This is a genomic window from Streptomyces sp. NPDC001549 (assembly GCF_042894025.1).
Taxonomy (GTDB): domain Bacteria; phylum Actinomycetota; class Actinomycetes; order Streptomycetales; family Streptomycetaceae; genus Streptomyces; species Streptomyces kutzneri.
Genome location: NZ_JBIAVJ010000025.1, coordinates 57,672 through 113,997, shown reverse-complemented (window position 1 = coordinate 113,997; position 56,326 = coordinate 57,672). Strand labels below are relative to the sequence as shown.

Here is a 56,326-nt window from a genome sequence, read left to right as displayed (position 1 = left end):
CCCCTAACACCCCGCCCCGCGCGGGGCTCACCCCCCTTATCACCCCCCCCCGCCCCCCCCGCGCCCCGGCGCGCCCCCGGGGGGGCGGCCCCCCGCCCGGGGCGCCCCCCACCGCGTCCCGGCCGGTGCAGGCGTGTCAGCGCGGCGGATGGTCCTCGGGCGGGTACCGGAACGACGTGGGGCGTGGCTCCATCCTGGCCACCACCTCCGCGAGCCGCCCGCAGAGCTGCTTGATCTCCTCGTACGTCCTGTCGCGTTCCGTGATGACGGCCGCGACAAGGAGGGCCGTCAGCGCGGTCGTGCCGTTGAAGGCCTGGAGCGTCACCATGTTGACGAAGACGTCGTCGCCGACGAAGGGGCCGCTGCCGCCATCGGCGGCCAGGACCGCCAGCGTCACGACGGCGAGCGCACACGGGGCCGCGCCGGCCAGCCGGAAGCGGAAGGCCGCCCAGATCAGGAACGGCGAGACGAGGAAGAGCAGGTTCGAGTCGCGCGTGCGGGTGGCCAGGAGCGTGACGAAGACCGTACCGAGCGCCAGCGCCACCGCCTCGCACCATCGGCCGGCTCCGGCCCCCGACGGCCACCGGGCGTTGCGCAGCACGAGCAGGAAGGGGGTGACGACAAGGATTCCCATCGCGTCACCGGTCCACCACACCGACCACGTCGGCCAGAAGTCGCCCGCATCCAGTGCTCCGGAGAGGACCAGTACCCCGCTGCCGATGGTCGAACTGATCGACATCCCGGCGAGCGCGCCGAGGAAGACCAGTGCCAGTACGTCCCGCAGGCGGTCCAGCTCGTTCCTGAACCCGGCTCTGCGCAGCATCAGACAGGCGCAGACCGGCGCGAGGGTGTTGCCCGCGGTGATGGCCAGTACGGCGAGCGGCGACGGCCCGAGGAACACGTTGACCAGGAACGCGCCCAGCGCGATGCCCGGCCAGACCCGCAAGCCCATCATGAGCAGGGCGGCCAGCGCGACGCCGGTCGGCGGCCACAGGGGGGTGACCTGGTCACGCACCAGCTGTTCCAGAAGGCCGATCTGTGCCGCCCCGTAGTAGACGGCGGCGACGGCGAGGATGCGCAGCGCGGTGGACCCGAGACGACCCCTCTCCGTGCTGCCCACGACAGCAGTCTGCGCTCAGATCCCGCCACCGGCGACCCCCAGTGACCTCAGCACGGCCCCATCGGTCAGGCCGGCTCCTGGGGGCCGTCGTAGCGGACGACGAGGACCGCGGCGTCGTCGCGGTGTCCGGTCAGGTCGGCCACTTTGACGACGGCGGAGGCCAGCACGTCGGGATCGGCGTCGAACCCCGCGCGCACCAGTCTGGCCACCTCGGCCAGACCGGACTCCATCGGGTAGTGCGGGCCCTCCACCACTCCGTCGGTGAGCAGTACGAGCACTCCTGCCTCGGTCAGCCTCCGGTGGGTCACCGGGTACCGCTCGCCCGACACGATGCCGAGCGGCGGCCCGCCGCGGTCGAGTGCGATGCCGTGGCGGCCGCCGGCTGTGGCCCAGACCATCGGGACGTGGCCGGCCCTGGAGACGGTCAGATCGCGGCTGACCGGGTCGAAGCGAAGGAAACAGCACGTCGCGAAGAGGCCGCACCCCATGGCGATCAGCAGATCGTTGGCGCGGCCCAGTACCTCGCGGGTGTCGCTGGTCGTCTGCGCGAGGGCGCGCAGACTGGTGCGCACCTGTCCCATGAAGGCGATGGCCTCCACGTCATGGCCCTGCACGGCGCCGACCGTCAGCCCCAGTGACCCGTCGTGCATGACGAAGGCGTCGTACCAGTCGCCGCCCACCTCCAGACCGCCCCGTGAGGGCGCGTACCTGGCGGCCAGACGCAGCCCGGGCAGCTGCGGCAGCGCGGGTGGGAGCATGTGGCGCTGCAGGGCCACGGCCAGCTCTACCCTGGCCCGCTGGTACTCGATCCGGTCCAGGGCCTGATCGACGAGCTGCCCGAGAGCGACCAGCAGTTCCTGCACATTGTCGGGCTGCCCGGGACGGTGTCCGCTCATCACGGCTCCTTGGCTCTCCCACAGCCTCCTCACCTCACCCTGGCCTCCGCTCCCGCATGCCGCCACAGGGGTGATCTCAGGACCCGATCTCGAACTCGGGCGCCCGGAGGCTCTTGAGGCATGCGGTCTTCGGCGCGGCCGGGTCGTCGAAGAACGAGACGGTGATCTCCTGGGCGCACTTCGAGCTGGCGAACACCACGTGCGGCTCGTACGGGACCGTGACGACCTTGGCCTTCGGCAGCGTACGGGCGACGTACGGCCCGTTGTCCGCCCCGGTCTGGGAGTCGAACCCGCCCGACAGGGCGAGGGTCGGGATGTCACCGCGCGTGGCGTCCCGGATCGAGGGTGACGCCGGGGGGACGTTCCAGGCGTCGCAGTCCGGGCGGAGGAAGGTGAGCTGCGGAGCCTGGGCCTGTACCGAGCGGGGGAACGACGGGAAGGCTTCCTGTCCGCCCCGGAGCGCCTCCTCCTGGCTCTCGTACGGGGTCCACTCACTGCAGAAGACGCCGTAGACGAGACCGTGCGCAACCCTTCCCATGGCCTGGGGGCTCAGTTTGCCGCCCGCCCACTGCCGGGCGATCCGCTGCGGCTTGCCGTGCGCCAGCTCGTCGAGCGCGGCGGGCACCTGGGGTGCCACGTGGGTGGCGGAGGTCATCCAGTTCACGAGGGCTCCGCCGTCCAGGACGACCTTCACCGGCTTGTCGCTGCCGGGGAGGGTGACGGTGGTGGTGACCGGCTTGGCTTCGAGTTCGCGGACGAGCCGGTCGAAGGTGGCCGACAGGTCGGGATAGCGCTTGTTGCACGCCGGCTGGTCCGCACACGCCTTGAACAGCCCGTCGAAGCCCTGCCGGGCGCTGCTCCAGGTCGCTGCCGACCCGGACCTGGAGGGCGGCAGTATGCCGTCGATGCCCACCGAGCGGAGCCCCTCGGGGTGCAGGCGCATGTAGGCCAGCGCCAGGTGGGTGCCGTAGGAGATCCCGAACAGGTTCCACTGCCCGATGTCCAGCGTTTTGCGCAGGTCCTCGTAGTCGGCGGCGCTCTCGGTGTCGTTGTAGGCGCCGAGGTCGATCCCGCGGGCCGCCAGCCGGTCGCGGCAGGCCTTCGTGGCCTCGACGTGCAGGCGTTCGGTGGACGGAGCGTCGTAGACGAGGCCGACGGAGCGTGCGTTGAACTCGTCGATGTTGGGGCACAGGAGATCCGGGTCGGCCGAGTACGTACCGCGCTGGGACATGAAGATCACGTCACGGTCGCGGTTCAGGCCGCCGTCGATCGCCATCTTCGCCTCCCCCACGGCGTCGTCGCCGGGTCCGCCCGCGAGCCACACGATGGGGTCGGGTTTCGGCTTGTCGTTCGCGGCGGCCACGATCGCGACCCCGAGTTCGATCGTCCGGCCGTTCGGTTCGGCGCGGTTCTCGGGCACGGTGAGCGTTCCGCAGCGGGCGTCGTCGAGCGCCTCGATCGGTTCCGGCGTCCTCGGGCAGGGGCCCGGTTCGAAGCGGGCGTCGCCCACCGTCCGGGCGACCGTGCCGATCGGCGCGTCGGGGCCGGCGCTGGTGTCGGTGCGGGACTGCGCCCGGGCGGGCGCTGCGAGCAGGCCGGTGACGAGGAGACCGGTCACCAGGCCGGCCGACGTGGCCAGGAGCCGTCGTGCGGTGCGGCGCCGACGGGGCGCCGGGTCGGGTGCCATGTGCCCTCCCGGTCAGTTCGGGGTGATCGTGAACGGTTCGGGCCCGAGGCCGTCCACACGGCTGGTGTCGGGCGTGGTCGGGTGAGCGAGGAACGATGCCAGGACCTGTTGCGCGCAAGGCGACTGCGGGACCACCCAGTGGCCGATTCCGGGAATGTGCACGGCGGTCGAGCGGGACAGGTCGCGGGCCACGTCCTTCGCCCAACTCGCCCCGGTCTTCGCGTCGAACGTGCCGGAGATGAGGAGCGCCGGCACCGGGCTGACCGTGGCGACCCGCTGGACGGACGCCCGGTCCGGAACGTTCCAGACCCGGCATGCCGGGTACTGGAAGGGAAGTTGTGGCACCTGCGCCAGGACCGTGTCCGGCCACCCGGGGAAGGCCTTGCGCCCCGCCTTCAGCACGTCGGGTTCCGGGTACCCCGGCGCCCACTCGCTGCACGCCACCGACTCCGTCAGGCCGTGAGCGAACGCGCCGGCGTTCTGGACCGAGCCGGCCGCGCGGGCTTTCGCGAAGCGTTGCGGGTTTCCGCTGCGGAGTTCGTCCAGCGCCGCCGGGATGTCCTTGGGCCGGACGCCGAAGGCGACGATCACGTCCAGCAGCGCGCCCCCGTCGAGGACGGCCTTGACCGGCTTGCCTCCGCCCGGCGGTGGGACGTTCAGCGTCAGGGGCCGTGCCTCCAGCTTGCGCACCTGTTCCGTCAGCGTACGGGGCAGGTCCGGGTACCGGCTCTTGCAGGCGGGCTCCGCCGCACACGCCTCGAAGTCGTCGAACGTGTCGCCACCGGGGCAGCCCGCCATGAACACCACGGGGTCCCGGGCCGGTTTCGCCGGTTCGGCGGCCGGAATGACCGCCGCGGCGAGCTTGATGTTCCGGCCGCCGGGGCGGAAGCGGTTCTCAGGAACCTCGAGGAACCCGCAGCGCGCGCTGCCGAGCGCTTCGATCGGCTCGGGCGGTTTCGGACGGGGACCGGGCACGAACCGGGACGGGGCGGCCGAACCGGTCCGGGCGGCCGGCTGACCGGCCGGCTGGGCGGGAAGTGACGCGGCGCTGCTCGGTACGGGGCCGAATGCTGCCAGGGAGACCAGAGCGGCCGCGGCGGTCACCGCGTGGATGGCGTGCTGTGGCATGTGTGCTCGTTCCTCCGCCGTCTTGCGGGGTGGCTGCCCCGCCGGGCCGGGCGGCAGCGGTTCGGACGGAACGCTCGCTCTCGACGCTACCGGGTGGGCCTTACGCGCGCACGCGGAGCGATCAGCGGCCCGCGGCGGTCTGGGCGAGGGGCCCGCCGATGGGCTGCTCCGTCCAGATGGTCTTGCCGGTGCCGGTGAACCGGCAGCCCCAACGGTCGGTGAGCTGGGCCACGAGGAACAAGCCCCGCCCGCCCTCGTCCGTTTCCCGCGCACGACGCAGGCGGGGCTGAGTGCTGCTGGGGTCGGACACCTCGCAGACGAGCACCCGGTCGCGGATCAGCCGGAGCCCGACCGGTCCCCCCGCGTAGCGGATCGCGTTCGTGACGAGCTCGCTGGCGACGAGTTCGGTCACGAAGCCCAGGTCGTCCAACTGCCAGTCGGACAGCTGGCCCACCACCAGCTCACGAGCGCGCGCGACGAGCGAGAGGTCTGCTTCGAGTTCCCACTCGGCGACCTGGTCGGACGAGAGGGCGTGGATGCGGGCGAGCAGCAAGGCGGCGTCATCGACGGGCTCTTGAGGCCGCACCCCGTCGAAAACGGTCCGGCTGAGCTCGTCGAGCGGCAGCCTCGGGTCGGCTCCGGCGAACGAGCCCCGCAATCGCTCCATCCCCTCCTCGATGTCGCCGCCGCGGCTCTCGACGAGTCCGTCCGTGAAGAACGCGAGCATGCTGCCGGGCCGCACGCCGAACTCCGTCACCTCGAACGGCACTCCGCCCACCCCCAACGGCGGTCCCGGCGTCACACCGAGGAAGACCGGCTCCCCGTCCGGCGGCAGCAGGACCGGCGGCGGATGTCCCGCGGCGGCAGCGGCGCACCGGCCCGCCACCGGGTCGTATACGGCGTACAGGCACGTCGCTCCCAGCACCGCCGGCTCCGAGCGCTCGGAGCCCTCGGAGCGCTCCGAGCGGGACTCGCTGGTCATCTGCTCCTCGGAGAAGCCGAGCACCAGGTCGTCGAGATGCGTGAGGAGCTCGCCCGGGTCCAGGTCGAGGTCGGCGAGGGTCTGCACCGCGGTCCGCAGGCGTGCCATGGCCGCGGTGGCATCGAGGCCATGGCCGACGACATCCCCGACGACGAAGGCGACGCGCAGCGACGGCAGGGGGATCACGTCGAACCAGTCTCCGCCGACGCCCAGGCCGCCGCCCGCCGGCTGGTAGACGCCCACCGTTTCGGCGGCGGCGGAGTCCAGGGCCGAGCGCGGCAGCAGGCTCCGCTGCAGGGTCACCACGGACCGGTGTTCCCTGGTGTAACGGCGCGCGTTGTCCACGCCGAGTGCGGCCCTGGAGACGACGTCCTGCAGCAGTGCGGCGTCCTCCTCGCCGAACGCGGAAGGCAGCTGACTGCGCCAGACCGTGACGCAGCCGAGGATCAGGCCTCGCGCGTAGAGCGGCATGGCTACGGAGGAGTGCGCCCCGCTCGGGACGAACAACGGCAGGGCCTTCGGATCCACGCCGAGCTTCCCGTTCAGGACGGCGACGTCCGGCACCAGCACGGGCAGCCCCTTCATGAGGGGACGCATCAACGTACTGTCCGTCACGGGAGGAAGCGCCTCTCCCACCGCCAGCAGGTCCTCGGCGGATATCTCCGGGCTCTGCGCGGCGGCGGTCCGGCGCAGGCGGACGTCGCCGCTGGTGTCGAGGCGCGGGGGCTCGTCGCCCACCAGCACGTTCTCGGCGATGTCCACGGTCGCCAGGTCGGCGAAATCGGGGACGAGCAGATTCACCAAGGCCTCGGCCATCTCGATCACGTCCAGGGAGGTGCCGATGCCCGCGGCGGCGGCCTGGGAGAGCGCCGTCCGGCGTCTGCGCGCATCCCGCTCGGCCGCCGCCTCCGCCGTTTCCGCCGGGGTGACCAGGACGAGCCACTGCGTGTCAGCGCCCGCACCGCCTGGAGTGTGAGCCGTGAGCCGGACAACCGTGCAGACCAGCGGCACCTTCTGACCCGCATGATCGCCACCGCCGCCGCCGTCACCGTCACCGTCACCGTCACCGTCACCGTCACCCGGAACGGTCATCAGGTGCCCGACCGGTCCCGCATCCTTTCCGGCGCGCGACAGCATCGCCAGCAAGGGCACACAGGTCCGGCCCGGCGAGCATTCCAGCAACGTCGCGGCCCGCTCCGAACGGGCGACGACCACGCCTTCGTCGTCCAGGACGACCGCTGCCGTGTCGCTCACGGAGGCCGAGGCCGGCCCCGGGCCGCGATGCTCCGGTTCACGCATGTCGCCTCCACGCACCGTGACCTTCAGTATCGACCCCGAGCGCGGACCCGGCGACCCGCGGCACACGTCCTCGCCGGGCAGCTCCTCCCGCCCGGGGCCGGTCGTCGCGCCTCGGCGCCCAGTGGCCGTTGCCGTGGCCGGACCGGAGCCGGCGGCACCACTTCGGTTCCCCGGCCCTCCCTGTGGATGTGGGCAGGCGAGTCATACGGGCGCCCCCGTCACAGAACGCATGACACGGCGTCAAAGTCCTCGCTAGCATGGCGAAAGGCCAGTTCGGGGAGGTCCGCGCGGCTTGCTCGACGAGTGCCGGCAGGGGGCGATGTGATCACAGCTGAGCGGTTGCACCAGTGGCGGGCGGCCGCGCCGGCCCCATCGGACATCCCTGTGGTGCGCCGCTCGCATGCGGCGGCCGAGGCCCGCGGCAATCCGCACACCGAGCGCCGGGCCAGCGTGCCACCTCAGGCGGTCGCCGCCGCCGGCACGATCGACGCTCCGCCCGGCATGGACAACCTGCCGCTGAGCGTGACCGAGACCTTCGTGGGCCGGACCGGCGACGTGGCGGACATCCGGCGGGCCCTCGCCTTCGGCGAGGGGATCATCACCCAGCTCCAGACGCTGCACGGCCTGGGCGGGGTGGGCAAGACGTCGCTCGCCCTGCGGTACGCCCGTGAGCACCGTGCCGATTACACCCTTGTCTGGTGGATCGCCGCCGAGAGCCGCGAGCAGGTGGACGCGGCCCTCGCCGATCTCGCGGTCTTTCTGCACCCCAGCTGGGCGCTCGGTGCACTGCCGGATCAGCAGACCGAGTGGGCGATCCTGTGGCTCCAGTCGCACGACGGCTGGCTCCTCGTCTTCGACAACGCCGAGAACCCCGCCGACATCAACCCCTACCTCGGACGGCTCCGCGGCCACGGGCACCAACTCGTCACCAGCCGGCGCGCGGACGGCTGGCGTCCCGGCGCACAGCCGCTGCGCATCGACGTGCTGGCCGCGGAGCCTTCGGTCAGCCTGCTGTGCCGCCTGGCCATGCCCCGGTCGGAGCCCACCGATGACGACCTCGGGGAGGCCGATGCCCTGGCCACGGAGCTCGGTCACCTGCCGCTGGCTCTTGCGCAGGCAGGTGCGTACCTCCGGCAGACCGGCCTGTCCTTCGCCGCGTACCGGGACGTGCTCTCCCGGACGCCCGCCACGGTGCTGGACGCCGCCGGCGACAGCCACGACGCGGACCGGACCATCGCCCGCATCTGGCGCACCACGCTCCGGACCCTGGAGGAGACCGCCCCCCTGGCGGCGCAGCTGCTCCACACCCTCGCGTGGTACGCGCCCGAGGCCGTACCCCGCGCCGCTCTCTCGGTACCGGTGGAGACCGGGCCGACGGCCACCGGACCGGCCGCCGTCGACGAAGCCCTGAGCCTGCTCGCCGACTACAACCTGATCAAGCTCACCGATCAGGACGTCACCGTTCACCGGCTCGTCCAGACCACGCTGCGCAACCCTCTCCCGTCCGATCCGGCGCACGCCTCCGGGCGCTCCCTGCTCGAAGTCGGCCGCACCTGGGCCGAGGCGGCCCTCCTGCGGGCCTTACCCGACGGCCCGCGCACCGAAGGGCCGGTGCAGGCACGCTGGCAGGAGGTACTCCCGCACGTCCAGGCCCTGGCCGCCACCCGTCCGGCCGGCCGGCCACCGCACGAGGGCACCGTCCAGCTCTACGAGCGGGCGGCACGCGAGCTGGTCGAGCGCGATCAGAAGATGCTCGCCGTGCGCCTGATGGAGGCCGTGGTCGAGGGCCTCACCCAGCTGCGCGGACCGGAGGCACCCGAGACCCTCGACAGCCGGGACACCCTCGCCGACGTACAGAGCACGGACGGCGATCCCCAGAAGGCCGTACTGCTGTGCCGTGGCCTGATCGCCGATCGGGTCCGCCTGCTCGGCATCGACGATCCGGCGACCCTCACCAGCCGTCACACCTATGCGTACGCGCTGCGCAAGGCGGGAGACCACCAGACGGCGGTCCGTGAGTTCGAGGCAGTCGTGGCCGACCGCACCCGTGTCCTCGGCACGGCGCACGCCGACACGCTCGACAGCCGCGACGGTCTGGCGTACGCCCGCCAGACGGCGGGCGACCACCGGCGGGCGGTCGAGGACTACGAGAGCCTGGTCGAGGACCGGGCCGCCCTGCTGGGCGCCGACCACGCATCGACGCTCGACAGCCGGAACAGCCTTGCCTACGCCTGTTCGGACGCGGGCGACCACCATCGGGCCGTTCGGCTGTACGAGGAAGCGATCGCCGACCGGGCCCGGGTGCTCGGGGCCGACCACGCGGACACGCTGACCAGCCGTGGCTGGCTGGCGCATGCTCAGCGGGCGGCGAAGGACTACCCGGCGGCCGTCGCCGGCCTCGAGTCCATCGCGGCGGACCGCACCCGGCTGCTGGGCGACGACCACCCCGACACCATCGGGACGCGGGCCGACCTCGCAGACACCCGGTGCAGGGCCGGCGTGACGGACCAAGCGGTGCGCGAGCTCGAAGTCATCGTCTCGGCACGGTCGCGCGTCCAGGGCCCCGACCACCCGGCGACCCTCGACGACCGCCAGAAACTTGCCTCCGCGTACTCGGCGCACGGCGATCACGAGCGGGCGATCAGCACGTACCGCAGGCTCGTCGCCGACCGCTCCCGCGTCCAGGGTGCGAGCCATCCCGCCGCCCTGGACGCCCGCGACAGCCTCGCCTTCGCGTATGTGGACGCCGGGGAGTACCGCCGGGCCACGCGGCTGTTCACGGCGGTGGTGTCGCGCCGCACCCGTACGCAGGGCGCCGACCACCCCGCCACTCTCGAAGCGCGCGACAGCGTGGCGTACGCGTACCGGAAGGCGGGCGACCATGTGCTCGCCATGGCCTGGTGCGAGGCGGTCGTCGAGGACCGGGGCCGGGTACTCGGAGCGGACCACCCCAGTACCTTGGAGAGCCGCAGTTCGCTGGCGTACACCCTGCGGCTGGCCGGACGGTTCGACGCCGCGGTGGCCGAGTTCGCCGCCCTTGCGGCAGACCGCGCCCGTGTCCTGGGCCCCGACCACACGGACACGCTGATCACCCGGATCGGCCTCTGCTACGCGCGTGACCTCGCGGGAGACATGGCCGGCGCTGTCGCCGGCTTCGAGGAACTGCTCGCGGACTTCACCCGGGTGTGGGGTGCCTACCACCCCGACGTGCTGAACGTCCGCGCCTGGCTCGCCTACGCCTGCCGACGAGCCGGTGACCACCTGCGTGCGGCCGCCCTGGACGAGCAGCTCATCGAGGACTGCATCCGTGTCCTGGGTCCTCGGCACCGTGACGTGTTCCATGCCCGGGAGTCCCTGGCACTGACGTGGTACGAGGAAGGGGATGCCCGCCGTGCCGCGAAGCTGTTCGGCGAACTGGCCGAAGAGACCCGCAGGGTCCTCGGGCCGAACCACTCACGCACGCTCCAGACCCGCTCGAACCTCGCTGTGGCCTACCGGAAGGCGGGAGAACACCTTCAGGCCGTGAGCATGCTGGAGCGGCTCGTCGCAGACTCCGAGGAGGCGCGCGGTGCCGACCACGTCGGCACCCTGTCGTGCCGGCACGAGCTCGGCCTCGCCCTCCTGAAGGCGGGTCGCTACGGAGCCGCGGTGCGGGAGATGGAGACCCTGGTCGCCGATCGCACGCGGATCCAGGGTGCCGACCATCCGGCGACGCTCACCGCCCGCGCGAATCTCGCCTACGCATGCCGCGACGCCGGTGACCACACCCGCTCGATCGCCCTGTACGAAGCGCTGACCGAGGACTCACGTCGGGTGTACGGCCCGGAGCACCCCACCACGTTCCGGAGGCGGCAGGCCCTGGCCCTCTCCTGCGGGGCGGGCGCGGATCACGTACGTGCCGTCCGCCTCCTGGAGTCGCTCCTGCACGACCAGCTCCGCGTGGCGGCCCCGGACCACGCGGACACGGTGCTCACCCGAGAGCATCTGGCCGGGGCCTGGCTGAGTGCGCGACGGTACGCCGAGGCCGTCCGGGAGTTCGAAGCGCTGGTAGCCGACCGGACCCGGATCCAGGGCGCGGACCATCCGAGCACTCTGACCAGCCGGTCCAACCTCGCTTACGCCCACTGGCGCGCCGGAGCATCCCGAAGCGCGGTCGACGCGTACGGACGACTCATCGCCGACCTGACCCGGATCCATGGACCTCTGCACCCGATGGTGCTCGACGCGCGCATGGATCTGGCCCGGGCGGTCAACTCGGCCGGTGACCTTCAGCAGGCCGTGGAGCTGCACCAAGAGCTGTTGGCGGACCTCGAACGGGTGCAGGGCGAGGATCACCTCGACACCTTGCTCTGCCGCAACGGGCTCGGCTTCGCCCTGCAGAGGGCGGGGCGGTACGGGGCGGCGGTGCGGAAGATGGAAACCCTGGTCACGGATCGCACCCGGATCCAGGGTGCCGACCATCCGGCCACGCTGTCCGCCCGCGCGAATCTCGCCTACGCCTGCCGGGACTCCGGTGATTTCACCCGCTCGACCGCCCTGTACGAGGCACTGCTCGACGACTGCCGCCGCGTGCACGGCTCGGACCACCCCGCCACGCTCGAACGATGGAGGCAGCTCGCGGACGCGTACCGCCTGGCGGGCTTCCACCACCGTTGTCTGGCCCTGTACGAGGAGCTGCTGGCCCACCGCCTCGAAGCCCTCGGCGCGGACCACCCCGACACCCTGACCACGCGGAAGTGGCAGGCCTATTCGCACCGTCGCGCCGGCCGGTATCCGGAGGCACTCAAGTCGTACGTGGAACTGCTGGCGGACGTCGTACGGGTGCAGGGACCGGACCATGTCGACACACTGGAATGCCGGCTGGAACTGGCGATCACGCGTCGAACGGTGGGTCAGTACGCGACAGCGGTGCGGGAGATGGACGTTCTGGTCGCGGACCGGACCCGGCTTCAGGGCGAGGACCATCCCGACACGTTCACGAGTCGTGCCGACCTCGCTCTGGCCTGCCGTGACGCCGGAGACCGGGCCCGTGCGGCGAGCCTGTACGAGGAGCTGGTCGCGGACTCCCTCCGGGTGCACGGCCCTGACCACCCCGCCACCCTCCACTTCCGCAGCGCTCTCGCGTTGATCCTGCTCTCGCTGCCGGGCGGTTCCCCGGACCACTCCGTTCTCCTGTGCGAGCAGTTGGCGGCCGACCACGCCCGGGCGCTCGGGGACGACCACGCCGATACGCTCGCCAGCCGCGAACGGCTCGCCTACGTGCTCCTGCTGGCCGGCCACACCAGCCGCTCGATCGCCCTCTTCGAGGCCGTGATCGCCGACCGTGCAAGGGTCCTCGGGCCCGGTTTTCCCGATACACCGGACGGTGTCGGTCAGGCCCACTCGACGGGCCAGGACGCGCTGCCCACCGTGATCGCCTGCCTTGAGCACATTCAGGACCTCGGCCATCCCACCGCCGTCGACGCGCTCGCCCGGGCCTACGGAGAGGCGGGAGACCGGCAGCGGGAGGTGGCGCTCCTCACGGCGGTCGCCTCCGGGCGCGGGCAGGTCCTCGGACCGAACCACCCCGATACGCTCGAAAGCCGTACGGGCGCCTACTTCGCCCGTCTGGCTGCCGGCACCGGCGACGGTCCCGTCGTCGGCGCGCGCCTCGCGGCCGACTGGGGGCGGGTGCTGGGGCAGGACCACCCCCGGGTTCACGAGGTACGGGAGCGCCTGGCTGCGGCCTACCCTTCGTGGACGGTTCGGCTGAGGCTCCTGGCGGACGAGGTGAACGCCGGGGACGCGGTCGAGGTGGAGGTCCGCCTGGAGCGTTCCTGCGAGACGGACACCGGGCTGCCGGGATCCTCCGGTGCGCAAGGACAGCGCTCCACGGAACCGTCGGATCAGGAGGGTCCGCCGTCGGCTCCGCCGCTGCCTCCGCTGCTCCTGGTGGCCGCGACGCGCTCGGCCGCCACGGTGGAGCCCGCGATCGCCGAGTACGCGTCCGGCAGCCCGCCCCCCGTGCTGGTGTTCACGGCGTCCGAACCCGGCGAGCACCGGCTGCGCCTCACCGTTTACGACCGGGACATGGGCGTCGTGTTACAAGACGTCGAGAGCACCATCGAGGTGACGGACGATGCCCGCTCTCGCCCCACTTCCCGCGTACCGGGCACCAGGAGGCATTGAGCAGGTGGTCAAGCAGCTCAGCGTGGACGTCATCCACAATCCTTCCCTCGATTTCACGGCGCTGCCCCCGCGGCAGCAGTGGCCCGGCAGCCCGGTCCGCGCGAAGCAGCCCCTCGATCTCGTGGTGATGCTCCGCCAGCACAGTCCTGACCGGCTGCATCTGTCGGCCCTCGACACCAACAGGCGTACTCCACGAGGGGGAACCCCCAACGCCTACCTCAACATATCCGCGAGCGAGCTGCTCCAGGCGGCGGCCCGGCTCCGCACCGAGTGGAGCAGGAGACTGGTGCACTACCAGCCCCGGGATGCGGACGGCATGCCGCTGGGTGGTCACCCCTTCAGCGACGAGGTGGACCTCTCGGCGCACGCCGAGTTCTCCCACCGCCTGACCGAGGACCTCGCCGATGAGGGGCAGCACTTCCTGGAACGCCTGCTGGAAGGAGCGGACCCGCGCATGGCCGAGTTGCGTTCCTTCCTGACGGACACGCTCGCAGGCGAGGAGGGGCTGCGCATCTCGTTCGACTCGGACCTGCACCTGCCGTGGCCGATGCTGGCCGTCGTGCCGCCCGACGGCGCTCCGCTCCTGCACGGGTTCCTCGGCTACCGGCACCAGATCGAGCAGACCGGTGCGCATGCCTTCCCCCACACCCAGCGGGAGGTGCTGGCCCGTGCCCTTCCGGTCACCAGCCTCAACACCGACGTCACGCTCGACGCCGTCGGCCGGGCACCGGAAGTTCGCAAGCTGCTGGAGGAACGCTCCCGGCTCACCGTGCGGACCGAATCCGAGGAGCTGTTGGACGACCTCGCCGCCCCGGTGATGGACGACGACGTCATGTACTTCTGGTGCCACGGCGCGTTCGTCGAGAACGGATCGCCACACCCTCATCTGGCCGTCAAGCTGACCGACAGCCAGCCCATCGACGCCGAGCTCGTCCTGCGGAAGCGCCGTCGTCACACGAGCTCCGGCGATGCGCTCTTCCGCCCGTTCGTTCTGCTCAACGCCTGTTACACGGGACAGACGGCTCCGGAGCCCGGGATCAAGCATCTTGGAGCCGCGCTGGTCAACCTGGGAGCGGACGGGGTGATCGGGCCGCAGTTCGACATACCCCAACTCTTCGCATCCGAATACGCCTTGGAATTCCTGGGCCACTACCTCAGCGGCGACAGCACGGCGGGCGAGATCGCGATGGGACTGGTCCGCTCGTACGCCCACCGGTTCCACAACCCTCTGGGGCTGGCGTACTCGGTGTACTGCGGCATCGACAGCAGGCTGGAGCAGACCCTGTGAAGCGGTCCCTGCGAACTGCCGGCAGGCCCGGCCGCAGCAGCGGGGCGACGACGGCGCCCACGGTGGTCCACCTGGACGAGAAGGGCAGACTCCGCTCGCCGGGATCCTCGGCACCCGTCCGCCCCGACCGGCTGGCCGAGCATCTCGCCCGCGAGCTGCGCGTCCCGGCGGAGGCGACGGATCTGTACGTGTACGTGCACGGCTGGCAGACCTCTCCGGCGGTCGCCGCGCGCAGTGCGACCCGGCTGCTGAAGGAGGCCCGGGAACTGACCTCCGGGCGGCCGGACCTGTACGCGGGGCTCGAAGGCGGCTACCGGCCGTGGTGCGTGGTCGTCTGCTGGCCGTCCTCCAGCCTGCCCGGCCCCCTCGGCTACCGGCGCATCCGGGAACGTGCCCATGCGATGAGCGCGCCGGGAACGGGGCAGGCGGCCCACGTCCTGGGGCACCTGCTCGGCTATCTGGACACCCACCGGACGAACCCCGGCGATCCGGCGGTGCTGCGCAACCGCAACGGGCAGTACATGCACCTGCTCGGGCATTCCTTCGGAGGGCGGTTCCTGTGCGAGGCCGTTCAGTGGGCGGCCGAGGCACCGCAGCAGCCACGCGTGCTCGGCTGGTCCCACCAGGCCGACCCGCGTCGGCCGTTCACGGTGGACAGCGCCCTCGTCTTCCAGATGGCGGCGCCGCGCAACAGCTTCGACACCATGTTCCCCAAGCTGTTCGCAACCGACGGCCGGCCCACCGCACCCCTGCAGGGCCCGCTCGCCCTGACCCACTCCCGGTGGGACCGCGCCACCGGTTTCTGGCACTTGCGGGCGGAAGGGGCTCCCGGCATCGGGCACTCCGGGGTGGGTACGGCACCGGTGCCCCAGTACTCCACGCGGATGCTGACCACCGACGAGCCGTACACGCGCAGGCTCCTCGACCACCGCATCGTCAACGTCGACGCGGGCTGGCGGTTCCGGGGAGGTCGGGCGAATCGGCTCTCCCCGGCTGGGGCGCACTCCGACTTCCTCCACCCCGAGTCCGCCCACCTGCTCGCCAGTCTCGCGGCCCTCTCCCGCTAGCCACCGCGCACCGGGCGGAGTGCGGTCGGGGCCTGGAGGGGGACGTCCCTCCAGGCCTCCGCGTCAGGACGGGAGCCATGACCGCCAGGTGGCCTCGTTCTGCTTCACCCAGCGGCCCGCCGCTTCCTGCGGCGACAGCTTCTCCTCGGCGATCATCAGGGCGACGTCGTTCTGCATCTCGGTCGTCCACCGGAACTTCTTCAGGAAGGCCGCGGCGTCACCTCCGCCGTCCGCGAAGCGGGCGTTGAGGAACTTCTGCAGCGGCGTGTGCGGGTAGGCGCAGGCCACCTTCTGCGGGTCGGCGTCGCAGCCCTCCTTGTAGTCGGGCAGCTTCACCTCCGTCATCGGGACCTTCTCGAACAGCCACTGGGGGTTGTACCAGTAGCTCAGGAACGGCTTCTTCTCCTTGGCGAACTGCCGGATCTGCGTGATCTGCGCCGCCTCCGATCCCGCGAACACGACCTGGTAGTCGAGGTCCAGGTTCTTCACGAGCGCCTTGTCGTTCGTCACGTAGGACGGGGAGCCGTCCAGCAGCTGGCCCTTGCCGCCGCTCTCCGCGGTGCGGAACTCGGCGGCGTACTTGTTCAGGTTCTTCCAGTCGGTGACGTCCGGGTGTTCCTCGGCGAAGTACGTCGGCACGAACCAGCCGATGTGGCCGGTCACTCCGAGGTCGCCGCCCCGCGCGATCGTCGCCTTGTCGTCGACGTACCGCTTCTCCTGCTCGGGGTGGCCCCAGTCCTCCAGGATGGCGTCCACCCGGCCCTGGCTGAGCGCGTCCCAGGCGGGCACCTCGTCGATCTGGACGGTGTCCACCCGGTAGCCGAGCTCGTGCTCCAGCAGGTACTGGGCGACGGCCACGTTGGCCTGCGCGCCCACCCACGACTGCACCGACAGCGTCACCGTGCGGGAGCCCTTCGCGTCGGCGTACGGGGAGGCCTGGCGGGTCATGTCGGCGGCGCCGCAGCCGGTGAGGGCCGTCAGGGCGACGGCGAGTCCGGCCGCGAGTGCGGCGGGGCGGGTGTGTCGTGCGTGAGCCATCTCAGGCCCCCTTTCCGGCGGTGTCGCGGCGTTCTGTCGGCTGGGTGACGCGGTCGAGCATCAGGCCGAGGCAGACGATCGCCGCGCCGGCGACCAGACCGGTCGCCAGGTCGCCCTGGGCGAGGCCGAAGACCGCGTCGTAGCCGAGCGCGCCACCGCCCACGAGGCCGCCGATGACGACCACGGCGAGGACCAGCACCACGCCCTGGTTGACGGCCAGCAGCAGCGCGGGCCGTGCCAGCGGCAGCTGGACCTGGAGCAGTTGCTGCCGCCCGGTCGCGCCCATCGAGCGCGCGGACTCCAGCGCGGCCGGGTCCACCGCGCGCACGCCCTGGGCCGTGATCCGCACCACCGCGGGCAGCGCGTAGACCACGGCGGCCGCGGCGGCCGGGGCGCGGCCCACCCCGAAGAGGGCGACGACGGGGATCAGGTAGACGAACTGCGGCATCGTCTGGAAGACGTCGAGCACCGGACGCAGCGCGCGCCCCAGGCGGGTGCTGCGGGCCGCGGCGACGCCGAGGGCGAAGCCGATCAGCAGGGTCACGGTGACGGCGGCCAGGACCTGGGACAGGGTGTCGAGCGCCGGGTCCCAGACGCCGAGGACACCGATCGCGGCCATCGCCAGGACGGCGGTCGCGGCGGTGCGCCAGGTGCCGATGAGCAGGGCGAGGACGCCGACGGTCAGCAGGACCGCCCACCAGGGCAGCCACTGCAGTCCGTCGCGCAGGGGGTTGAGGACCCACGTGGTGAAGTGCCCCGCCCAGTCCGCGGTGCCGCCGGCGAGGGGCACTCCGGAGTAGAGGTGGGCGGTCATCCAGTCGACCGTTCCGTTGACGGGCCCGGCGATGTCCACCGTCCACGCGTCGGGCCAGGAGAGCCCGTCGACGAGGCGGCCGCCGACGACGACCGCGGCGGTCAGCAGGGCGGCGACGGACCGGACGAGCCCGCTCCGGGGGGCCATGGGGGCGCCGATCCGCTCCCCCGCCGCGGCGGTGACCCGGTCCAGGACGACGGCGAGCAGCACGATCGGCACACCGGCGGCGAGGGCGGCGCCGACGTCGACGGAGGCCAGCGCCTGGTAGACGCGGTCGCCGAGACCGCCGGCGCCGATGACGGACGCGATCACGGCCATCCCCAGCGCCATCATGATCGACTGGTTGACGCCGAGCAGCAGTTCCTTGCGGGCCAGCGGCAGCCGGGCCGTCAGCAGCCGCTGCCTGCCGGTGGCGCCGAGCGAGGTGGCGGCCTCCACGACGCCGGCGTCGGCGTCGCGCAGCCCGAGCGCGGTGAGGCGGGCCATGGGCGGGGCCGCGTAGACGACGGTCGCGAGGACGGCCGCGGGCACGCCGATGCCGAAGACGAGGACGACGGGCAGGAGGTACGCGAAGGCCGGCAGCACCTGCATGGTGTCCAGCACGGGCCGCAGGATCCGGTGCATACGGTCCGACAGGCCGGCGGCCAGCCCGAGGAGACCTCCAAGCAGCACGGACGCGGCGACGGCGACCGCCATCAGGGCGAGCGTCTGCATGGTGGGCACCCACATGCCGAGCAGTCCGCACACGGAGAAGGCGGCGGCGGAGGTCAGCGCGAGCCGGACGCCCGCCACGCGCCAGGCCAGCAGAGCGGCTGCGGCGGTGACGCCGGCCCAGCCGAGAGCGAGCAGCACCAGGTACACGGCGCGGACGGAAACGACCACGATGTTGCTGACGTGCCCGAAGAAGTAGAGGAAGAGCGGGTGGCCGTCGCGGTTGTCGATGATCCAGTCGCTGGTGCGCCCGAGCGGTTCGGACAGGTCGGCGGAGAGCGACGCCGGCCAGTTTCCGGCGCCCAGGAGTACGCAGCCGAGGACGAGCGCGAGCGCCGCGCAGACGCCGATGAGCCGAGTGCGGTGGTGCGCGAGCGTGCGCAGCACACCGGGGCCGTCGTCGGTGGGGGGCGTGGCCGTGGTCGTGGGGCGCGGAGGAGCGGGGGTGACGGTGGTGGTCATCGGCCCCACCGCCCGGTGTCGGCCGGTACCGCGCCGGCGCCGGCGCCGGTCGTGCCGCACGGCGGCGGCCAGGTCGTATGGCCGTACATCAGGCCACCGCCTTCCCGGTCGCGGCCGGGACCCCGGCGACGACACCGAGGAGTCCCGCGTGGTCGACCACGCCGAGGCACCTGCCGTCCTCGACGACCCGCGCGTTCTCGCCGGTGCGGGCGACGGCCGCGATGGCCTCGTGGACGGTGGCGCTCGGGGCGAGCGCCGGGCCGTCCTCGGACTCGTCGGCGCGTGCCGGGCGCATCGCCGAGCGCACGGTCAGCACCTGCTCGCGCGGCACGTCCCGGACGAAGTCCCTGACGTAGTCGTCGGCGGGGGCGCCGACGATCTCCTCCGGCGTGCCGAGCTGCACGATCCGGCCGTCGCGCATCAGCGCGATGCGGTCGCCGAGCTTCAGTGCCTCGCTCAGGTCGTGCGTGATGAAGACCATCGTGCGTCCCTCTTCCTGGTGCAGGCGTACGACCTCCTCCTGCATGTCCCTGCGGATGAGCGGGTCCAGCGCGCTGAACGGCTCGTCGAACAGCAGGACTTCGGGGTCCACGGCGAGTGCGCGGGCAAGGCCCACGCGCTGCTGCTGGCCGCCGGACAACTGGCCCGGCCTGCGGTGCTCCAGGCCGTCCAGGCCGACCTTGGCCGCGAACTCGGCGGCCCGGTCCCGCCGTTCGCCGCGTCCCACGCCCTGGATCTCCAGGCCGTAGGCGATGTTGTCGAGCACCGTCCGGTGCGGGAGCAGCCCGAAGTGCTGGAAGACCATGGCCGCCCGGTGCCGACGCAGCTCGCGGAGCCGGCCGGTGTCCATGGACAGCACGTCCTCGCCGTCGATGGAGATCGTGCCCGAGGTCGGTTCGATGAGCCGGGTGAGGCAGCGTACGAGCGTGGACTTGCCCGAGCCCGACAGGCCCATGACGACGAAGACCTCGCCCTTGCGGACGTCGAAGGAGACGTCGCGGACGGCGGCGGTGCAGCCGGTGCGCTCGCGCAGCTCGGCCGCGCCGAGGGCCCCGAGCTCCTTGTCGGCGGGCACGCGGTCCGCCTTCGGACCGAAGACCTTCCACAGGTCGCGTACGGAGAAGACGGGCTCGGCGGAAGGCTGCGGCCCGGTCGCGGTGTGCGGCTGCGTGTGCGGTGTGGTGTGCGGTGTGGTGTGCGGTGTGGTGTGCGGCGTTTTCATCGGGTCGTTCCTCCCAGCAGGTCGGCGCATTTCTCGCCGACCATGAGCACGCCGATCATGGGGTTGACGGCGGTCATGGTGGGGAAGACGGACGCGTCGGCTATCCGGACGCCGTCGAGGCCCCGGATCTTCAGATCGGGCGCGACGACGGCGAGTTCGTCGTCGGCGGCTCCCATCCGGCAGGTGCCGGCGGGGTGGTAGACGGTGTGCGCGACCTGCCGGGCGTACGCGCTGAGTTCCTCGTCGGAGGTCACCTCGGGGCCCGGGCACACCTCCCGCTTGAGCCAGCCGGCGAGTGGTTCGCTCGCCGCGATCCGCCGGGCGATGCGGATCCCGTCGACGAGGGTCCGGCCGTCGTAGTCGTCCTCGTCGGTGAAGTACCGGAAGTCGAGCGCGGGCTTGACCTGGGGGTCGGCGCTCGTCAGGTAGAGCCGGCCGCGGCTGCGCGGCTTGGGGATGTTCGGGGTCATCGACACGCCGTGCGCGGGCCGTTCGTACCCCAGGCGCTCCGGATTGTCGGTGAAGGGGATCTGGTAGAAGTGGAACATCAGGTCCGGGCCCTCGGCCCCGGGGTCCCGGCGGACGAACAGTCCGGCGTCGGAGTCCATCGCGGAGTTCTCCGGGATCGGCCCGTGCGTCTCCCAGACGATGACCGACTCGGGGTGGTCGAGCAGGTTCTCCCCGACGCCCGGCAGGTCGTGCACGACGGGGATGCCGAGCTTCTCCAGGTCGGCGCGCGGCCCGATGCCGGAGTGCAGCAGCAGGCGCGGGGTGTCCACGGCCCCGGCGCACACGAGGACCTCGCGCCGGGCGCGTACGACGTGCTCCGCGCCCTCCTTGGTACGGATGTGCACGCCGGTGGCGCGGGTGCCTTCCAGTTCCAGCCGGAACGCCCAGGTCTCCAGGGCGATGTGCAGGTTCGGCCGGTCCAGGAACGGGTGCAGATAGGCGACGGAGGCGGACGAGCGCTTGTTGTTCTCCGGGTGGTAGGCGAGGTCGAAGAAGCCGGCGCCTTCGTCGAAGGGGCGTCGGTTGAAGCCTTCGATGCGCGGCACACCGAGCGCGCTCTGCGCCGCGTCGACGAAGTCCCGGGCGATCGCGTTCCGGTCGGCCTCACCGACGGGGACGATGTTGTTGCGCAGCCGGGCGAAGTAGGGATCCATGGCTTTCGCGTCCCACCCGTCGGCGCCGGCCTCGGCCCACTCGTCCCAGTCGGAGGGGAGGGGCTTGAAGGCGATGAGGGTGTTGTGCGAGGAACAGCCGCCCAGCACCCGCGCACGGCTGTGGCGGATGTGCGAGTTGCCCCGGGGCTGCTCGGTCGTGGGGTAGTCGTAGTCGAGCTCACCGCCGAGCAGGCCCATCCAGCGGCGCAGGGTGAGGACGTCTTCGCGGCCGACGTCGCTGGGGCCGCCCTCGATGACGGCGACGCTGACGTCGGGGTCCTCGGTCAGCCGGGACGCGATGACGGATCCGGCGGTGCCGCCGCCGACGACGACGTAGTCGTACACGTGGTGGTCGTTCATGCTCATCCCTTCGCCGTCGTCGTGCCCGCGAACCAGCGCACGGGGCGCGGAGCGAGGTTCTGGTAGATGTGCTTGGCCTCGCGGTATTCGGCGAGACCGCCGGGGCCCAGCTCACGGCCGATGCCGGACTTTCCGAAGCCGCCCCATTCCGCCTGCGGCAGGTAGGGATGGAAGTCGTTGATCCAGACGGTGCCGTGCCGCAGCAGGCCGGCGACCCGCCGGGCCCGGTGTTCGTCGGAGGTCCACACCGCTCCGGCGAGGCCGTACTCGGTGTCGTTGGCGAGGGCGACGGCCTCTTCCTCCGTGCGGAAGGTCTCCACGGTGAGGACGGGGCCGAAGACCTCCTCGCGGACGACGCGCATGCCGCGGTGGCACCGGTCGAGGACCGTGGGCCGGAAGAAGTAACCGGGACCGGCCGGCCTCCCGCCGCCCGCGCGCAGGACCGCGCCCTCGGCGAGGGCGGAGGCCACGTAACTCTCGGTCCGCGCCAGCTGGGCCGCTGAGACGAGCGGGCCGCACTCGACACCCGCGTCGGTGCCGCGTCCCAGCCGGATCAGTTCGGCCCGGCGGGAGAGCTCGGCGACGAAACGGTCGCGCAGCGGTTCCTCGACGATGAGACGGGAGCCGGCGGAGCAGACCTGGCCGCTGTGGATGAAGGCGGCGTTGAGCGCCTGGTCGACGGCGGTGTCGAAGCCGTCGGGCGTCGAACAGGCGTCGGCGAAGACGACGTTGGGGTTCTTGCCGCCCAGTTCGAGCGCGACCTTCTTGACGCTGTCGGCTGCCGAGCGGGCGACCTTGGTGCCGCTGACGAGACCGCCCGTGAACGAGACGAGGTCGACATCGGGGTGCTCGGCGAGCCGGGCGCCGACCGTGTCGCCGGGACCGGTGACGATGTTGGCCGCGCCCAGCGGGAGTCCGGCCTCCAGGAGCAGTTCGATCAGCACGACGGTGGTCAGCGGGGTGATCTCGCTGGGCTTGATCACGAAGGTGTTGCCGGCGGCGAGCGCGGGCGCGATCTTCCAGCTGGCCTGGAGCAGCGGGTAGTTCCACGGCGTGATCAGGGCGCAGACGCCGACCGGCTCGTGCACGACGACGCTGCGGATCTCGTCCGAACCGGCGTCGACGACCCGTCCGCCACCGTTCTCGTTCTCCACGAGGCCGGCGAAGTAGCGGAAGGCGTCGCGGACGCAGTCGACGTCGAGGCGGCCTTCCTCCAGCGTCTTGCCCGCGTCCCGGCTCTCCAGGGCGCCGATCCGGTCGCGGTCGCGGTCCAGCAGTGCGGCGACGCGGCGCAGCAGGGCGGCCCGATCGGCCACGGGCGTGCGCGGCCAGGCACCGAAGTCGAACGCGGCGCGCGCCGCGGCCACGGCGTCGTCGGTGTCCAGGGCGCCGCCCTCCGCCACGACCTCGAAGGGGGTCGCGTCGACGGGGTCGATGATCTCGCGCGTGGCCCCGGACAGGGCTGCGCGCCACTCTCCGCCCACGTGGATGGTCTGCTGTGCTGCCGTCACTGTACGTATTGCCTTTCGTTCCTTTGAGTCCCCCTGCCGGTCAGACCGACTTGATCCGGCCGCCTGCCCCGACTCCCGAAACCCATGCGCAATGCATGGCGGAGAGTGTTCTGCTTCACTCACAAAAACACCCGAAATAGGGACATACGGCATAGTTCTTCGGTGTCGGGACGACGCACCGCAGCGCCTCAGGGCGGCGGACGTTCGGGGCTCACCCGTTCGGAGTACGCCGCCCACGGGGCGGCGGGGCGGGGATGCCGTTTACCTGGCAGCACGCTTTCCGGCGGACAGGAGGAGGAGCTCATGGCCAAGCAAGGCAGGACGAAAGCCGCCTCGCCCGAAGCGGCGAGGGCTAGGGCGAGGGCGAACCTTGAACGGGCCGTCGCCGACGTCGACCGCGTGCCGGGACTGCAGGAGATCCGGACCGACCGGGGTGGCGTCGCCGCGTTCGCCGGCTTCCACAGCACCCAGTCGATCGGTCGCAGCACGGTCAGCGGCCTCCGGCGGCCTTGAGTCCGGGGTCACTTGCCCGCCCGCCGCACCGTCAGCCTCCCGCTACTTCTCCACGACCGGATCCAGCACCACGGAACCGGGCAGCGCCGCGGCCATATCGTGGGCGTAGACCCCGGGCCGCACCCAGATGAACCAGTTGCCGGCGGCGACGATGGTCTGCCGGTAGGCACGACGGCCCGTCGCGATCGAATCGCCGACCTCGTCCCGGCTGAACCGGGCCGTGTCCAGCACCTTGATCTCGTTGTAGACGGTCGTTCCGCGGTGCTGCACCTCGCAGGTGGCGTTCGACCCGTGCGCGTAGTGGTTGACCAACGTGGTCTTGCAGTCGAATCCGCCCTTCACCAGGGCGGCGACGACGTCCTCGGCCATCGCGTACTCGGGGCCAGTCGGCACCTCGCTCGGCATCGGCGTCAACGGCTCGGGACCCCGGTCGCCTCCGCCGAGACCGCAGCCGGTCAGCGTCAGCAGCAGCCCCAGCAGGAGCGGCATGGACTTCCCTGTGCGCATGTGTCAGTTGCTCCTCGGCGGCCTGGGTGCCGGACCCGGGCTCGGGGAGGGGGTGCCTGGCTCGGCGGGACCGGTACCCGTTCCGGTGTGCGGCCCTCCGCCCTCATGGTAGATCGGGTCGACGGAGACGTGGTGGCCGGCCGGGGTCTGCGATTCCAGCTGCCGCACGGCGGTGGCCCGCTGCTCGTCCGTCAGTGCGTACCAGGCCATCGCATCGTCCAGGTGCGGCTCCACCTTGTCCCAGTTCCCTCCCCGGATCTTGATGTCGCCGCCCCGGCTGCCCGACTCGTCGCCGTACTGCTCGTTCAGCTCCCGGACCTCCGGGGTGTCCGCCGCGTACAGGGTGAAGAGCTGCTTGTCGGTCCTTGCCCCGTAGGGATTCTCCTGCAGGTCTTTGAGGTGGTAAGCACTCATGCGGACGTTCTCGTCGGGGTTCTCCTCGATGTACTTGGCGAGCTCCGCGTCACCGAGGTTCCCGAGGAACGTCCCGTCCGGAAGTGTGAACGCATCCCTGTTCTTCCCCATCACCTCCCGCGCGGTGTCCGGCTTCATGTGCGTGATGCCGAGGGACTTGTCGGGCTTGACCGACTGCTGCAACGTCCAGTCGAATATCCGTCCCACCTGGGCCAGCGGGCCGGTCAGGCCCGGGCTGAAGTTCTGGTACCACTGCTGTTCCTGCCAGAGGATCGCCAGCAGCAGCTTCCGGCTGATGCCCGTCTCGGCCGCCGCCCGGTTCACCGCGGCGAACTGCGCCGGGGAGACGTTGATCGGGTGCAGGCCGTCGGTGCCGCCCGACAGGGCCAGGGCGACGGCGAGCGGGGAGCCCGGGGTCAGGGCCTCCTTGGCCAGCGCCGGGTCGGAGATGGCGGTCAGGCCCTCGATCGTGCGCAGGGCGCGCGCCGCGTCCACGTCGGCCTGGGTGGCCTTCCGCAGGGCGTCGCCGATGATCCCCTGCGCGTGGTTGACCGGTTCGAGGTGCTCGGTGCTGCCCGCGGGCACCATGACGGGGTGGGACAACTGGACCCGGCCGCTGTCGTCGACCTTCAGGTCGCGGGTACGGGCGTAGTCCAGGGCGCTGTTCAGGTCCCGCTGCGCTCCTGTGATCGCCTCGGCCAGGTCGTCGTAGACCTTGGCCATCGCGCGCAGGGCCAGCCCGGACGTCTCGTAGTCGCCGGCGTGCTTCACGAACCGTTCCGTGGCGGCGCGCCCGGCCTCGCCGGTCCAGCACCGGTCGACCGTCCGGGCGACGTCCTGGCGCGCGTACGAGGCGAGGCCGTCGCACTGCTTCGCCACGGCCACCGCGTCGTCGGCCGCGGTACGCCACTTCTGCGGGTCGGCCTGCTTCAGTTCGGGTACGGAGACCATCAGGCGTCCTCCAGTACGCCGCCGGCCGCGCGCAGCCGGTCGGCTATCGCCTGGTCCTCGGCGGTGATGCCGTTCGCTCCCGTGGTCAGGGCGTCGGCCGCGTCGTCGACGAGGTCCGCGAGCTCCCGCAGCCTGCGCTGCCAGCCGGCCACGCAGTCGTTGCTGGCCGCGCCGGCCACCCATCCGGAGTGGCTCTTCCCGACGGCTTCGGCGTCGTCGAGCGTGGACTTGCCCCGGGCCTCCGCGTTCGCCGTACGGATGCCGGACGCCTTGGAGTGCACGGGTCCGGCGGCGAGGCCGAGGTCCGGCTTGCCGGCGGACGGGGACGGACCGGGTTGCGGAGTCGGTGCGGGAGACGGTCCGGCGGAGGCGAGGCGCATCGCCGCCTCTCCCTTCGCCCGCGTCCACTCCTCTTCGAATTCGAACGTCATTTCCCCAGCCTCGCACACCAGGATTGTCCGGACCGAAAGCCTTTTTGACTGCACGTCACTTGCGTGAGGTGCCCGGTCACGTCTCCCGCAGGGGTGAGTACGCCTCGGCTCCGAGGCCGAACGTCCAGGCCACGCCCTGGCGGGCGGTCCGGGTCGTCGGCGGTACCCGCAGCCAGTAGGTGCGGCTGGTGCCGTCGGGCTCCGGCGTCGAGTTGACGACCTCCACCATCACGACGGCCTCGTCGTCCGGCATGGGTATGCGCCACAGGATCCCCGTCTCGTCCCGGTGCACGGGGTCGGCCCCCGACTCCCGCAGATAGCGGTCGTACCCGTAGAACTCCAGCATCACCCGCCGGAGTTCGGCGTTCTCCTCCTGCCGGATCCGCGCCGGCGTCAGGGTGCCCAGTCCCGCCAGGAACTCGGCCGGCACGGGCATGCCGCGCCACGCGTACAGTGCGAACCCGTCGGGGAACGCCAGCGCCGGGCCGTCCCCGCGGTCCAGCCTGCCCGCCTCGTCGCGGTGCAGCTCCACCGGGCGCTCGCACAGCACGGCCAGCCGTTCGTAGGGCCACCACCAGCCGGCCGAGCGGGCCAGGAGGCCGAGCCCGTGCAGCGGCGCGCCCTCCTGGGTGTCGAAGGCGCACAGCCAGGCCGCGTCGTGCTGGCCGAGCACCGCGTCCAGGAGCAACAGGCGCAGCCGTCGCTCCTCGGCCGCCGGGGCCTCGGCGCCGGCCGTCAACTCCTCGGCCAGACCGCTGCGGACCCGTTCCGCCAGGCGTTCCGTGTTCTCCCACAGGCGGCCGCCCGTCGCGCTCCAGTGCCGCCCCCAGCCCTGCGGGCCGAGCCGCTGCTGCGTCCGCTCCCGCTCGGCCGCCCACGGCGCGCTGCGCACCGCCTCCCGTACGCCGCGCCCGCGCGCGGCCGGCCCGCACGGCCAGTCGTCCCCGCCGAGCAGGCGCACCGCCTCCCGGGGCGAGTCCGCCCAGACGATACGCTCCGGCTCCGCCAGGCCGGCGGCCCGGTACGCCAGGCGCACCCCGGCCTCCGCGGCCGCGCGGTCGGCCGGCCCGGTGGCCGCCGCGGCCGCCCTCCACACGTCGATGTCCGTCAACACGATCCCGGTCCCCCCACTGTCCGACACGCTGTCAGTCCGCCACGATCCGTACCGCTCCGGGTATGTACTCCCGCTGCCGCACGACCCGGTACCAGCCCTTGGGCAGGGGTATCGCGGCGTGCTCCTCGTGCACCACCCGCCCGCCGTCCGGGAGATGCATCAGCATCGGGCCGAAGACGCCCGGTTCGCGGACGAGCCGCCCGGGTCCGAGCACGGCGTGGGCGTGCCCGGTGACCTCGCCCAGCGCGAGGACCATCCGGCCCCGCCCGTCCCGCGGCTCCTGGTCCGCGTCGGCCGCGTGCGGCGGCACCGCCGACTCGTCGAGCGGCACGATGAGCACGTCCCCCTGCCGGTACATGGGTGTCCCCTTCCCCCCGCGCCGCCCGGTGCGCCGCGTTCTTCTCCGAAGGTAGGGGGCAGGTCTGACAACGGCCTTCCTCCCGGCCCTCACCCACCCCACACCCCGCCCTGCCTCGGCCCCTGTCAGTGCCCCTTGGTACAACTTGCAGCACATCGGACGCGACAGGCGAGGAACGGCGGGCACCCCATGAGTTACCCGAGACACCTGACGGAATCGTGCGGGCTGCCCGTCTTCGACTTCCCGAGCCCGGGGGACGCGGACACGACCCCCCTGCCCGCGGCGGACGCCGTCGCGTGGCGGATCTCCAGCGACAGCTACGACAGCGAGGAGAGCTGGACCGAGGCGTTCGCCCGGTTCGCCGCCGCGGTCGACACCACCGTGGTCCGCGCGATCGTCGTCGGCTCCTGGGAGGAGGCCTACGAGAGCGGGCCCGAGGAGATCATCGGCGCCCTCCTCGGCGCCCGCCCCCGCCTGCCCGCCCTGCGGGGCCTGTTCCTCGGGGACATGCAGTCCGAGCAGTGCGAGATCTCCTGGATCAACCAGAGCGACGTCGGCCCGCTCCTCGACGGCTTCCCGGAGCTGGAGGAGTTCGGCGTGCGCGGCGGCTCCGGACTGGTCTTTCCCGCCGTCACGCACCACAAGCTTCGTTCCCTGACCGTCGAGACCGGCGGCATGCCCGCCGAGGCGGTCCGCGGCGTCGCCGCCAGTGACCTGCCCGCCCTGGTCCACCTCGACCTGTGGCTCGGCACGAGCGAATACGGCGGGGACGCGGCGATCACCGACGTGGCGCCGATCCTCGACGGCGACCGCCTGCCGCGCCTGCGTCACCTGGGCCTGCGCAACAGCGACATCCAGGACGAGATCGCCACGGCCGTCGCGTCCGCTCCGGTCGTCGCCCGCCTGGAGACCTTCGACCTGTCCATGGGCGTCCTCACCGACCAGGGCGGCGCCGCCCTGCTCTCCGGGCAGCCCCTGACGCACCTCAAGAAGCTGGACCTGCACCACAACTACCTCGGTGCGCCGCTGCGCGAGCGCCTCCAGGAGGTCCTGGGCGGCGCCGGCGTCACCCTCGACCTGAACCGCGGCCACGCCGAAGAGGACGAGGACGACGGCCGGGTCTGGCGCTACGTCGCCGTCGGCGAGTAGCGCGCGGGCCATGACGGACCACGCACCACCGCCGCGCTGGGCGGTCGTCGGCAACCCGGAGAACCGGCGCGTCGCCCTGTTCTCCGGGGCGGTGCGCGACGCCGGGCTGCCCGCGCCGCGCGTCGTGCCCTGGACGGACGTCCTGCGCGGGAGCGGCGCCGCCTTCGCCGCCGACGAGATCGTACGGATCGAGTCGCCGGGGGAGAACGCCGAGGTCGACCGGCTCCTGCGCGGCGCCGGGGATCCCACCCGGGTGGAGGGCGGGGCCCGCTGGTACGCCGCCTTCACGGCGGCCGTCCGGACGCTGACCGGCGGCCTGCGCCTCGACGACCCCGACGAGCTGGCCGTCCTCTTCGACAAGCGGCTCTGCCACGAGGTCCTCGCCCGCGCCGGGGTCCCCGTTCCGCGGTCGCCGACCTCCGGCGGCGACGCCCCCGTACGCGGCTGGGACGACGTACGGGCCCTCATGGCCGCGCACGGCATGCCGCGGGTGTTCCTGAAGCCGGCCCACGGGTCCTCGGCCTCCGGTGTCGTGGCCGTCGAGACGGCGGGCGGGGGCCGGATCAGGGCGACCACCTCCGTGGAGAGCACGGAGGGCGGCGGGCTGCACAACTCCCTGCGGGTGCGGCGCCTCACCCGCGAGCAGGAGGTCGCCGCACTGGTCGACGCCCTCGCCCCCGACGGACTCCACGTCGAACGCTGGTGGCCCAAGGCCTCCCTCGGGGACGGGGCGGCCGACCTGCGCGTGGTCGTGGTGGCCGGTCGGGCCACCCACGCCGTGGTCCGCACCAGCCGGACCCCCATGACCAACCTCCATCTCGGCGGCCGGCGCGGCGACCTGGCCGCCGCGGTCCGGGCCGCGGGCCCCGCCTGGGCCGACGCCCTGCGGACCTGCGAACGGGCCGCGGCCTGCTTCCCGGGCACCCTGTGCGTCGGTGTCGACCTGCTGCCCGCGGTCGGCTGGCGCCGGTTCGCCGTCGCCGAGGTCAACGCCTTCGGCGACCTCCTGCCGGGCCTGACCGGACTGCCCGGCAGTGGCGCCGAGGGCCAGGACACCTACGCCGCGCAAGTGGCCGCCGCCATCCGAAGACACGTACAGCACCACCCCACGAGGAACCACCGTGCACCCGCCTGAGACCCCAGCGCTCCCGCTCCCGCCCCCCGACATGAACGAGGTCGTCGGCCGCGACGACCTGCTCCTGCTCACCCTGGACACCCTGCGCCACGACGTCGCCGTCGAACTGGCCGCCGCCGGACGCATTCCGAACCTGGCCCGGCACCTGCCCGGGGGTGTCTGGGAGGAGCGGCACGCCCCCGGCAGCTTCACCTACGCCTCCCATCAGGCGATGTTCGCCGGTTTTCTGCCCACCCCCGCCCGGCCCGGCCCGCACCCCCGGCTGTTCGCCGCCCGCTTCGCCGGCAGCGAGAGCACCGCCGGCCGCACCTACGTCTTCGACACCCCCGACCTGGTGTCCGGCCTCGCCGCGGCCGGGTACCGCACGGTGTGCGTCGGCGGCGTCGGCTTCTTCAACAAGCAGGGCGCGCTGGGCGGCGTACTCCCCGGCATGTTCCAGGAGAGCCACTGGGAACCGGCCTTCGGTGTCGCGTCGCCCACCTCCTTCGAGGCACAGGTCGAGCGGGCCGAAGAGGTCGTCGCCGCGCTCCCCGCCGAGCAGCGGCTGTTCCTCTTCGTCAACGTCTCCGCGCTGCACCAGCCCAACTGGTTCCACCTCGCCGGTGCCACCGCCGAAGCGGGCGACACGCGCGCCACCCACGCCGCCGCCCTCGAATACGTCGACCGGCACATCGGACGGCTCCTCACCGCCATGAGCTCCCGCCGCCGCTGCTTCGCCATCGTCTGCTCCGACCACGGCACCACCTACGGCGACGACGGCTACACCGGCCACCGTCTCGCCCACGAGGCCGTCTGGACCGTGCCGTACGCCCACTTCTTCCTGGAGCCGTCCGCATGACCGCCCCCGCGCCCGCCCCGCTCGCACCCACCGCGCCGCCGCCGGGCAGCCCGTACAGCGCCTACGTGTACGCCTACCCCCACAAGACCGCGTACCGGCCGCTGCCCGAGCGGCCCGCCCTGCGGGACCTGTGGCACGGCGAACGCAAGGACGCCCTCTCCCTCTACCTCCACATACCCTTCTGCGAGGTCCGCTGCGGCTTCTGCAACCTCTTCACCCGCATCGGCGCCCCCGACGGGCTCACCGGCCGCTACCTCGACGCCCTGGAGCGCCAGGCCACCGCCGTCCGCGACGCCCTCGGCGACGAGGGCCCGGTCTCCTTCGCCAACGCCGCGTTCGGCGGCGGGACGCCCACCTTCCTGACGGCCCTCGAACTGGAACGGCTCTGCGACATCGCCGAGCGGCGCATGGGCGCCGACCTGCGCGCCGTCCCGCTGTCCGTCGAGACGTCCCCGGCCACCGCCACCGCCGACCGGCTCGCCGTCCTCGCCGAGCGCGGTGCCACCCGCGTCAGCATCGGCGTCCAGAGCTTCCTCGCCGAGGAGGCCCGGGCCGCCGTACGCCCCCAGCGCCGCGCCGATGTCGAGGCGGCGCTCGGCCGCATCCGCGACGCCCGCGTCCCCGTCCTCAACATCGACCTCATCTACGGCATCGACGGCCAGACCCCCGCCACCTGGCGCACCTCCCTGGACGCCGCCCTCGCCTGGCGCCCCGAGGAGCTGTACCTGTACCCCCTGTACGTCCGCCCCCTCACCGGGCTCGCCCGGCGCACCGCCCTCACCGACCGGGCCTGGGACGAGCAGCGCCTGAGCCTCTACCGGCAGGGCCGCGACCACCTCCTCGCACACGGCTACGAGCAGGTGTCGATGCGCATGTTCCGGCTGGCCGGTACGGCGCCCCAGGGCCCGGACGATCACGCCTGCCAGACCGACGGCATGATCGGCCTGGGCTGCGGCGCCCGTTCCTACACCTCCGCGCTGCACTACTCGTTCGACTACGCGGTCGACATGGGCGAGATCCGCGGGATCATCGACGACTACACCGCCACCGGCGACTTCACCCGTGCCGTCCACGGCCGGCCCACCAACGGCGACGAGGCGCGCCGCCGCCACCTGCTCCAGTCGATGCTCCAGGCGCAGGGCATGCCGGTCGCCGACTACCGGGAGCGGTTCGGCGCCGACCCGCACGAGCACTTCCCCGCCGAACTGGCCGCGTTCGCCGCCCGCGGCTGGCTCGACGAGGACGGCACGGGCCCGCTCCTGCGCCTCAGCCCCGAGGGCCTGGCCCACTCCGACGCACTCGGACCCGAGCTGTTCTCACCGGCCGTACGGGCCGCGATGGCCGCCTACGAGACCAAGTAGCCGCCGTGGACCTCACCCTGCTCTACCGCGGCCCGCTGGCCTCCTGCGACTACGCCTGCCCGTACTGCCCCTTCGCCAAGCGGCGCGACACCACGGCCCAGCTGCGCGCCGACCGGGCCGCCCTCGAACGGTTCACCGGCTGGGCGCGCTCCCGTACCGGGGAGGACCGGCTCTCCCTCCTGTTCACCCCGTGGGGCGAGGGGCTCGTCCGCTCCTGGTACCGCCGCGCCCTCGTCGACCTCTCGCACCAGCCGCACGTCGACCGCGTCGCCATCCAGACCAACCTCAGCTGCCGCACGGACTGGCTCGCGGAGGCCGACCCCGCCACGCTCGCCCTGTGGTGCACCTACCACCCGGGGCAGACCCCGTACGACCGCTTCCTGGCCAAGCTGCGCGACCTCGCCGACCGGGGCATCCGCCACAGCGTCGGCATCGTCGGCCTCCCCGAGAACCTGGAACACGCCCGCAGGCTGCGCGCCGCCCTGCCCTCCCACGTCTACCTGTGGGTGAACGCGGCCGACGGCCACGGCTACACCGACGCCGAGGCCGGCATGTGGACCGCCCTCGACCCGCTGTTCCCGTACAGCCTGCACCCGCACCGCTCGGCCGGGCTGCCGTGCCGCACCGGCGAGTCGGTGATCTCCGTGGACGGCGACGGCACGGTCCGCCGCTGCCACTTCGTCCGCGCCGAGCTCGGCAACCTCTACGACGGCTCGTACCGGACCGCGCTCGGCCCCCGTCCGTGCCCGCTGACCACCTGCGACTGCCACATCGGCTACGTCCACCTGGAAACACTGCCGCTCTACGACGTCTTCGCGGGCGGCGTCCTGGAACGCGTCCCGGCGGCCGGCACACCCCTGGTGCCCCTGCTCAGGAGGCCCCCGGCAGCCGGCTGACCACCCGTCCGCCGGCCACGACCAGCCGGACCGCACGCAGCGCGGCGAGGTCGGTGAGCGGATCTCCGTCCACCACCAGCAGGTCGGCCCGGAGCCCGGCCGCGAGCCGGCCGGTCTCGCCGCCGATCCCCAGGGCCCGCGCCGCGCCCGAGGTGGCCAGGTCGACGATCTCGGCCGGGGACAGCCCGATGTGTTCGAAGAACTCCAGGCTGGAGACGAACCCGTCGAAGACGGCGTGCGGGACGCCCGCGTCCGTCCCGGGCAGCAGGCGCACGCCGCGCTCCGCCATCCACCGCAGCCGCCCGAACATCTCCTCGGCCCGCTCACGGCCGAACCGCTCGGCGAAGCCCCGCCAATCGGGGCTCGCCGCGGGGCAGACGGCGATGCCTCGCGCCGCGATCGCGTCGACCAGGTCCTCGCGTACGTCGAACCCCGTCCGCCCCATCCACGTGCAGTGCTCGATGCTGTCCACGCCGGCGGCCACGGCGGCGGCGATGCCTTCGGTCCCGTGGGCGTGCGCGGCCACCGGCAGCCCGAAGCGCCGCGTCTCCGCCACGATCGATGCCAGCTCCGCCGGGGTGAACTGGGCCTGCCAGCTGGGCGGTCCACCCTTGGTGATGCCTCCCCCCGTGGCCATCACCTTGATGAGGTCCACTCCGGCGGCGGCGTTGCGGCGGACCGCCTCGCGGATCCTGTCGGCCCCCTCGACCTCACCGCCCATGAACCAGCAGTGCCCGCCCGGGACGGTCAGGGGTGTTCCGGCGGACAGCAGGCGCGGCCCCGGCACGTGCCCGGCCGCGATCTCGTCCCGCAGCCGAACGGCGAGCCCGCCCCGGTCGCCGAGGTCGCGTGCGGTGGTCACTCCCGTGGCGAGCAACCGCCCCGCCCGGTCGGCCATCGCCGCGTGGAGGTCGGCGTCCGAGGCGGCCTGGAGGCCGGCCACCGGGTCGGGGCCGGCGTCGAGCGCGAGATGGACGTGGGAGTCGATCAGGCCGGGCAGCAAGGTGCCCTCGGGGAAGGCCGATCGGGGAACGTCGGGACGGGCCTGCGCCTCGACCTCCGCGCGCGGCCCGGCCGCCACGATCCGGCCCCCGTCGTACAGGACGGCCCCGTCGACGGTCACCCGCCCACCAGGACCCGTCACCATCCGCCCCGCCGATACCACTGCCCGCACGATGCCCCTCCCGCCGATCCACAGTGCCCCCGCCACCGCGATGCGCCCGCGCGGACCCCCTCGAAGGTCATCCTCCCCCTGGTCCCCGGCCGGGCCGTCACATTCGAGCCGCCGGAGGACGGGCCGGTGGGGGCTTCGGTGGGGCCTTCGGCGGGACTTCCGCGGCGATGCCCGGTTTCCCGTCCGGGCCCACCGGAAGGACTATAAAGTTAGGTTCACCTAACTACGCCCCTCACAAGGAGACTTCATGCCCGTGGAGCACGCCTTCGCCGCATTCGGGCTGCCCGGCGAACCAGGTTCCGAGGAGTTCTGGGCAGCGGCGGGGGCTCCCGCGTCGGTGCCCGCCGACGGGGGCGGTTGGGTGACTCTGTTCCTGTGGCGGGGCGCCGCGGCCCGCCTCGCCTTCGAGAGCTGGCCGGACGACGTGCCGTTGCGCCGCTGGCACGACACGGACTGCTGGTACGCCGAGGTCCGGATGCCCGCGCGGCTGCGGGTGACCTACCAGTTCCTCGTGGACGGCACGGCGTACGCCGACCCGTTCAACCCGGCCGGGGCGGGCGGAGAGCGGTCCGTCGCCGCCACCCCGGACGCTCCCGCCCAGCCGCACTGGCCCGCCTTCGGGGCCGAGGACGTCCTGCCCGTCCCGCGGACCCGGGTCCGCTGGGCGAGCGAGCGGCTCGGCGGGCGGCGGACCGTACGGGTCCACCCGGCGGGCGGCGGCGGACCCGTGGTGCTGCTGCTGGACGGGGACGACTGGCTGTACCTGCACCCGGCGATGACCGCCTTCGACTCGGCCGTCGCCGGTGGCGAGATGCCCCCCGTCACCCTCGTCTTCCTGCCGACGAGGGACCGGGAGGCCGAGTTCGGGTGCCGGCCGGAGCTGTGGGAGGCGGTCCGGGACGAACTGCTGCCGCTGGTCGCGGAGTCCGGCGTACCCGTGGACGGGGACCGTCTGGTGGTCGCCGGGCAGAGCCTGGGCGGGCTGAGCGCGGTGTACGCGGCGCTGGAGTTCCCGGATCTGGTGTCCCGGGTCGCCTGCCAGTCCGCCTCCCTGTGGTGGACACCCGAGGCCGTGAAGTCGGCGGATCCGCTCGGCGGCCCGGTCGGCGGCTCCGTCGCCGCACGCCTGCGGGAGCGCCCCGGCCTGTCCGGCCTGCGGATCGCCTTCGACGTGGGGGAACACGAGACGCGGATGCTGCCCCACTGCGAGCTGGTCGAGACCCTGGCCGAGCAGGCCGGGGCGACCGTGCGGGCCTCACGGTCGGCGTCGGGCCACGACCGCGCGGGCTGGCGCCAGGCCCTGCTCCGGGACGTGGCCTGGGCGCTCGGCTAGTGCGTGTCCGGGATCGGGCCGGATCCGGGGCCCGCGAGCCCGGCCTGGTCCACGAGACACGCCCTGAGGCCGTCTCAGGGGGTCAGCGGGCCACCGCCAGGCAGTACTCCTCGTCTCCGGCGAGGAGGTTGCGGTGGGTGTCCTCGGCGGTGATGACCCCGTCGTCCAGGACGAGCACACGGTCGGCGGCGTCCAGGAGGGCCGGGCTGCTGGTGATCACGACGGTGGTGCGGCCCCGGCGCAGCTTCGCGATGTTGCGTGCGATGAGCTGTTCGGTGACCGCGTCGACGGCCGTGGTCGGATCGTGCAGGACGAGGATGTCGGAGTCGGCAGCCAGGGCGCGGGCCAGGGACAGCCGTTGGCGCTGTCCGCCGGAGAGGTTCGCCCCGCGGTCGCGGACGCCGTGGTCGAGCCCCTCGCGGTGGAGGGCGACGACGTCGGTCAGCATGGACGCCTCGACGGCCGCGTCGACCGTGCGGCTGGTGCCCGACGGGTCGATGTTCGTGCGGAGGGTGCCCGCGAAGATCTCCCCGTCGTACGGGTTGACCAGCATGTGCTCGCGGACCGCCTCGACCGACAGGGCGGCGAGCTCCTCCCCGCTGACCCGCACCGCTCCTTCGTACTCGTGCGGCGGGACCTTCACGGCCAGGATCGCGGCGAGGTCGGCCGCCGCACGTGGCTGGTAGACGGCGATCGCCACGAACTCGCCGGCCGGCACCTGGAACTTCAGGGCGCGCAGCGTCCCGTAGCGGACGCAGTCGACCTCCAGGCCGCCGCCGGCGGCCGGGCGCTCCGGCCCGTGGGCGGCCACCGGGGGTGCGGTCAGCACCAGTGCCATGCGCTCGGCCGAAGCGCGGGCCATCATCACGTACTTGGGCATGTCCGAGAACAGCTTCAGCGGTTCCATGATGAACTGGGCGAGCCCCACGGCCATGACGAGCTCCCCGACGGTGATGTGGCCGTTGAAGGCCAGCCAGCCGGCCGTCAGGGTCACGCCGGCGGCGAGCGCCGCGTTGAGGGCCATGGCGGTGCCCGCGTACGCGCCGTTCACCCCGGCCACGGTGATCGCCTGGTGCTTGGCCTCCGTGCTGACCTTGCGGTAGGAGCGGAAGGCCGCGTGGTTGCCGCCGAAGCCGTGCAGCGGGCGCAGGCCGGTGATCAGGTCGGCCACCTTCGCGCCCGCCCGGGCCACCCGGGCCTGCTGCTCGCGGGTGCTGGAGCCGATCCGCCGGGACATCACGCTCAGGATGGAGAGGATCAGAGCGGTGCCCACGATCACCAGCAGGCCGAGCCGGATGTCGGCCAGTCCCAGCGCGACCGCCGCGACCAGCACGGCGACCAGCGAGCTGATCAGCAGCGGCACCACCTCGATGATGTCGGCCGTCTGGTCGGCGTCCTCGGTGGCGATGGTCAGCACCTCGCCGGACTTGAGGCCGGCGTCCCTGGCGACCGGCTCCAGCCCGCAGTCCGCGACCCGCACCCGCCAGCGGTGCGCCTCGGTCGTGTTGGCCTTCTGCAGGATGCGCATGCCGAACCGCCACGACAGCGACACGGTCGTGATGATCACGGCCAGGGCGCCGATCGACAGGGCGAGCGCACCGGGGCTGCGGTCCTGCATCGTGTGCTCGACGATCAGGCCGAGCGCGATGGGGAAGGCGGTCTCACCGGCCTGGTAGAGGCCCATGAGGACGGTGCCCCAGGTCATGGCGCCGGTGTTGCGGCGCAGGGCGGTCTTGAGGATGTCGGACCCCGGTCGGGGCCGCTGCGTGTCAGGAGTTTTCATCGAGGTGGCGGGCAATCATTTCCGGGGTTCGCAGGGTGAACAGATCACGGACCGTGATCACGGGACCGTACTCCCGGCGGAGCAGGCCGATCAGCCGCACCGCCAGCATGGAGTGCCCTCCCAGGGACACGAAATCGCTCAACGCGCTCACCTCGTCGTCGTCCAGGTCGAGTGCTTCGGCGAAGAACTCGCACACGACGGTCTCGGTCCCGGTCTCCGGGCCGCGCTCCCCCGCCGTGGTCAGCGTGCCGAGCGGCCTGGCCTCCGGCAACGCCTTGGTGTCCGCCTTCCCGTTCACGGTCAGCGGGATGCGGTCGACCTGGGCGTAGTGCGTCGGGCGCAGGAAGTCCGGCAGCCCGGCGCCCACCTCGGCGGCGACCGCCGCCAGGTCCGGGCCGCCCGGGCCGTCGAGTACAAGGTAGGCGGCCAGCCGGTACGCGCCGTCGACCTGCGGGTCGGGCTGGGCGACCGCGGCGACGAACCGCACCGCCGGGTGCGCGGCGAACGCGGCCTCGACCTCGCCCGGTTCGACGCGGTGTCCGCGGATCTTGACCTGCTGGTCGGTGCGGCCCAGGTACATCAGGTTCCCGTCGGGCCGCCGGGCCACCAGGTCCCCGGTGCGGTACATCCGTGCGCCGGGTGCGCCGAACGGGCAGGCGACGAACCGGTCCGCGGTCTGGGCGGGCTGTCCGAGGTAGCCGCGCGCGATGCCGATGCCCGCCACGTACAGCTCGCCGGGGACCCCGTCCGGCAGCGGCCGCAGCCACGGGTCGAGGACGTACACGTCCGTGTTGTCGATGGCCACGCCCACCACCGGGTCCTGGCATTCGAAGGTGCCGACGCCCAGGGTGTTGATGGTGTATTCGGTGGGGCCGTACAGGTTGTAGCCGGCCGTGCCCTCGGTGTCGGCGAGCCGCTGCCACAGGGTCGGGGTGACGGCCTCGCCGCCCAGCAGCACCAGGGCGGGCCGCCGCTCGGGGTGGTCGAGCAGGCCCTCGGCCACCAGCTGCTGCGCGTAGGTCGGGGTCACGTTGATGACGTCGATCCCGTGCTCCAGGCAGTACTCGACGAGGCGGGGGGCGTCGCGGCGCAGTTCCTCGTCGCAGATGTGCACCTCGTGGCCGTCGGCGAGCCAGAGCAGTTCCTCCCACGACATGTCGAAGGCGAAGGACACGGTGTGGGCGATGCGGAAGACCCGGTGGCCGTGGTCCGCCAGCACCGGCTCGAAGATCCGGCGCTGGTGGTTGATCAGCATGTTGGTGAGCCCGGCGTACTCGGAGACCACGCCCTTCGGCCGGCCGGTGGATCCGGAGGTGTAGATCGTGTACGCGGGGTGGCGCAGGCGGTCCGGGTCGTCGGGTGCGAAGGTCACGAACGGCTCGGCCTCGGGGAGGGGCCGGTCCAGTTCGATCAGGTCGCCGGTCAGCCGGGGCGACACGGCACTCACGGTGAGGGTCACGTCCGGGCGGGCGTCCGCGACGATGGCGGCGATCCGCTCGTCCGGGTGGTCCAGCTCCAGCGGCACGTACGCGGCGCCCACGCGCAGTACGGCGAAGAGCGCGACGATCGAGTCGAGGGAGCGCGGGATCGCGAGGGCCACCGTGGTCTCGGGTCCGATGCCGCGTGCGGCGAGCACGCCCGCGAGCTCCCGGCTGCGGTCGCGGAGCCGCTCGAAGGTCATGGTCCGGCCGTGGGCGACGAGCGCGACCCGCCGCGGATCGCGGTCGGCCGCCCGGTCGAACCGGTCGACCACGGTTTCCGTACCGACCTCCGTGCGTGCGGCGGGCACCGGCTCGGGGCCCGCGCCCGGCAGCGCGCCCACCGGCCCGGTGCTGCGAGCCAGGTTCCCGAGTACCTCCAGGTAGTCATCGAGGAGCTGACGGGCTGCCCCGGTGTCGTGGTCGCGGTACTCCAGCTTGACCGTGAGCCGGTCGCCGGGGGTGACGACCCAGGTGAACGGATAGTGCGTGGAGTCGTCGGCCCGGACCGCGGTGATGCCGTGCCGGGTGTTCATCTCGGCGAACGCGTCCATGTCCAGGAAGTTCTGGAGCACGAACAGGTTGTCGAACAGGGTGTCGTGGCCGCCGGCCCGCTGGATCTCGCCGAGTCCGAGGTGCTCGTGCTCCATCGCCTCGACCCGGGCCGCCTGTACGGCCGTCAGGTAGTCCCGGACGGTGTCGTCCGGCCGGGCCCTGGTCCACATGGGCACGGTGTTGAGCAGTACGCCGACGACCTCGGAGAGGTCCTCGCCCTCGCGGCCGGAGACGGTCACGCCGAACACGGCGTCGGCGCGGCCGGTGCGGGCGCCGAGCAGGAGCCCGAACGCGCCGGTCAGCACCGAGTTGAGGGTGACGCCGTACGTCCGGGCGACGTCCCGCAGCAGCTGCGACGCTTCGGCGGAGAGGGTGTGCACGAGGGTGCGCGGCAGGTCGTCGACCAGGGCCGGCGCCGGTCCGGCGAGCAGCGTCGGCCCGGGGAGACCGGCCAGGTGCTGCGCCCAGAAGCGTTCCGAGACGGCCGGGTCCCTGGCGTCGAGCGCCCGGGCGTACTCCTCGAAGCCGGGCGTGGCCGGGGCCGGGGGCGTCAACTCGCCCGCGACGGCGGCCTCGTAGGCGTCGAACAGGTCCCGCAGCACGATCTCGCGGGACCAGCCGTCCCACAGCAGCAGGTGGTAGCTGAGCAGCAGGCCGTCGCAGTCGCCGGGCAGCCGTACCACGGTCACGCGGATCAGCGGCGGCTCACCCGGGTCGAATCCGGTGTCGCGGTCGCGGGCGAGCAGGGCCTCGACCTCCGCCTCCGTCGCGAGGCCGACCGTACGGACGCCGACCCGCCGGCCCGCGCCCAGGACCTGGACCGCCTTGCCCTCGTCGTCGGTGGTGAAGCCGGCGCCCACGACCGGGTGCCGGGCGATCACCCAGGCCATCGCCTCGGCCAGCGCGTCGGTGTCCAGGCGCCGGTCGAAGGTGAACCAGCTCTGCGCGACGTAGTGTCCGGCCGGGCCCGCCAGCTGCGCCTGGAAGAACAGGCCGCGCTGGAGCGGGGTGACCGGCGCCGTGCGCTCGGCGGTCGTGGAGGCGGCCGCGATGTGTTCCAGGGCGGCGCGCCAGTGCTCGGTGATCTCGTCGGGTATGCCCTCGGCGAGGGTGAAGACGGCGTGCAGACTTCCGGTGGCCGCGTCGGTCCAGGCGTTTACCTCGACGGCGTACGGGCTGCCCTCGTCGGCGCCGGAGAGGTGGAGGGCCTGCGATTCGCCGCCCCGGCCGAGGTAGTTGAACAGCACCTGTGGGCGGGCGGTGAGCAGCGGGGCCGTCTGCGGGTTGAGGTACCGCAGCCCGCCGTACGCGACGTGCGCGCGCTCGTCCGGCTGGCGTTCGGCGACTTCGCGGGCCGCGGCGACGGGGTCGGTGTGCGCCGTGAGGCGCACCGGGGCGATGGCGGTGAACCAGCCGACCGTACGGGTGTAGTCGTGGTGTGCCGATGCCGGGACCCGGCCGTGCCGTTCCAGCTCGATCGCCAGATCGGTGGGCGAGGGCTGGACGCGGGTGAGTGCGGTGCGCAGCGCGCCGCACAGGAGCTCGGTGAGGCCGACGCCGAGTGCGGCGGGCGCGGTGCGTGTCACCTGATCGCTGGTCTCGGGCGGGAGGACGACCGTGGTCTCGCGCGGCCGCTCGGCCACGGGCAGCAGCGGGGGTGCCTGGAGGGTGGTGATCCAGTGCCCGAGGCCGTCGGTCTCGTGGGCCGACCGGTCGGCCAGTGCCTGCGCGTACTCGGCGTAGGAGGTGGTCGGAGGCGCGAGCGGGTTCCCGCGCAGGGCGGTGGCGATGTCGTCCAGCAGGATCAGCCAGGAGACGGCGTCGACGGCGAGGTGGTGCACGGTGACCACGAGGGTCCGGGTCTCCTCCAGCCAGGAGAACGCGATGACGTCCCCGGCTTCGGGGTCGAGCCGTCCGGCGGCTTCGTCCGCAGCGGCCGTCGCGTCGGGCGCGTCGCTGCGTACGACGGTGACCGCGCGGGCGGGTTCGGTCCGCAGGGCCCACACCCCGTGCTCGGTGCGCAGCCGCAGCCGCAGGGCCGGGTGTGCGGCGACGACGGCGTTCGCGGCGCGCTCGGCGTCGGCGAGGCCGGTTCCCTCGGCCGCGACCACGGTCCGGGCCTGGGCGAACCGGGCGAGGGAGCCGCCGAGTTCGCGCCGGCGCAGGATGATCGGGGTCGGGGTCAGCGGGCCGTCCTCGCGGGGTGCGGGTACGGGTGCGCCGGGCGCCGCGGGGTGCGGGGTGCTCGTCGCCAGGTGCTCGGCGAGCGCGCGCGGGGTCCTGAGCAGGAACACGTCCCGGGGGGTGATCGCGAGGTCCAGGGCCCTGGCCCGGTTGACGACGGTGATGGCGAGGATGCTGTCGCCGCCGGCCCGGAAGAAGTCGCTGTCGCCGTCGACGGCGGTGCCGGGCAGGGTCTCGGTGAAGATGCCGACCAGTGCGGTGAGCGCGGATCCGGTCGCGGAGCCGCTCGCGGCGGCCGGTACGTCGTGCGGTGCGTCGTGCGGTGCACCGTGCGACGCGGCGCGTGCGGTCAGGGCCTTGCGGTCCAGTTTGCCGTTGACCGTCAGCGGCAGGGCGTCGACCGGCAGGACCAGGCCGGGCACCATGTGGACGGGCAGCTTCGAGACCAGCAGGCCGGCGAGGTCGCCTGGCACCCGGCCCACGACGTGCGCGACCAGGTGGTCCGCGCTGTCGGCCACGGTGACGGCCACGTCGACCACACCGTCGAGTTCCCGGATCGCGGACTCCACCTCACCGAGTTCGATGCGGAAGCCCTTGAGCTGCACCTGGTCGTCGGCGCGGCCGGTGAACTCCAGCTCGCCGTCGAGCGTCCGGCGGGCGAGGTCGCCCGTGTGGTACATCCGGGAGCCGTCGCCCGCGAACGGGTCCGCGACGAACCGGCCCGCGGTGAGGGACGGGCGGCCCAGGTAGCCAAGGGAGACCTGGTCGCCGGCGACGTAGATGGCGCCCACCCGGCCCGGCGGGACCGGTCGGAGCCGGTCGTCGAGCAGGTAGGTGACCAGTCCGGGGATCGGGCCGCCGATCGGGCTGACGTCGTCGCCGGGGCGGAAGTCCTCGTCGGTCAGGACCCGGTGCGTGACGTGCACGGTGGTCTCGGTGATGCCGTACATGTTGACCAGCTCGGGCGAGGCCGTCCCGTGCCGCTCGACCCAGCCGCGCAGCCGCCCGGGATCCAGTGCCTCGCCCCCGAAGATGATCCGGCGCAGGGTGGTGGCGGGCTCGTCGGCGTGCCGGTCGGCCTCGATGAACTGGTAGAAGGCCGACGGGGTCTGGTTGAGGACGGTCACCCGGCGCTCGCGCACCAGGCGGTGGAAGTCGACGGGTGAGCGGGTCAGTGCGTACTCCGGCACGAGCAGCTCGGAGCCGTGTGCCAGCGCGCCCCACAGCTCCCACACGGCGAAGTCGAAGGAGTAGGAGTGGAACTGGACCCACACGTCGTGCGGGCCGAAGTCCATGTCGGGCCGCGTGTTCGCGAGCAGGGTCACCACGCTGGAGTGCGGGACGACGACGCCCTTGGGCCTGCCGGTCGACCCGGACGTGTAGATCACGTACGCGGGATCGTGCCAGTCCGCCTCGGGCCCGGCGGCATCCCGGGTGGCCTGGGCGTCCTGGGTGGCCTGGGCGTCCCGGGTGGCCTGGGCGTCCTGCGGCGGCCTCTCCCCCTGTACGAGCACACGGGCCGGTACGCCCGCCCGGGCCAGCAGCCGCGTGAAGCGGTCCCGGTGCTCCGGGTCCACGAGCACGACCTGCGGAGCCGCGTCGGCGAGGACGTACTCCAGGCGTCCGTCCGGGTACGCGAGGTCCAGCGGTACGTACGCGCCGCCCGCCGTGACGACGGCGACGAGGGCGACGACCTGTTCGAGGGAGCGCGGGACGGCGACGGCGACCCGTTCGCCCGGCTGGACCCCGGCGGCGCGCAGGACCGAGGCCAGCTCGTCCTTCGCGTAGGCCAGTTCGCCGTAGGTGAGTGACCGGCTGCCGCCGTCGAGGGCGCACTGGGTGACGGCGGTGGCGGCCGGATCGCGGCGCGCGGCGGCGTCGAAGAGTGCGCCCAGCGTCGTCGGGGTGATCCGTGCGGGGGGCCGGGTGCCGGTGGGAGCCAGGTCGTCGACGAGGTCCTCCGGCCGGGTGAGCAGGCCGGTGAGGGTGCGGGTGAAGGTGTGCAGGACCGTCCGGGCGGTCGGCTCCCGCACCAGAGCGCCGTCGTAGATCAGGTTGAAGCGGGGGCGGCCGTCGAGCGCGCGCTCCACCACGAGGGTCAGCGGGTAGTGCGGCGCGCCCTCGTTCACGATGTCGCTGATGACGAGCGTGTCCCCGGGGCCGCGCAGGCCCGCCACATCGGTCGCCACGTCGAACACCACCAGGGTGTCGAAGAGCGGGCCGGCTCCGCTCAGGCGGCTGATGCGCGCCAGGGAGACGTGCTGGTGCGCCAGCACCGCGCTCTGGTGGTCCCGTACCGAGGCGAGCAGGTCGTGCGCCGTGGTGGTGGCGGCCCACCGGGCGCGCACGGGGACCGTGTTGATGAACAGGCCCACCATGTCCCCGATGCCGGGCACGTCGGCGTCGCGCCCGGACACCGTGGAGCCGAAGACGACGTCCCTGCCCTGGAGGAGGCCGCCGAGCGTCGCCGCCCAGGCGCTGTGCACGGCCACGCTGAGCGGCACACCGGCGGACCGGGCGGCCTCGTCGATGTCCCCCTCCGGCGAGGTGGCGGTGTCGGCGAACCGGTCGGACGGCGTGTGCCCCTCGGCGACGAGCGAGGGGCCGGGGAGCCCGGCCAGTTGTTCGCGCCACACCCGGTCGCTCTCGTCCTCGTCGCGTTCGGCGAGCCAGCGCACGTAGTCGGTGAAGCCGCCGAGCGGGTGCACGGTCCCCGGCGCGTGGTACTCGGTCAGCAGCGCGCGGAGCATCGGCGGCACCGACCAGCCGTCGGCGATGATGTGGTGCACGGTCTGCACCAGGACGCTGCGGGCGGGACCCGTGCGGATCAGTGTGTACCGCATCAGCGGGCCGCTCGCCAGGTCGAACCCGGCGCGGCGATCGCGCTCGGCGTGCTCGCGGATCTCCTCGTCGGTGATGCCGGGGCGGTCCAGGGTGGTGAACGGGGCCTGGACCCCGCCCTCCAGCACGGAGACCACGCGGCCGTCGGCGAGGGCCGTGAACCGTGCGGCCAGGTTGGGGAAGAGCGTGAGCAGGCGGGTGGCCGCCGCCGCGAGCCGGTCGGCGTCCACCTCTCCGTCCAGGGTCAGGAGCTGCTGCTCGACGTAGCTGCCCGCGGAGTCGTCGTCGAAGACCGAGTGGAAGTAGAGGCCCTCCTGGAGCGGGGTCAGCGGCAGGACGTCCCGCAGCGCCGGGCCGTCCAGCTCGTCGACGTCGGCCTGGGTGAGCGCCGGCATGCCGAAGTCGCTGGGCGAGTGGCCGCCCAGACCGAGTGCGGCCAGGTCGAGTGCGGCCAGTCCGGCCAGGGCCTCGCGGAAGTACCCGCCGATGGTCTCGATGTCCTGGTCGGTGAGCAGCCCGTCGGGCCAGGAGAGGGTGGTGACCAGTTCGTACGCGCCGCCGGCCGAGGCGGGTTCGGCGATCGCGTTGAACTCCAGGGCGCGCGGCAGCCGCATCCTGGGGTCGCGCCTCTCGCCCAACTGGCCGGTGGTGTCGGTGAGTTCCCAGTCGCCGGAGGATCCCGCGTCGAAGCGGCCCAGGTAGTTGAACAACACCTGGGGTGCGGGTGCGTCGAACGCGGTGTCGGCCAGGTAGCGCAGGGCGCCGTAGGAGACGCCGTTGCCCGGCACCCGGGCGAGGTCCTCCTTGACCGCCTTGAGTGCGGCGACCAGGTAGGCGGGGGACGTGGGGTCGGTGGCCGCGCCGGGGTCGACGGTCACCGGGAACAGGGTGGTGAACCAGCCCACGGTCCGTGACAGCTCCGGCTCGAAGCCGGCGGAGTCCGCCACGTGGCGTCCTTCGCGGCCGTGTCCCTCCAGTTCGATGTGCGCGAACGTCTGGTCCTGGCCGAGGTCGCGGCGCCACCGGGCGAGGGTGACGGCGAGCGCGGTCAGCAGCACGTCGTTGACGCCCGCGTGGAACCGGGCGGGGACCTCGCCCAGCAGCGCGGCGGTGATGCCGGGGCCGGCCGAGAGGGTCGTCGTGCGTTCCCGGGCGACGGTGTCGGCCGCGGACAGCGCGCGCCTGCCCAGCGGCGCGTCGGCCCCCGGCAGGGCGCGCCGGAAGTGGGCGAGGTCGGCGTCGAACCCCGCGCGCCCCAGCAGCTGCGTCCAGCGCCGGAACGACGTGCCCACCGGGGGCAGGTCGATCGGCGCGCCCGAGACGTACCAGCGCCACGCCGTGGAGAGGTCCTCCATCAGGATCCGCCAGGACACGCCGTCGATCACCACGTGGTGGGCGACGAGGACCAGCTGGCGTGCCTCGCGGCGCCAGACGGCGCGCAGCATCACGCCGCCGTCCGGGTCCAGCCCGTCGGTGGCGAGCGCGACGCACTCGTCGAGCGGGCGGTCGCTCTCCTGCCATCGCGCTGCGGCCCGGTCCGCCTCCGGGATCTCGAAGCTCCAGCGCTCGCCCCGCACCAGCCTGGCGCGCAGCATGTCGTGCCGTGCGACCACGGCGGTGAGGACGGCGTCGAGCGCGTCGGCCGTCAGGTTCGCCGGAGTGTTCAGCACCACCGACTGCACGAAACCGTCGATGGCGTCCGTGGTCGCGCCGAGCCACTGCACGATCGGCGATCCCACGACCGTGCCGATGGCGACATCGCCGTGGTCCACGGCGGCGGCCTCGCGGTCCGCGACCGCCGCCAGCGCGCCCACGACGCTGTGGGTGAAGATCTGGCGGGCCGTGACGTGGAGACCCGCCTCGCGCAGGCCGCTCAGCAGGGAGATCGCCAGGATGCTGTCTCCGCCGAGCTGGAAGAAGTCCTGGTCGACGCCGACGGCGTCACGCCGCAGCACCGCCGCGACCGCCGCGCACACCAGGCGCTCGTTCTCGGTGACGGGCGGGGCGAGCGCGCCCGCGCCGGTCGCCGGCTCCGGCAGCGCGGCCCGGTCGAGCTTGCCGTTCGCGGTGAGCGGGAACTCCTTCATCACGACGATGTGGGCGGGCACCATGTACTCCACCATGTGCCCGGTGGCCCACTCCCTGACCTCGTCGGGGCGCAGGTCCTCGCTCCCGGTGGCGGGGATCACGTAGCCCACGAGGTAGGTGCCGCCGGCCGTGTTCTTCTTCGCGACGACGCAGGTGTGGCGTACCGCGGGGTGCTCGGCGAGGCCGACCTCGACGTCCTCGATCTCCAGCCGCATACCGCGGATCTTGATCTGGTTGTCGGCGCGGCCGAGGAAGTCCAGGGATCCGTCGGGGGCGAAGCGGGCGAGGTCACCGGTGCGGTACAGCCGGGATCCGTCCGTGGCGAAGGGGTTCGCGACGAACCGGGAGGCCGTCAGGCCGGGGGCGCCGACGTATCCGCGCCCGAGCAGGAACCCTCCGACGTACAGCTCGCCGCCGACCCCGACCGGGACCGGGCGCAGTTCGTCGTCCAGGACGTACAGCTGGGTGTTGGGGTTGGCCTTGCCGATCGATGTCGACAGACGTTCCGCGGCGCCCCGGTAGATGACGTGCGAGACGCCGATCGTCGTCTCGGCCGGGCCGTAGCCGTGGTACATGGGTATGTCGAGCCGGGTGCGGAAGCGCTCGTACAGCTCCGGGGTCAGCACCTCGCCGCCGCACCACACGTGCCGCAGGCTGTCGAGGCGTCCGGAGTCGCCCGCGATCTCCAGCAGTACGTCCAGCATGGACGACACGAGGTAGGTGAAGGTGACGCGCTGCTCGGCGATCACGCTCAGCAGGTGGTGCGGGTCGCGTTCGCCGCCGGGGCGCAGGACCACCAGCCGGCCTCCGCACACCAGCGGCAGGAAGATCTCGTTGATGGAGATGTCGAAGGACAGCGGCGCCTTGAACAGCGACGCGTCGTCGTGGCCGAAGCCCAGGATCTCCTCGACCTGCCACAGCAGGCGCTCGCTGATGGCCTCGTGGCGGATCATCGCGCCCTTGGGCCGGCCGGTCGAACCGGAGGTGAAGATCACATAGGCCAGGGCTTCGCCGGGGACCGTGACCCCGGTCCCCTCGCCGGGGTAGGAGCCGAACCGCCAGTCGCCGAGGTCGACGGGCACGGCTTCCGGTTCGTCCGGGGCGTGTTCGCCCGAGTCGTTGAGCTGCAGGACGACGCGGGCGTCGGCGATGACGACGGAGCGCCGCGCGGCGGGCCACCGGGGGTCGAGCGGTACGAACGCGGCTCCCGCCTGGAGCACGCCGAGCAGGCCGATCACCATGGCGGCGGAGCGGTCGAGGGAGATGGCGACGACCTGTTCGGCGGTGAGTCCGCGTTCGATCAGGTGGTGGGCCAGCTGGCCGGAGAGCTCGGCCGCCTGACGGTAGGTCAGCGAGCGGTGCTCGTCGACGACGGCGACGGCGTCCGGCCGCAGGCGCGCCTGCTCGCGGAACATCTCGACGACGGTCGGGCGGATCCGGTCCGCCCCGGTGTCGTTCCACTCGGCCAGGGTCGCGAGCCGCTGCGCGACACCGGAGGGGCCGATGGTGGAGAGGGGCCGGTCCGGGAAGTCGGCCAGGTCGTCCAGGGCGAGCTGCGCGTCGGCCGGCAGGACGCCCTCCGGGAGGGTGATGGTCCGGCCGGCCGGGCCGTCCGGACCGTCCGTCCCGACCTCCCAGCCGGCCGTTCCCGCACCGCCGTTGTCCGCCCAGCCGAGGACGTCGGCGAAGAGGGTGCCGGGGGTGAGTTCCAGGCCGTCGGGGCTCTGCCCCGTAGCCCAGTAGGCCAGTCCGATGGCGCACGCCCGGGCGACGGTCGTGTCGCTGTAGTCGCCGGAGCGCCGGCGCACGTCGGCCAGGCGGGTGGGAGAAAGCAGCACGAGACGAGCGGTCGATTCCGTCATCGAAGGCTCAACGCCCCTTCCAGATCGATATGTTGACCCAACCGAAAAAAGGGCTGCCTAGCTGCCTTCGCGCCAGGCCCGCCACAGTCGTGCGTAGCGGCCGCCCAGGGCCACCAACTCCTCATGCGTCCCCTGCTCCACGACGCGTCCCGCGTCCAGTACGGCGATCCGGTCCGCCGCCATGGCCTGGGTCAGCCGGTGTGCCACGAACAGCGTGGTCCGGCCCGCGCACGCGGCGCGCACGGCCCGTTCCAGCTCGGCCGCGCCCTCGCTGCCCGCCTCCGCCGTGGACTCGTCGAGCACCACGACGGGGGTGCGGCCCAGCACCAGCCGGGCCAGGGCGATGTGGGCGACCTTGGTGACGTCGAGGCGTTCGCCGCCCTCGCCGACCAGGGTGTTCAGACCGTCGGGCAGCGCGTCGACCCATCCGTCGGCGCCGACCGTGCGCAGGGCGTCCGTCAGCTGGGCGTCGGTCGCCTCCGGTGCGGCCAGGCGCAGGTCCTCGGAGAGCGGTCCGGAGAAGACGTGTGTCTCCTGCGTGAGGATGCTGACCAGGGCCCGCGCCCCGGCCTCGTCGAGACCGGCGAGGTCGGTGGACCCTATGCGCACGGACCCGGTCTGCGGGGTGCCGATGCCCGCGATCAGCGCGGCCAGGGTGGATTTGCCCGCGCCCGTCGCCCCGACGAGGGCGAGCGAGGTGCCGGCCGGGATCGTCAGGTCGACGTCCCGGACGACCGGCTCCTCCGAGTCGGGGTAGCGGAACGTCAGCCCCGCCACCTCGACGGCCAGCGGGTGCGGCCCGTCCACCGCCCCCGCCACGGCGAGGGCGCCCACCAGCCGGTCCTCCGCTTCCTCCTCCAGCACTCCGACCAGGCGGGTCAGGCTCGCGCCCGACTTCTGCGCCTCGTCGAAGGTGAACATGATGGAACCCAGCGGGGTGAAGAGCCGGTGGAACAGCAGCGGGGCCGCGGAGACCTCGCCGAGGCTGGCGGCGTCGGCCTCCAGCAGGGCGTACCCCACCACGATGATCAGGACCAGCCCGATGAACTCGGCGCGGTTCTCCCTGCCGACGAACCGGCCGAAGAGCCGGAACACCTCGATGCCGAGGTCGCGTACCCGCCACGACTCATGGGTGACCTTCTCGCGGACGGCCCCTTCGAGGCGGTACGCCCGGACCGTGTCTATCCCGTTCAGTCCGCTGATCAGGGCCTGCGCACGGTCGGCCTGGGCCGCCCGCTGCCTCTGGTAGAGCGGGGCGGAGCGGGGCAGGTACCAGCGCAGGGCCAGCCCGTACGCGGGCAGCGCGCAGGCACCGGCCAGACCGAGCCGCCAGTCCAGGCCGAACATGCCGATCGTGGCGATGACGACCAGCACCCCCGCCGAGAACACGGTGGGCACGGCCGTCCTGATGCCTTTGGACAGTACGGCCACGTCGTCGCCGACCCGGGAGAGCACGTCCCCCCGGCCGACCTGCTCGATCCGGGCGCTCGGCATCCCGAGCACCGCCCGGACGGCGCCTTCGCGGAGCCGGGCGAGCAGGTCCGCGCCGAGGCGCCCGATGAGGTAGGTCGACAGGGCGGTGGCCGCCGCGCCGAGCAGCGCGGCGGCCACCATCAACACCCCGGTCGTGACCAGGATCGAGCGCGGTCCGCCCGCGACCACCCCGTCGACGACCCGGCCGAGCAGGAGCAGCGGGAGCACCTGGAGGGCCGCCCCCGCCACCGTGGTGAACACGGTGGCGGAGGTCAGCCACGGCACCTCGCGGCAGTGCGCCGTGACCCAGCGGGTGGCCTCGCGTCCGGTCGTCGTGCGCAGGGTCGACGGGGCGACGCGCGTGGCGGTGAGGCTCACACCTGACCGGCCGACTTGACGAGTTCGTCGATGGCGTACGGCAGCGAGAGCAGGGTGCCCTGGGACATGGCCGCGCCGACGGCCGGGCCCTCGCTGTCGAGGAGGTAGGAGACCTTGCCGTTCTTGACCGCGTTCAGGTTGGTGAACAGCTGGAACTTCTTCAGCGCCTCCTGGTCCGCCTTGTCGGCGATGACGAAGATGCGGTCGACGTCGACGAGGTCCATGCGCTCCGGGGAGAGCGTGGTGTAGAACTTGCCGTCCGCGATCTTGTCGATCTCGGCCTGGCCCTTGTAGCCGATGCCCGTCACCAGCCGGCCGCGCACGTCGGTGGTGGTGAAGGGGGCCACCGAGTCCTTGTACCAGGACAGGGGGACGGCGGTCTGGTTCGCGAACTCGGGGTGCGCCTTCTTGGCCGTGTCGAGCTTGTCCTGGATGCCCTTCACCAGCTCGGTGCCCTTGGCCTCCTGGCCGAGCGCCTTGGCGATGTGGACGGCGTTGTCCTGCCAGGAAGCGCTGAACGGCTCCTTCTCGGCCTTGGTGCGGCCCACCGTCGGGGCGATCTTGGTGAGCTTCTCGTAGGCGGCCTGGTCGATCTCGGAGTACACGGCGATGATCAGGTCCGGCCGCAGGGCCGCGATCTTCTCGTAGTTCGGGCCGGCGTCACCGTTGTTCATGATGACCTCGGGACGGGCGTCGCCCCACTTCTCCTTCACCCACGGCCACTGGGTGTTGATGTCGGGGGAGGTGCCCGGCGGGTTCGGATACTGGTCGACCATGCCGACCGGCTTGATGCCGAACGCGAGGATGGCCTGGTCGTCGGTGTACCCGACCGAGACGACCCGCTTGGGGGCCTTCTCGACCTTGGTCGATCCGAAGGCGTGCTCCACGGTGACCGGGAAGGTGCCCCCGGCGGCCGGGGCGTTGTCGCTCTTCTTGTCGGCCTGGTCCGCCGAATCGGAACCGCATCCGGCCAGGAGGCCGACGCCGAGGGCCGCGGCGGAGGCTCCCGCCGCCAACCGCCGCCAGGGCTTCATACGTGTCGTTCGATGGAAAAGCATCCGAAATCCCTTGCTTTCGTGCCGTCCATTGCAGTTCCGCCCGAGGGCAGCCAAACCCTACCGCGCCCAAGTGAGGCTAGCCTAGCCTTACTTGCGGCGTAACTTTGTTTGATCTATGAGGTCACGTGGGTGCGCCCGATGGGGACGATGAGCGGCCGGTCCCCCACCGGGTCGTCGATCACCTTGGCGCGCAGCCCGAAGGCCTCGTACAACAGCTCGGCGGTGATCACGTCACGGGGGTGGCCCTGCGCGAGGATCGAACCGGCCTTCATCACGATGAGGTTGTCGCTGTAGCGGGTGGCCAGATTGAGGTCGTGCAGCACCAGGACCACGGTGCATCCCGACTCGTGCAGGTCGTCCACGAGGTCGAGCACGTCGATCGCGTGCGCCAGGTCCAGATAGGTGGTCGGCTCGTCCAGGAGCAGCAGATCGGTGCCCTGAGCCAGCGTCATCGAGATCCAGACCCGCTGCCGCTGCCCGCCGGACAGGGCGTCGACCGGGCGGTCGGCCAGGTCGGACACCCCGGTCATGGCCAGGGCCCGCGCCACGACGTCGGCGTCGTCGGAGGACCACTGCCGCAGCCAGCTCTGGTGCGGATGGCGGCCCCTGGCGACGAGGTCGGCCACCGTGAGCCCTTCCGGCGCCACCGGAGCCTGCGGCAGCAGGCCGAGCTTCTTGGCCACGTCCCGGGTCCTGAGCCGGCCGATGTCCTCGCCGTCCAGCACGACCGATCCGCTGGTCGGTTTGAGCAGCCGGGACAGGGTCCGCAACAGGGTCGACTTCCCGCACCCGTTGGAGCCGATGATCGTGGTGATCACCCGCGGCGGGATCGCCACGTGGAGGTCGTCGATGACGACCCGGCCGCCGTACCCGACGGTGACCCCCCTGGCCGCCAGCCGTGCGGCCCCGGCCCCGTCGGACTCGATCCCGGCGATCTGCGATACGGCCACAACTCCCCCTGAAGTAGGCATGCCTGAAGGGTCTGAAGGTCTGATGTCCGCGAGGACGCGGGGACGCGGGGACGCGGGGACGCGGGGACGCCGGCTAGCGGAGGTTGGCCCGTACCAGCAGATGGATGAGGAAGGGACCGCCGATCACGGCGGTCACCACGCCGACCGGAAGGGTGATCGGCAGTGCCGTACGGGCGACCAGGTCCGCGCCGATCAGCAGCAGGGCTCCGACCAGCCCGGAGGCCGCCATCGGTGGTGTCGGGCACTTCGCCAGCCGCATCGCCACCTGGGGCGCCACCAGCGCGACGAACGGGACCGGGCCGGCCGCGCTCACGGCCACGCCGGCCAGCAGCACCGCGCACAGCAGCAGGACCGCCCGCACCCTCGTGTACCGGACGCCCAGGCCCGCTGCCACGTCGTCGCCTAGGTGCAGCGGCTTGAACTGGAAGGCGACCACCGTCACGACGGCCATCAGGGCGAGGGTGCACCACAGCGCCACACCCACGTCGTCCCACGACCGGTTGTCCAGCGAGCCGACCAGCCAGGCCTGGGCCCGGGCCACGTCCCTGATGTCCGCCGTGACCAGCAGCCAGGTCGTGACCGCCTCCATCACGGCGCTCACCGAGATGCCGATGAGGATGAGCCGGAAGCCGTCGATCCCGCGCCGCCACGCCAGGAAGTACACGAGGAGGCCCGTACCGAGGCCGCCCGCGAGCGCCGCCCCGGACAGGCCCACGGAGTCGACGACCGCCGTGGCGGTCCCGCCGGACACCGTCACCAGGAACACCGCGACCGCGCCGGCGCCCCCGGTGATCCCCAGGATGTCCGGGCTGGCCAGCGGGTTGCGCGCGATCGACTGGGTGATCGCCCCGGACACGCCGAGCGCGACGCCCACGACGAGCCCGGCCAGGGCGCGCGGCATCCGCAGGTCCATGATCACGAACTTGTCGACCTGCTCGCCCCCGCCCACGACCGTGGCCATCACCCGCGACAGGCCGATGGGGAAGTCCCCCACGCCGATGGACACGCAGAACACCAGGAAGGCCGCCGCCGCCAGCAGCAGCGTGACGCACACGACCCACGGCCGCCACACGAACGAGACGGGGCCGAGCCGCACGCCCGGCGTCACCGGCGCCAATGCCTTCACCTCGGTTCCGGTCATGCGCTCTTGAACTTTCCGCGCCACACCAGGGCCGCGAAGAACGGGGCGCCGAGGAGGGCCACGACGACCCCCGCGTCCAGCTCCCCCGGCCGCACCAGCAGGCGCCCCGCCATGTCGCAGACCAGCAGGACGATGGCGCCGAGCAGGCCCGCGTACGGCACCAGCCAACGGTAGTCCGGCCCGGTCAGGTACCGGGCCATGTGGGCCACCATCAGGCCGAGGAAGGCGATGGGGCCGCACGCCGCCGTGGCCGCTCCCGCGAGCAGGGTGATGGCGGCGATGCCGAGGATCCGGCTGAGCACGATGTTCACCCCCAGCCCCCGCGCGACGTCGTCGCCGAGGTTGAGCAGGTTGAGGGCGGGCAGCGTGATCAGCGCGAGCACCAGCCCGACGGCGATGAACGCGATCACCGGCCAGATGACGTCGAACCCGACACCGGCCACGGAGCCCGCGTTCCAGAACCGCAGGGCGTTCAGCGAGGCCTTGTCGGACAGCGCGACCGCCGTGGTCATCGCGGCGAGGAACACCGTCACCCCTTGTCCGGCCAGCGCGAGGGTCAGCGGGTTACCGGCCCCCCGGCCGATGCTCGCCAGTCCGAAGACGACGACGCCGGCGACGGCAGCGCCCAGGAAGGCGAACCAGACGTACTGGAACGGGTTGGCGAACCCGAACAGGGCGATCACCAGCACCACGGCGAAGGAGGCACCGGAGTTCACGCCCAGCAGGCCCGTGTCGGCTATCGGATTGCGCGTGTACCCCTGGATCAGCGCCCCGCCGACCCCCAGGGCCACGCCCGCCACGACCGCGAGCGCCGTACGCGGCACCCGTACGGTCCGCACGATGAGCCGTATCTCGGTGAGCCGCTGGTCGGGGTCCGGCGCCGCCGATAACCCGCGCCACACCTCGGCAGGGGTCAGCGCCCGCGCGCCGACGGCCAACGACACCACCACGGCGGCCACGAGGACCAGCACCAGGGCGACCGAGCCCACGACCCGCCGCCGCCGGGCCTCCGTCACGCCCCTGGGCACGGGGCGTTCCGCTGCAATCGTGCCCATGTCGCTCTACGTCATCCCTTCGATCCACCGCCCGGACGGGTCGGCACGCCGACGCAGCCGCGACCGAAACTTAGGCAAAGCTAAGCTGATTCCATGGCGCGCTGTCGATAGACAAAACGGGCACGCGGGAGTGAGAGGCCGCCAACTCGCCCCCAAATATGTACTGTTGATCGATTAGATTAGCCTAACCTTACTTCAATTGACCCGCGCCGCACAAACGCGCCCCGACCCATGGCCGGGGCGCGCTGCGGTCCGCGAGGAGTCCGGGCCGTCAGGTGTGCAGGCGGCTGTTGGGGCCGTCCTGGTCCCCGGCGCTCTCGTCGTTGAACCAGTAGTCCCCGGCCGCCAGGTACCGGAAGGAATGCGTGCTCTTGCTGGGGAGCTCGACGGTCACGGCGCGCTTGCCGTCCTTCCGGCGGGCCAGGGTGTGGACACCGGGCTGCCAGTCGTTGAAGTCGCCCACCACGCTGACCGGTCCCGGCGGGGTGTCGACGGGCAGGATGAAGGTGACCTCGGTGCGGTCCTTGCGCAGTTTGCGCTCCAGCATGGTGAGCTCCTGACAACGGCAGTGGGGGTGGTACGCCGCCCATAGTCGGCGGCAGACGCACCGGACGCACCCCGGCGCCGCCACTCCCACCGCGGACCCACTACATCGAGTGACCCGCGCGCATGCAATGTCACCCTGCGTGTCGGCTCCCCCGGGATGCCGTCCCCTCCGCCCCTGTCAAGGTACGAATGGCCGGGACTACGGCCTCGTCCCGCCTCCGGGCACGGTGGATGTCGACCTTCCTGCGCAGGAGCAGGAGCGAATCGCCGTCCGTACCGGAGGCATCCATGTTCCGCCGCGCAGGGGCCTTCGTGACCCGTCACCCCCGGCTCGTCCTCGTCGGCGCGCTCGTCTTCCTCGTCCTGTCCGTCTTTCTCGGCATGGATGCGACCGGACGGCTGAAGACGCAGGGATACGACGATCCGCGATCCGAGTCCAGCCGCGCCGCGCACCTGGCCGCCGAGCGCCTGGGCGCCTCCCCGAACCTGGTCCTCGTGGCACAGAGCGGCAGCGGTTCCGTGGACGGCCCTGCCGTCCGCGGCGCGGGCGAGGAGCTGACCGCAAAGCTCGCCGCGCAGCCGCACGTGAGCGCCGTGACCTCGTACTGGACCGGCGGCGCGGCGGAGCTGCGCAGCCGCGACGGCCACGCGGCGATGCTGGTCGCGCACGTGGACGGCGAGGGGGAGGAGCTCGCGGCGCGGGCCGAGCGGCTGCGCGCGGAGCTGGCCACCCCGGCCGGTGCCGGGGAGGCCCTGACCGTGCACGTCGGAGGGAGCGCCCTCATCGACGCCGAGCTCCAGGACATCTCCGAGTCCGACCTGAAGCGGGCCGAGTACGTCGTCCTGCCGGGCACCCTGATCCTGCTGGTCCTGGTGTTCGGCAGTGTGGTCGCCGCGGCCCTGCCCCTGCTGATCGGCGTCCTCGCCATCGCCGGGACGCTGCTGGTCCTGAGCGTTCTCGGCAGTGTCACCGACGTGTCCGTGTTCTCGCTGAACCTCACCACGGCGCTCGGCCTGGGGCTGGGCATCGACTACGGACTGCTGATCGTCTCGCGGTTCCGTGAGGAGCTCGCCGCCGGATTCCTCCCGAGTACCGCCGCCGTACGGACCGTGCGCACCGCCGGCCACACGATCGCCTTCAGCTCCGCGACGGTCTCCGCCGCGCTGGCCACCCTGCTGGTGTTCCCGCCGTACTTCCTGCGCTCCTTCGCCTACGCGGGCATCGCCGTCGTGGCGATCGCGGCGCTGAGCGCCGTGACCGTGCTGCCCGCCCTGCTCGCACTGCTCGGCAAGCGGGTGAACGCCTGGGCCGTGCCGTGGCGCCGCAAGGTCCGGTCCGGCTCCCGGTCCGGATTCTGGGAGGGGCTGGCGCGGATCGTCGTACGCCGCCCGCTGATCGCGGCGCTGCCGGTGATCGGTCTGCTGGTGCTGCTCGCCGCGCCCTTCGCGCACGCCGATTTCGCCACCCCCGACGACCGGGCGCTGCCGTCGGGCGCGTCCAGCCGACAGGCCGGTGACCTGGTGCGCGACCGGTTCGACATGAAGGGCTCCGGCGCGCTGACGGTCGTCACCACGGGCAACGCCTCCCCGCCGGATCGGGTGGAGTACGCCCGCCGGCTGTCCGCGTTCCCGCAGGTCGCCCAGGTCGTGGGACCCGACGGCGGCTTCCGGTACGGGGAGCGGGCAGCGGTCACCGGCTCGGCCGCAGCCGCCGCCCGGCCCGCAGCCGACGGCCCGGTCCAGCTCTCCGCGGTGCCGCTGGTCGACCCCCGGTCGCACGCCGCCCAGCAGCTCGTCCACGACGTCCGTGCGGTCCCCGCCCC

Annotated in this window: 35 protein-coding genes (1 of these 35 running past the window's edge); 11 read left to right on the top strand and 24 right to left on the bottom strand. The window is 72.7% G+C overall.

The genetic code is table 11. The features are described 5' to 3' along the window. Window positions 1-136: 136 nt before the first annotated feature. From ACFY04_RS32865 to ACFY04_RS32845, 5 genes are all read right to left on the bottom strand, one after another. Window positions 137-1,120: an MASE1 domain-containing protein gene (locus ACFY04_RS32865; protein WP_389122441.1), complete on the bottom strand. Its 984-nt coding sequence runs from the start codon at window positions 1,118-1,120 to the stop codon at window positions 137-139. 65 nt (window positions 1,121-1,185) lie between these two features. Continuing rightward, window positions 1,186-2,016 carry a PP2C family protein-serine/threonine phosphatase gene (locus tag ACFY04_RS32860; protein ID WP_389122439.1) on the bottom strand — a complete coding sequence of 277 codons (831 nt, stop codon included), beginning with the start codon at window positions 2,014-2,016 and terminating at the stop codon, window positions 1,186-1,188. A 76-nt stretch (window positions 2,017-2,092) separates the two neighbouring features. Next, window positions 2,093-3,703, bottom strand: a complete 1,611-nt coding sequence (locus tag ACFY04_RS32855) for an alpha/beta fold hydrolase (RefSeq protein WP_389122437.1) — start codon at window positions 3,701-3,703, stop codon at window positions 2,093-2,095. A gap of 12 nt (window positions 3,704-3,715) precedes the next feature. Next, complete coding sequence (locus ACFY04_RS32850; RefSeq protein ID WP_389122436.1) at window positions 3,716-4,831, bottom strand: alpha/beta hydrolase; 1,116 nt, start codon at window positions 4,829-4,831, stop codon at window positions 3,716-3,718. A 121-nt stretch (window positions 4,832-4,952) separates the two neighbouring features. Then, entirely contained in the window at window positions 4,953-7,067 is a 2,115-nt protein-coding gene (locus ACFY04_RS32845; RefSeq protein WP_389122433.1) for a SpoIIE family protein phosphatase, read from the bottom strand. A gap of 432 nt (window positions 7,068-7,499) precedes the next feature. On the opposite strand from ACFY04_RS32845, the gene fxsT reads away from it, so the two are divergent. The 3 genes from fxsT to ACFY04_RS32830 are packed head-to-tail and all read left to right on the top strand — an operon-like array spanning window position 7,500 to window position 15,635. Continuing rightward, window positions 7,500-13,280 (top strand): FxSxx-COOH system tetratricopeptide repeat protein, encoded by a 5,781-nt coding sequence (gene fxsT, locus ACFY04_RS32840; RefSeq protein ID WP_389122431.1) that lies wholly within the window; start codon window positions 7,500-7,502, stop codon window positions 13,278-13,280. After that, window positions 13,231-14,568: a hypothetical protein gene (locus ACFY04_RS32835; protein WP_389122429.1), complete on the top strand. Its 1,338-nt coding sequence runs from the start codon at window positions 13,231-13,233 to the stop codon at window positions 14,566-14,568. The genes fxsT and ACFY04_RS32835 overlap by 50 nt, the downstream gene beginning before the upstream one ends. Beyond that, window positions 14,565-15,635, top strand: a complete 1,071-nt coding sequence (locus tag ACFY04_RS32830; protein WP_389122427.1) for a hypothetical protein — start codon at window positions 14,565-14,567, stop codon at window positions 15,633-15,635. Before ACFY04_RS32835 ends, ACFY04_RS32830 begins: the two co-directional genes overlap by 4 nt. 63 nt (window positions 15,636-15,698) lie before the next feature. Here ACFY04_RS32830 and ACFY04_RS32825 read toward each other — a convergent pair whose 3' ends face one another. The 5 genes from ACFY04_RS32825 to ACFY04_RS32805 form a co-directional block, all read right to left on the bottom strand. After that, entirely contained in the window at window positions 15,699-16,673 is a 975-nt protein-coding gene (locus ACFY04_RS32825; protein ID WP_389122425.1) for an ABC transporter substrate-binding protein, read from the bottom strand. Window position 16,674: 1 nt separating this feature from the next. Continuing rightward, on the bottom strand, window positions 16,675-18,660 hold the full coding sequence (locus ACFY04_RS32820; protein WP_389122422.1) for an ABC transporter permease subunit: 1,986 nt from the start codon (window positions 18,658-18,660) through the stop codon (window positions 16,675-16,677). An 88-nt stretch (window positions 18,661-18,748) separates the two neighbouring features. Beyond that, on the bottom strand, window positions 18,749-19,882 hold the full coding sequence (locus ACFY04_RS32815; RefSeq protein WP_389122419.1) for a glycine betaine/L-proline ABC transporter ATP-binding protein: 1,134 nt from the start codon (window positions 19,880-19,882) through the stop codon (window positions 18,749-18,751). After that, complete coding sequence (locus ACFY04_RS32810) at window positions 19,879-21,405, bottom strand: GMC family oxidoreductase (RefSeq protein WP_389122417.1); 1,527 nt, start codon at window positions 21,403-21,405, stop codon at window positions 19,879-19,881. The genes ACFY04_RS32815 and ACFY04_RS32810 overlap by 4 nt, the downstream gene beginning before the upstream one ends. A gap of 2 nt (window positions 21,406-21,407) precedes the next feature. Further along, window positions 21,408-22,916: an aldehyde dehydrogenase family protein gene (locus tag ACFY04_RS32805; protein ID WP_389122415.1), complete on the bottom strand. Its 1,509-nt coding sequence runs from the start codon at window positions 22,914-22,916 to the stop codon at window positions 21,408-21,410. A gap of 303 nt (window positions 22,917-23,219) precedes the next feature. Here ACFY04_RS32805 and ACFY04_RS32800 point away from each other — a divergent pair, with 303 nt between their 5' ends. Continuing rightward, window positions 23,220-23,429, top strand: coding sequence for a hypothetical protein (locus ACFY04_RS32800; protein WP_389122413.1), 210 nt, complete (start codon window positions 23,220-23,222; stop codon window positions 23,427-23,429). Window positions 23,430-23,471: 42 nt separating this feature from the next. Here ACFY04_RS32800 and ACFY04_RS32795 read toward each other — a convergent pair whose 3' ends face one another. The 5 genes from ACFY04_RS32795 to ACFY04_RS32775 all read right to left on the bottom strand — a co-directional run bounded on the left by ACFY04_RS32795 (window position 23,472) and on the right by ACFY04_RS32775 (window position 27,204). Then, entirely contained in the window at window positions 23,472-23,936 is a 465-nt protein-coding gene (locus tag ACFY04_RS32795; RefSeq protein WP_389122412.1) for a hypothetical protein, read from the bottom strand. A 3-nt stretch (window positions 23,937-23,939) separates the two neighbouring features. Continuing rightward, window positions 23,940-25,301: a hypothetical protein gene (locus ACFY04_RS32790; RefSeq protein WP_389122411.1), complete on the bottom strand. Its 1,362-nt coding sequence runs from the start codon at window positions 25,299-25,301 to the stop codon at window positions 23,940-23,942. Continuing rightward, window positions 25,301-25,732, bottom strand: coding sequence for a hypothetical protein (locus ACFY04_RS32785; protein WP_389122409.1), 432 nt, complete (start codon window positions 25,730-25,732; stop codon window positions 25,301-25,303). The genes ACFY04_RS32790 and ACFY04_RS32785 overlap by 1 nt, the downstream gene beginning before the upstream one ends. A 76-nt stretch (window positions 25,733-25,808) precedes the next feature. Continuing rightward, window positions 25,809-26,843 (bottom strand): DUF6745 domain-containing protein, encoded by a 1,035-nt coding sequence (locus tag ACFY04_RS32780; RefSeq protein ID WP_389122499.1) that lies wholly within the window; start codon window positions 26,841-26,843, stop codon window positions 25,809-25,811. Between the two features lie 34 nt (window positions 26,844-26,877). Continuing rightward, window positions 26,878-27,204: a hypothetical protein gene (locus tag ACFY04_RS32775; protein WP_389122407.1), complete on the bottom strand. Its 327-nt coding sequence runs from the start codon at window positions 27,202-27,204 to the stop codon at window positions 26,878-26,880. Between the two features lie 189 nt (window positions 27,205-27,393). On the opposite strand from ACFY04_RS32775, the gene ACFY04_RS32770 reads away from it, so the two are divergent. The 5 genes from ACFY04_RS32770 to ACFY04_RS32750 are packed head-to-tail and all read left to right on the top strand — an operon-like array spanning window position 27,394 to window position 32,583. Beyond that, on the top strand, window positions 27,394-28,353 hold the full coding sequence (locus tag ACFY04_RS32770; protein ID WP_389122405.1) for an STM4015 family protein: 960 nt from the start codon (window positions 27,394-27,396) through the stop codon (window positions 28,351-28,353). Window positions 28,354-28,363: 10 nt separating this feature from the next. After that, window positions 28,364-29,488, top strand: coding sequence for an STM4014 family protein (locus tag ACFY04_RS32765; RefSeq protein WP_389122403.1), 1,125 nt, complete (start codon window positions 28,364-28,366; stop codon window positions 29,486-29,488). A gap of 31 nt (window positions 29,489-29,519) precedes the next feature. Beyond that, window positions 29,520-30,326: an STM4013/SEN3800 family hydrolase gene (locus tag ACFY04_RS32760; RefSeq protein WP_389122497.1), complete on the top strand. Its 807-nt coding sequence runs from the start codon at window positions 29,520-29,522 to the stop codon at window positions 30,324-30,326. Then, on the top strand, window positions 30,323-31,687 hold the full coding sequence (locus ACFY04_RS32755) for an STM4012 family radical SAM protein (protein WP_389122401.1): 1,365 nt from the start codon (window positions 30,323-30,325) through the stop codon (window positions 31,685-31,687). Before ACFY04_RS32760 ends, ACFY04_RS32755 begins: the two co-directional genes overlap by 4 nt. A gap of 5 nt (window positions 31,688-31,692) precedes the next feature. Then, window positions 31,693-32,583, top strand: coding sequence for an STM4011 family radical SAM protein (locus ACFY04_RS32750; protein WP_389122399.1), 891 nt, complete (start codon window positions 31,693-31,695; stop codon window positions 32,581-32,583). On the opposite strand, the gene ACFY04_RS32745 is transcribed toward ACFY04_RS32750, so the two are convergent. Then, window positions 32,558-33,757, bottom strand: a complete 1,200-nt coding sequence (locus ACFY04_RS32745) for an amidohydrolase family protein (protein ID WP_389122397.1) — start codon at window positions 33,755-33,757, stop codon at window positions 32,558-32,560. The genes ACFY04_RS32750 and ACFY04_RS32745 overlap by 26 nt on opposite strands. A gap of 247 nt (window positions 33,758-34,004) precedes the next feature. Between ACFY04_RS32745 and ACFY04_RS32740 the strand changes: the two genes are divergently transcribed. Next, entirely contained in the window at window positions 34,005-35,090 is a 1,086-nt protein-coding gene (locus ACFY04_RS32740) for an alpha/beta hydrolase-fold protein (protein WP_389122395.1), read from the top strand. Window positions 35,091-35,172: 82 nt separating this feature from the next. Here the strand turns inward: ACFY04_RS32740 and ACFY04_RS32735 are convergent, their stop codons facing one another. From ACFY04_RS32735 to ACFY04_RS32700, 8 genes are all read right to left on the bottom strand, one after another. Continuing rightward, the gene (locus ACFY04_RS32735; RefSeq protein WP_389122392.1) at window positions 35,173-36,873 is read right to left on the bottom strand and encodes an ABC transporter ATP-binding protein; all 1,701 of its coding nucleotides are present in this window, start codon (window positions 36,871-36,873) and stop codon (window positions 35,173-35,175) included. Further along, a complete protein-coding gene (locus ACFY04_RS32730; RefSeq protein WP_389122390.1) occupies window positions 36,860-47,881 on the bottom strand; it encodes an amino acid adenylation domain-containing protein in 11,022 nt (3,673 codons plus the stop codon). The genes ACFY04_RS32735 and ACFY04_RS32730 overlap by 14 nt, the downstream gene beginning before the upstream one ends. 57 nt (window positions 47,882-47,938) lie before the next feature. Further along, window positions 47,939-49,732, bottom strand: a complete 1,794-nt coding sequence (locus ACFY04_RS32725; RefSeq protein ID WP_389122389.1) for an ABC transporter ATP-binding protein — start codon at window positions 49,730-49,732, stop codon at window positions 47,939-47,941. Continuing rightward, the gene (locus tag ACFY04_RS32720) at window positions 49,729-50,790 is read right to left on the bottom strand and encodes an iron-siderophore ABC transporter substrate-binding protein (RefSeq protein WP_389122386.1); all 1,062 of its coding nucleotides are present in this window, start codon (window positions 50,788-50,790) and stop codon (window positions 49,729-49,731) included. Before ACFY04_RS32720 ends, ACFY04_RS32725 begins: the two co-directional genes overlap by 4 nt. A gap of 113 nt (window positions 50,791-50,903) precedes the next feature. Further along, window positions 50,904-51,761 (bottom strand): ABC transporter ATP-binding protein, encoded by an 858-nt coding sequence (locus tag ACFY04_RS32715; RefSeq protein ID WP_389122384.1) that lies wholly within the window; start codon window positions 51,759-51,761, stop codon window positions 50,904-50,906. 73 nt (window positions 51,762-51,834) lie between these two features. Further along, the gene (locus ACFY04_RS32710; RefSeq protein ID WP_389122381.1) at window positions 51,835-52,902 is read right to left on the bottom strand and encodes a FecCD family ABC transporter permease; all 1,068 of its coding nucleotides are present in this window, start codon (window positions 52,900-52,902) and stop codon (window positions 51,835-51,837) included. Continuing rightward, complete coding sequence (locus ACFY04_RS32705; protein WP_389122379.1) at window positions 52,899-53,957, bottom strand: FecCD family ABC transporter permease; 1,059 nt, start codon at window positions 53,955-53,957, stop codon at window positions 52,899-52,901. The genes ACFY04_RS32710 and ACFY04_RS32705 overlap by 4 nt, the downstream gene beginning before the upstream one ends. 271 nt (window positions 53,958-54,228) lie before the next feature. Further along, the gene (locus ACFY04_RS32700; protein WP_030384091.1) at window positions 54,229-54,504 is read right to left on the bottom strand and encodes an isoamylase early set domain-containing protein; all 276 of its coding nucleotides are present in this window, start codon (window positions 54,502-54,504) and stop codon (window positions 54,229-54,231) included. 287 nt (window positions 54,505-54,791) lie between these two features. On the opposite strand from ACFY04_RS32700, the gene ACFY04_RS32695 reads away from it, so the two are divergent. After that, window positions 54,792-56,326, top strand: partial view of an MMPL family transporter gene (locus ACFY04_RS32695; protein ID WP_389122376.1) — the 5' portion only. It continues 715 nt past the right edge of the window; 1,535 of the gene's 2,250 nt are visible here — the first part of the coding sequence; its start codon is at window positions 54,792-54,794; its stop codon lies beyond the right edge, outside the window.

What these genes read in the sequence shown, in the direction of transcription:
- ACFY04_RS32800 (WP_389122413.1), top strand. Translation starts at nt 23,220, where the DNA reads ATGGCCAAGCAAGGCAGGACGAAAGCCGCCTCGCCCGAAGCGGCGAGG.
- ACFY04_RS32760 (WP_389122497.1), top strand. Translation starts at nt 29,520, where the DNA reads ATGAACGAGGTCGTCGGCCGCGACGACCTGCTCCTGCTCACCCTGGAC.
- ACFY04_RS32790 (WP_389122411.1), bottom strand. Translation starts at nt 25,301, where the DNA reads ATGGTCTCCGTACCCGAACTGAAGCAGGCCGACCCGCAGAAGTGGCGT.
- ACFY04_RS32730 (WP_389122390.1), bottom strand. Translation starts at nt 47,881, where the DNA reads ATGACGGAATCGACCGCTCGTCTCGTGCTGCTTTCTCCCACCCGCCTG.
- ACFY04_RS32710 (WP_389122381.1), bottom strand. Translation starts at nt 52,902, where the DNA reads ATGACCGGAACCGAGGTGAAGGCATTGGCGCCGGTGACGCCGGGCGTG.
- ACFY04_RS32825 (WP_389122425.1), bottom strand. Translation starts at nt 16,673, where the DNA reads ATGGCTCACGCACGACACACCCGCCCCGCCGCACTCGCGGCCGGACTC.
- ACFY04_RS32705 (WP_389122379.1), bottom strand. Translation starts at nt 53,957, where the DNA reads ATGGGCACGATTGCAGCGGAACGCCCCGTGCCCAGGGGCGTGACGGAG.
- ACFY04_RS32740 (WP_389122395.1), top strand. Translation starts at nt 34,005, where the DNA reads ATGCCCGTGGAGCACGCCTTCGCCGCATTCGGGCTGCCCGGCGAACCA.
- ACFY04_RS32720 (WP_389122386.1), bottom strand. Translation starts at nt 50,790, where the DNA reads ATGCTTTTCCATCGAACGACACGTATGAAGCCCTGGCGGCGGTTGGCG.
- ACFY04_RS32850 (WP_389122436.1), bottom strand. Translation starts at nt 4,831, where the DNA reads ATGCCACAGCACGCCATCCACGCGGTGACCGCCGCGGCCGCTCTGGTC.
- ACFY04_RS32715 (WP_389122384.1), bottom strand. Translation starts at nt 51,761, where the DNA reads ATGCCTACTTCAGGGGGAGTTGTGGCCGTATCGCAGATCGCCGGGATC.
- ACFY04_RS32855 (WP_389122437.1), bottom strand. Translation starts at nt 3,703, where the DNA reads ATGGCACCCGACCCGGCGCCCCGTCGGCGCCGCACCGCACGACGGCTC.
- ACFY04_RS32770 (WP_389122405.1), top strand. Translation starts at nt 27,394, where the DNA reads ATGAGTTACCCGAGACACCTGACGGAATCGTGCGGGCTGCCCGTCTTC.
- ACFY04_RS32765 (WP_389122403.1), top strand. Translation starts at nt 28,364, where the DNA reads ATGACGGACCACGCACCACCGCCGCGCTGGGCGGTCGTCGGCAACCCG.
- ACFY04_RS32755 (WP_389122401.1), top strand. Translation starts at nt 30,323, where the DNA reads ATGACCGCCCCCGCGCCCGCCCCGCTCGCACCCACCGCGCCGCCGCCG.
- ACFY04_RS32810 (WP_389122417.1), bottom strand. Translation starts at nt 21,405, where the DNA reads ATGAACGACCACCACGTGTACGACTACGTCGTCGTCGGCGGCGGCACC.
- ACFY04_RS32700 (WP_030384091.1), bottom strand. Translation starts at nt 54,504, where the DNA reads ATGCTGGAGCGCAAACTGCGCAAGGACCGCACCGAGGTCACCTTCATC.
- ACFY04_RS32785 (WP_389122409.1), bottom strand. Translation starts at nt 25,732, where the DNA reads ATGACGTTCGAATTCGAAGAGGAGTGGACGCGGGCGAAGGGAGAGGCG.
- ACFY04_RS32820 (WP_389122422.1), bottom strand. Translation starts at nt 18,660, where the DNA reads ATGACCACCACCGTCACCCCCGCTCCTCCGCGCCCCACGACCACGGCC.
- ACFY04_RS32735 (WP_389122392.1), bottom strand. Translation starts at nt 36,873, where the DNA reads ATGAAAACTCCTGACACGCAGCGGCCCCGACCGGGGTCCGACATCCTC.
- ACFY04_RS32835 (WP_389122429.1), top strand. Translation starts at nt 13,231, where the DNA reads ATGCCCGCTCTCGCCCCACTTCCCGCGTACCGGGCACCAGGAGGCATT.
- ACFY04_RS32860 (WP_389122439.1), bottom strand. Translation starts at nt 2,016, where the DNA reads ATGAGCGGACACCGTCCCGGGCAGCCCGACAATGTGCAGGAACTGCTG.
- ACFY04_RS32775 (WP_389122407.1), bottom strand. Translation starts at nt 27,204, where the DNA reads ATGTACCGGCAGGGGGACGTGCTCATCGTGCCGCTCGACGAGTCGGCG.
- ACFY04_RS32815 (WP_389122419.1), bottom strand. Translation starts at nt 19,882, where the DNA reads ATGAAAACGCCGCACACCACACCGCACACCACACCGCACACCACACCG.
- ACFY04_RS32795 (WP_389122412.1), bottom strand. Translation starts at nt 23,936, where the DNA reads ATGCGCACAGGGAAGTCCATGCCGCTCCTGCTGGGGCTGCTGCTGACG.